The sequence below is a fragment of the Natrialba sp. PRR66 genome (assembly GCF_034808065.1).
Taxonomy (GTDB): domain Archaea; phylum Halobacteriota; class Halobacteria; order Halobacteriales; family Natrialbaceae; genus Natrialba; species Natrialba aegyptia.
In genome coordinates this window covers 575,739-624,507 of record NZ_JAXHGN010000004.1, presented here as the reverse complement: position 1 = coordinate 624,507, position 48,769 = coordinate 575,739, and the positions used below count along the sequence as shown (strand labels likewise).

Here is a 48,769-nt window from a genome sequence, read left to right as displayed (position 1 = left end):
CCTCACCGGCGCATCCGTCGATATCACCATCGATTGCCTTGTTATGGGGGCTTTCCGCAGTTCTACATAAGAGCGAGTTTTTCAGCGCCCGCGGAGGGGCGGAGGCGCGTTCTGACCTCCGTCGAATGATGACTGAACCCTTATCTCACGACGGTCCTCGAGGAAGCCGAGCACGTTGCCGAGCAGCACGACCAGGTCGCTCGAACGACAGACAACCAGGCCCACGAGTATCTCCGATACGCCGTTCTTCGGGTGCTCGAAGGCGAGGCGAACCACCTCCCAGCAGACTGGACGCCGGTCGATGGCGTGACCGTCGGCTACGGGAGCGACGAGGCGATGTTCGACAGCTGGGGCTCCAGCGAAGACTGGTGGGAGACCGTCCCGCCGCAAGAAGCGTGTACCCGCTTCCGGGTGTTCTTCCCGGACGACCACCAGACGGTTCCCCGCGACATCGTCGACGTGATGGCCGCGCTCGGTGCCTGGCGCGTCTGGACTGGGTGCGCAGCCGCGTGCGGCTCCTACGACCATCGCGAGCGCCGCGAGGTCCACTACCTGTGGCCGGAAGGCCATCCGGTGGAAGAAGTGCTCCACGAGCGGCTCAGTGGCCCTGCGGAAGCCGTCGCTCCGGACGGTGGTCGAACGGGCGACGTTCGCGACCGACTGGTCGTCGACGGGAACGCACAGTCGAAGGACGACCTCGAGCCCCGCACGAAGCGTGCCGTCGCCGAAGCGATGGACGTCTCGCTCCTCTCGAAAGGCGGCCGCTACGAGGTGCAGTCCGCGTCCGGCAACAGGTACGAAGTCGACGTCGTCGACGAATCGTGTACCTGCCCCGACTGGCAGCAATGTTCACCCGAAGGCGGCTGCAAGCACCTGCGCCGCGTCGATCACGAGATTAAACGGGGCCGTGTCCCGCGTCCGGATGGCCGACTCCCAGCTTAGCTAGCGAAAAACCACCCGGAACCAGTGGTTACAACACCGGACAGTCGTAGGCCGGCGTTCCCACGTTATAGACTGAACCGCTCGCCGTCCTCGGGAACGTGTACATCCTCTGTCTCTGCCCGCAGTTCCTCGCGCGACAGCAAGCAATGGTTGATCGCCTCCATGTGGACGACCACTATTTCGGCGTCAGTGGCCTCTCGGACAGCGTTGATGTCCTCGACCCCCATCGTGATGGGTTCGCCCTGATCGAACTGCGCTTCGCCGCCGTTGAGAACCACCAGATCGGGTTCGTACTGGTCAAGTGTCTCCTCGACCGGCTCGTACCAAATCGTGTCCCCGGCGACATACACTGTCTCGTCGGCCTCGAAAACGAAGCCCGAGACCGGACCCATTCCCTCGGCGAGCTCGCCGTGCCCGTGCTGGCCCGGCGTCCGGTGGATAGTGACCCCCTCGAAGGTGGTTTCGTCGTCGACGGGGCGAACGTCAGTGAAGCCCTCGTCAGTGAAGGCGTCGGCCTCCTCGGGCTGACAGAAGAGCGGCACATCGGCAGCGAGTTCCTCTCTGGCCGCCTCGTCCCAGTGGTCGGGGTGGCGGTGCGTAACGACCACAGCGTCGTAGGTGAGATCAACGTCAGGCAGCGGAACAAGCGGATTCCGATCCTGATTCGCCGTGGTGAGGAACTCCGGAACTGCCGGGTTGTCTGTCACCGTTGGCATCTCGCCCTGCGGCGTGAACATCGGATCCACGAGGAACGCCGTGTCACCGACGTTCAGGAGGATAGTCGCGTTACGAATCAGCTGAACACTCGCACCAGTCGTTGCCATACCCGGCCCTAAGAGATTCTTAGGGATGGGATTTACTTTGACATATGCCAACTCCGTAGCCTTTGCGTACAGTTAACAGGCGGTACAAGACGGTTTCCCCGTGGATTGATCCAGTGGACGTTCGCAGCACTCTTCGACGCCAGCCATTAAGTAGCAACTCATCAATAACCACGGTACAACGATGTGGTATGACTACCGCTTCCGCGCCTTCCCCGACCGCACAGGTGTGACTGCGGAAGCGGAACACCACATCGACATTCACCGCCAAGCCTACAATCATACCCGCCACGAGTACAACACGCTCGCTACCGATACACATAACATCGGAAGTGCGTACCAACATCAGAAGCGTCTCCCCGAGTGGAAAGAGGAGTGGGACGTGTTCTCGGAAGTCCACTCGAAGGCGTTGCAGAAGACCGTCGAACGCTTCTATGACAACCTCTCGAACCTCTCCGAGAAGAAGCAGGATGGTCACAAAGTCGGGTGGCTCACTTGGAAGTCACCGCGAGAATACCAGAGTATGACGTACTCGCAATCCGGCTTCGAACTCAAAAACACGAGTGGTCGGACTGCTCTGCTCTGGCTTTCGAAAATCGGGGATATCCCCATCCGCTATCACCGCGAAATTCCCGACAACGCAGACATCAAAGAAGTCACGCTGAAGAAAGAGACGATTGGTGAGTGGTACGTCACGTTCGGTCTCGAAGTCGAAGACAACGCGCTCCCCAAGAAACCCGACGTAGATGATTTATATGCGGAGGACTGCGTTGGAGTTGACCTCGGCATCAACAACTACATCTACACGAGCGATGGCGATAGCGTGGATTGGCTCGATCTCTCGGACGAATACGACCGCTTGCGCCGGGAACAACGCAGTCTTTCCCGCAAGGAACACGGGAGCAACAACTGGGAGAAACAGCGGCGCGAGGTTGCCAAGGTCAAGCGCAGAATCAAGCGGAAGGTCGCGGATTTCCAGCATAAACTCACGACGTGGCTGATCACGACGTATGATGCTGTGTTCGTTGAAGACCTCAATGTTACTGGGATGCTTCAAGCCAGAGGGAATGCGCGGAACAAGCAGGACGCTGCGTGGAGACAGTTCATCGAGATGTTGGCATACAAAGGCGACCTATATGGAACGCACGTCGTCCAAGTAAATCCGCGTGGCACGACGAAAGAGTGCGCCGAGTGCGGTGTGGAGACAGACAAGCCGTTATGGATCAGGGAGCACTCCTGTCCGTCATGTGGATTTGAAGCGGATAGAGACAGGAATGCTTCGTACAACATTCTTTCTCGCGGTCTCAAGGAATTAGGTCTGGGACAGGCCGAAGTGACGCCCGTGGAGACTGTGATCGCTGTGGAAACCGACGGAGATTCTTCTTCGTCAGTTTCTGCAAGTCGCGTCATTGAAACGGGAAGTCTTGGGACTTGACCCCGAGACCGTTCACTTCGACATATTCCAACCCACGCGGCGTTCGACGTGCTGTTTACTGGATGAATTCGATGTCCTCGGGGTCGAGATCCACGTCGAGATCCACGTCGAGCGAATCGGCGGCGAACTGTTGTGCCAGCCACGCTTCCGCTCGGTTGAGACGGTACTGGAACGTCGACCGTGACACACCGACATCTTCAGCGATTTCCGCGACCGATTGCTGCCGTGGCTTTTCGTAGTACCCACGTCCGATTGCAGCCTCGAGTGTTGACTTCTGTTCGGGCGTAAGAGTTTGCTGGACGCGACCATCGTCGACCAAGCACGGGGGCGTACCAAGTCGTTCAACAGTAAGCGACAGCCCCTCTCGCAGGTTCGCTCGGACTTCTTCGTGAATCTCTGATACTGCCCCGTCGGTAAGCATCCGCCACCGATATTGGTTACCCCGACGTTCCGTACGCATTATCAATCCCTCGCCGATGTGCTTCGCCGCGACCAAGGGAATCGACCGTGGACCATCACCTTCCCGGCGAAGCCAGCGAATCTTCCGTGATTCCGCATTCGATGAGAGGATCGTGTACTCGTATTCAGTCACGGGTGCTCCACACATTCCGGTTGAGCCCGGAATATCAGCGACGCGTTCCAGCGCGTCGTCGAACTCGTCGAGAACAGCAGCGGGGCCGACGACCTTCTCAATACCCCACACTGCCTCGCTGGTCGCATTGATCTCCATTGACCGGGCATACAGATCCAGATTGTTGATGAAGAGATCCATCACCTCATCAGCCCCGTTCTCATATTCGACTGTGAAGACGAACTCCCGCATGATATCGTCCGTTCGGGCTTGCTGGGTAAAACCTGTTTGATGCATCCCGCGAATCATCTGGTGACGACAGCCGTCCTCAATTGCCGTTACAGTTGACGATGTTGGGAGTTATCTACTCCACGGGACGGACTGTGTCGCCATCCCGCTGGACCCGATCGAACTTCGAGAGATACGTGATTCGGTCGTGAATCTCGTCGGTATCTAGCTCCAGTTCCGCGGCCAGTTCGTCGAGAGTCATCGGCTCGTCAAGTGCCTAGAGGACTTCGAGCCCCTGGTAGTATCGGTTCGTCAGCTCTTGGATGCGGTCCTCGATCGGTGTGGTTACCCCGTACCGCTCCTCGAGTTCGACCAGGGCCTCGTTCGCGAAGATGGCGAACTGGTCGTCGCCGAGCCGATCGATCTGCGCTTCGAGTTCATCTCGGACGACGTCGTAGTCGAGGCCAGCCTGCACGAGCATATTCATGTCCTCGATGTCGTCGTCGCGGCCTGCAATCAGTTTGAACAGGAAGATATCCTCGTTGCTGACCAGCCGGACCGTCAATCGGTCCGTCACGAGGAACGGCTCGCTGCGATCTTGCATTCCGTCGGTGAGCACGAGCTTGTTCGCGACCTGCTGGTTGAAGATATTGAGGCGGCACCCATCGTCATTCTCGACGCAGCTCGTCGCCCCTAGCGCCCGGTAATCTGGATCCAGCGACTGTACCTCCGCATACCCAAGTTCCATCAGGACAGCCCACAGCTGGCCGTACGCATCACCGTCGACGACGACCAAATCGATATCTTTCGTCGCGCCCTTGAGATCGCGCAGCGACATCGCGCCACCACCGATCAGGTAGACTGTGAGCGGTTCAGACACCCCCTCCGCGATGCGCTGGAACTCGTTCTCGATATACTCCCGTCCGAATGTTGGTCTCATTGTGATAGGTCCACCTCGTAGTCAACCGCCAGCTCCTGGAACTCGTCCCACTCCGGGAGGCGATCGTCGTCGACCTCGCCGTGCGTCTCGAGGTAGCGGAGCAAGGCGTCGATTTCGTCTTCGAGGCCGTACTTCGCCGCTCGCTCTCGGAGATCGTCCTCGTCGACGGCGACATGGCTGAGCAGTAGGAGGCAGTACGATCGGTGGCGGGAGTCATCGTCGATCAGCAGCGTGTGACAGCAGAGTTCCGCCGGCGAGATTTCCGCTACGTCCTCGGAGTAGAGATAGTAGCGGTGGCGGGTCAGCAGAAACTGGAGGTCGTACGCCGAGAACCGGGCGAGACCAGTTTCGTGGAAGTGCTCCGCATCGACCTCCGTTTCAGTCTGGGCGAGGATTCATGGTAATCCTCCCAGAGAATCGTTCCGTTCGGCGCGACCGCTTCGAGGCGTTGTCGGTGGAGATGGTGGGCCAGTTCGCGAGCAAACTCGTGGAGGCGGTCGAAGTCACCGTTGAACTGGTAGTGACTGTCGTCTGTTCCCACGAGACCACGGTCGCGGAGCTGCTTGAGCACCCGATTGACGGTGTTGCGGTAGTTGTCACTCCGAGCAGCGAGGTCGGCGACGGCCCGTGGCTGGTCGAGGTAATAGAGAACCTCGAGGGTCTTGCCGGTCAACAGCTCCGGGAAGTCAATATGGGAGTACTGTCGGACGAGATCTTGATAAATCTCGACGGCTCGTGCGTCTGAGGGAACGACTCGCTTTCGACGGCCGTCTCGGTGCGTGTAGAGCAGGCCTTTCTCGACGAGGTCTGTCACGGCACGAGAGAGATAGCTCTCGCTGTGGTCGAGCTTCCCCGCGAGCGCGACAATTGTGTCGCCGCGTTCGACGGTTGCCAAGACCTCGAGTTCGATGCGCCGCAACACGATGTAACATAGTACGAAATCAATATATAAAGAAGATTCGAGTGATGTTACAGATATCGGTGGCTACCCACCTTAACCAACAGAGCTTTGGATTGAGGGCACATGTTGGTTAACACGAGGGTAGCTGATGTCCTACGAACCACCAACCCCACCGGCTGACCTCTCCACGGAACTCGTCAAGAGTCTCAATAAGTCCTCACTGGACCGGCTCCAGGACATTGCCCGCTACGCCGAAGCGTTGGCCGAGCACAAGGAGCGCGAAGTTCGTCTCGAGGAAGAGTCAAACGAAGTCGACGCCGAGGAACGACCGGATGATCTTCCGGATGATGTCCCGGCAAAGGCCACGATTACGATCAAAGAGATCAACGACAATCGCTACTACTACTGGCAATGGAGAGAAGGGGATAAGGTAACATCGAAGTACAAGGGCCCGGTCAACCCGGACGAATGAGTTCGACCGGGAAGGCACTTACTCTACGTTTCCGCCGTAACTGAGGATGGGGAGCAGGGGAGAAAACGAGCAACCAGAACCGACTCATCGAAGATCCTCAAGTCGTCCGCGAAACGTTCCTCGAGGACTACTCCGAGACGGAGATCCATCACGGCCGGCTCTACCCGAATCTCGGCACACTGGTCGACAAGGGCCTCGTCGAAAAGGGACAGGCTGATATAGCGCCTTATATCACTTTCCGCATATTTGGACTTGGAAGTGGAGTCAGATTTCCGGGTGGTCGTAACGATGGAACCGGTACTTGTCTGTTCGCATTACCCAGTACCGTCCGTCAAACTCGAGAAGATCGTCGTCGCTCTCCGCTTTTGAGAGGAGATCCGGGATACCTGCGTTGGTGATGCCGCGATCATGTGCCAGGTCCGTGATCTCCTCAACGGTGGCTCCCGGATTCTCCGCTACAACGTCCAGAATCCGGTCGGATTCCTCCGGCATGTGTCAGGAGATCCGGTGTTGGACGATCGCGTCTGATTCGCATGCTGGACAAGTTTCGGTATCACTATCGACAGTGGTTCCGCAGCGCCGGCACTCGTACACGACCTCTGTCTGGGATGTCCGGGCCAGCAACCGATTCATACCTTCAAATAGCATAGGATCGCGGTTATTATGGGTTCACGACGTCTCGGCACCCACGGCACTCGGCGTATACTGCCGGTCCCGTCGCTGTTTCGTACTCGAGGATCACGTTGCTCGTCGTGATCTCGGTGTTGCAGAACGGGCATGCACCGAGAGATGGTGGATTCGTCGTGGACATGAGTTACTGGAAGTGGTGTGGGAGGGGGAGCGCGTGTGACTGCGACAGGGTGTGGTGTGTCAGCCCCCTCATAATCAATATCGAACCTAGAGTGGTATATAAGCGACCCAACTACAGTGAAACTGAAACCATCGGTATCAAAGTATGCTCTCAACAGCTCTGACGAGCTAGTCGTTCAACGATTCGGAAACCCATCACGACGAGATGCACAGCACGATCGAGGGTGGGATGGGCCCCGTCAACGAACGGAATGGCGATGGAGAGAACTGGACCGGTCTCTGGGTGCAGTACGGCAATCTCGATTACTGAGTGATGGAGGTTGATCACATCGAACAGATCGCGGACGGCGGTCACCCGCTTGAGGAGTCGAACCTCCAGACGCTCTGTGCGGACTGTCACAACGAGAAGACGGTCGACGAGAACAACGATTGAGATCCAGCGCCGAACGTGACGATTACCGACTATCTGAATCACGAGTCCTGATCCAGTGCCCACACCCCATCGTGTCCAGTGTCTTCTCACAATTTGCGAACCGAACTGCGCCCCACCCCACTACGTCCAGTGTCTCGAATAGATCGAGAGTAGCAAGACACCCCATCGTGTCCAGTGTCTTCGCAGCCATTTCGGTACTCGGACGACGACCCCAGTTTGTCCAGTGTCTCAGACTCCTCGAGAGTAGCAGGACACCCCACTCTGTCCAGTGTCCAAATCGCCAGCAGTCGACAGGATACACCCCATTGTGTCCAGTGTCTGTCGGGTGTCAGAGGTCCTGATCAAGACGCTGCTGAACGGCGTCGGTTACCCCCACCATGTCCACTGTCTCGTCGAGAGCTTCGAGTAGGAGATCGGGATTTGTATCGAGAGCATACTCATAGTACCGACCACCCGATTCACCTCTGTTCCGCTCTGTACGACTCGCAATCCCTAACATCGAAAGCTCGCCAAGATGGTCACGCATCCGTCGGGGAACGAGCGGGTCAACTGCAGCTCGACCACAGATGATTTCGTATCGATCCTGCACGTCACGCGCCCGAATCGGTGTATCACCCTCTTCGTGTAACATCAGGAGGGCGTACAACACGAGATGTCCCTGCTGGGTGAGACCAGCAACGCCGTCGACGATCCGACTCCGCTCGAGGGACTCTCGAGCCTGGTCGACGTGGTCGACGGTTACCTTCGCGGCGTCTTGTTCGACAGCCACGTCTCCTGCTTCCATAAGCAGATCCAGACTCTGTCGGGCGTCTCCGGCGTCTTTAGCACCGAACGCCGCACACTTCGCGATGACTTCATGCGGCACGACATCGTCGAAAAACGCGATATCAGCACGTTGGCGAAGGATATCACGGAGCTCATTTGCATTGTAGGCAGGGAACTGGAGTTCCTTTTCGCACAGGCTCGACTGGACTTTCGAACTCAGCGACTCGCGGAACTTGAAGTCATTTGAGATACCGATAATTCCGACTTTCGATTCCTCCAGATTGCCGTTGGCCCGAGCGCGTGGGATCTGGTATAGAATTGAATCATCGTCGATGTGATCGACCTCGTCGAATACGATGATGACGGTGCCGCCGATCGCGTCGAGTTCCTCCCAAAGCCATTCGTTGACTTGTCGTCGGGGATATCCGGTCGGCTTCAAATGATCTTCTGGATCGCGGAGATCGTTGATTAGTTGAATCGCGACCTGATAGCTCGTACTCAGATCCTCGCAGTTCGTATGGATAGTCGTGAGATCGACATCGAATTCAGCCGCGTCGTCTTTGAGTTCCCGAAGAAGATAGCGCGTACAGGCGGTTTTCCCGACACCGGCTTTGCCATAGAGAAAGATATTCGCAGGCTGGTCGCCGTTGATGACGGGCTGCAAGGCCGAAATATACTGCTGTAGCTCTTCATCGCGACCGACAATCTCCTCTGGTTGATAATCCTCCCGGAGGACATCTCTCTCCCGAAAGATATCCGTGTCAGGCTGGAACAAGCCCATAGTGATCTTGCCTTAGCGTATTTGGGAATTAACATAAAACCATCGTGTCGAGTGTGTCCAGTGTCGCGTTTTCCACCCCCTCTCCCCCTCCCCACCATGTCCAGTGTCTTCCCGAAATAGCAAGGGAGACTCCGCCGATGAAGGATTCTAGATGTGGGAAAAGTTTAAAAGTCCTATCCACAAAATAGTCCAAATGATAGCTAGCGTAGCAGTGAGTGAATGAATTTCTTGGGCTGGAGTGACCACAACAGCTTTCCCATCAAACTGGCGCCCAAAGACACTGGACACAATGGGGTGGGTGTGTCTACAACTACCGATTTTCGGAATCAGAATCGTCGGCGTGGCGAGTGTTCCTTAACCTCTCTATGTCTCTTCCTCCGACGAACGAGACTGTTCCAGTTCATGTTCTTTGAATTTTCTATCGGATTTGCCGCGGTGAGTCTCAATCCCCGAGCTGAGACCGGATCGTACTCTTCCCGGTCACACAACACTTCGTAGGGGTCGCGGATCTCTCGTGTCCGCATTTCCAAAGTAGATTGGGAACCAACATCACCGCCTTAACCAACAACGCTCTTGTGAAGCACGTTCTTGGTGGAGAGCCGTCTAGTAGTTCCGACGCTACACGGAGTTCATCAAGCGCCGAGCAAGCTATTGACCTAAGCAGCTATGAGGGTAGTTTTACGGTTGGTCCTGAACGCTAATCACGGGCGTTGGCAGTTTCCTCTGTTCTTGGCTGTAACCTCTGGACCAATCTCAGACGAACTTAAGGGGATTTTCCTCCTACTATTTAGTCGATCGAAACAGCGTACATCGACTGCTATAACGGCAAGTCTCGACGCGAGGTCTATCAGGACCTACTCGAAACACTCGGAGAAGGACCAGCCGAGACGCGTCCCGCAACCGCGACCGACCAGTTGCGCCGGCAAACACTCGACGCGATCGACGGGCACCTGATCGTTGTACTTGACGAGGCCGACCAGATCGGTGAGAAGGCTGTACTGAAAGAGCTATACGAAATGACGGGTGTGGCACTGCTCCCGATCGTCACCAAAAGCCACCAACTGTTCGCTGACGTGGAGGACCGTCTAGATTCGCCACTGACTGTACTCACACCGATTCCGTTTCGCGCCTACGATGAGGATACACTGGTTGAGTCTCCGCGAGCGGCCGCACGCAATAGAGGTGCGGCATAATGGAGCGAGAGTTCAACAGCGAGGTTGACGCCGAACGCCATCTCGAACTGATTCGGGACGCGGTCGAAGCCGCTCGCGAACACGCTCCCGGGGGTCGTGGAAGGACTTGAAGCCAAACGCAACGAACTGTACCAGGAGGTTCTCGCTGAATGCCGCCTGGACCCAGTTGATGAGCGCCGGCAGCGCCGCCGCGAGGAACGTGAGCGCAATCGCCAATTCCAGAGAACAGTCCTATGAACGTCAATATCGACAGCAGCGAGTCTGTGAGCGGTACTGGCCGGAAATACTGCCGGACTTGCGGGTATGTCGATACGATCCGAGGGAACCATCCCGAAACCGGTCCGGCAGACATTTGCCCGGAGTGTGGACCGTTAGGTTCCGGTCTATTCGATAGCAAAGAGACAATGATCGAGTACGATCACGAATCTGCGCTCCTTCGAACTGGGAAGCCACTCCGGTACCTCGACACGGATACTGATCGTGACGCCGATCTCATGACTGACGGCGGTCATCCTACTGACAATACTGATCAGTCAAACCGGCGAAAATCGACACAGCCACATGAGCATTCCTTCCCTGATCCGATTGGGAGGAGTACTCCGTTTGGTAGTTCCCGCGAAGCTATTGCCTTTCCACAACTTTCACAAATAGCGATAGTAGTTGGACGATCTTGTAGTACAGTCATCGGCTCGAGTGATGGATGGGCGGATAATAGCTTAAATCGAACTAGGATACGGCTATCGTCATACACACATCTATTGAGCGCTATATTCCAGCGTCCATATCGCACACTACTACTGGACACTGACAACAACGCCGATCTCCAAATTGACGGCAGTCACTCTATAGACGGGACTGGTCAACTGTCATCGATAGCTTCGTTGAAATCTTCCTCTTCGACTTGGGAAAAGGATGCACCCCCGCATCGGCAACCGCCTCGAGTACCGAGGGGATGGATTTCCCCCTCATCAGTTATTGTCCCAGCAAAGGCTGCCCCGCATTGGTCACAAGTGACGAGTAGGTCTGTATTTTCATCTTCATCCGACATTGCTTGTTATTACCAAATGACTCCTGACTATTTGGATTTCACTGATCTTCGAACCGACGGCGGTCAGACTGAACTCCTGTCGACTACCCATATCGGCGAGTCAGGGCTGTGGATTCCGCCCCAACTGCGCGAGTTCACCGGTCAAGTTGTGGTTCCGTACGCCGCGGGGAACGATCCAGCACTTCCAGTCTGGCGGCGGTGAACTCGAGCCCTACTACGGGATGATCTCGGCTCGCGAACTGACCGACGAACTCGGGTGTTCGATAACGACGGCCTATCGGTGTCTGAACGACTTGCAGGACCTCGATCTTGTGACCGACAGCATCTGTGTCGGCCCTGATGAGCGTCCGAAGACCGGCTACGCGACTCTTTCCCACGATCACACGCTTCAGGATCTCGCCGACACCTTCCTGGATGGTCCTGGTCCCGAAATGATGCGCCGCCGGATGGAACGCTACGGCATCGAGCGCGATAACGAAACGCTCTCACAACTGCTGCAAGCAGCCAATCCCGACGATGCCGGCGACCCGCTACCAGATGCGTTTGCAGAGGGCTCACGGGGTGAGCGGGCGTGAATGAAGCTACCGATAAAGACGTGAGCAAGTCAGTTTCGGCGTTTGAGTGGGTCGACGCCGATTCTATCGAGTCGGTGAACAATGTGCCCGCTCCCGAGTGGGAAGACCGGATCAACCACGCACATGTCGAGACCGTTGACGCGCCGAACGAACTCGTGGTTTACGGCGAGGGCGGATATTCGGAAAAGGCGTTTATCGTTGCGACTGGCGAAGCGTTCACTACGCTCGAGAACGCCCGATAGCGTGGATGTCATAGAACTTTCCCAAGAGTTTGTTCCACCTACGTTGCGGTGAATCACCCTCTCAGTAAGTGTGCCAATCGATTACTCGATTTCTAACTGGCCGCTCCCGCCGTTCCCTTCACTGCCGTTCTCGTCCCATTCGAGTTCGAACTCGATACTCAATTCACCGGGTCCGTCCGTTGGCCCTTCGCGTTCGGCTTTGACCTCAAACGTCGGACGGGCTGGCGGTTCCATTGTCACGGACTCGGAACCGGATTTTAGTGTGACTGCATCCCCTTGTTCGAGCTTATTAGCGACACTGCGAAGATACGATGCGATGTCCTCTCGGGTCTGGTCGCTCTCTGATTTGAACAGGACTTCTTCGGGCATATAGAGACAATACACTGCCTGCACCGATAAGTACATCCTCTAAACCTGTGGGTCCCCATTGATTCTGCGGAAGTTGAGACTAGAACTCTCAATGTATGGAGCTGATTGCTGGAGTTGCAGAATTAGTAGATCTATTGGCACATATCGGTTGGTGTTCACTAATCCATGTAATAAGCAGGTCGAATGTTTATTTTATTTCTCTCCTGTTGTCGATTCACCGGTTGCGTGTGCTTAAGCCGATTCCTATGTAATTATTCCCTATGCAACTCGGAATTGGTCAGTTCACCTGTCAACAGCGACCGGACGATGACCGACCGATGAACAAAATATATGATGAAATGCTCGAACTTGGTTGCATCATCGACGATGCGGGCCTCGACAGCGCGTGGGTGTCAGAGTACCACTTTTCTAACGATGGGTATATGCCGGGGATAATACCTGCACTGAGCGCGCTAGCAGCGGTCACCAACGATATTGAACTCGGGCCGTGTATCGCACTGGCCCCACTGTATAACCCGATTCGACTCGCGGAGGACATCGCGACGATCGACCTGATCGCGGGCGGGCGGACGACACTTGGCTTCGGGATCGGTTCAAATATCGATTTGCTCAACGCGTTCGGGATCGCAGGGGATGAACGAGTCGATCGACTGACGGGGATGAACGAGTCGATCGACTGACGGACACCATCGATGTGATTCGGGGTGCATGGTCGGAGGGGTCACTCAATTATGAGTCGAATTTTCACGAGACACCAGCCGATATCGACGTGACGCCTAAACCGGCACACGATGTGCCGATCATGTTCGGTGGCGTTGCAAAGCCAGCCGTTCGGCGTGCCGCCCGTATCGGGGATGGCTGGTGTGCGCCCCAGAGTCTCCCGCTCGAAGCCATTCGCAAGCGTGTCGCGGACATCGAAACCGTTCGGGAAAATGAGGAGATCGACGGCGATTTTCAGGTCTATTTGGTCTTGGATGGGTTTGTCGGGGACTCCCACGAGCTAGCGTGGGAAACAATGCGTGAGGGTTATTTCTATACCACACGTCGATACGCAGAAATCGACTCGGGCGAGCCTGTCGACGAACTATCCACTGAGCAAAAGCAGGATCTAAAAGAACAGGCGATATTCGGCACACCCGAGCAAGTCGTTGACGAACTTCAGACGTACCGCGACGCCCTCGGCGATGATGTCCACATCATATTTCGATCGTACCATCCAAACATAGGCACGGAGGAGATGGCTAGCTGTATCCGTCGACTCGGCGACGAGGTTCGACCTGAGCTGGTCAGGGCATAGCAAAACAGCGTGTCCCAGTATCTCACAAACCGAGTAATCGAACCATCCGCTTGTTGATGGTAGCCGCTCTATACCTGATGTAGTCGCATCTTCCAACTCGTCCAGAAGTTGCGACTGGCGTGCTCAATGCATGAGTGGCACTGTCTAGTTTAGCACCTCCTCGGCTGGCGTTCGGCCATTGAGTGCTTGATTCGGTCGATCGTGGTTGTAGTGGTGTCTGAAGCGTCTAAGCCAGCGTCTTGCACTGGCCGGACTGCCACGCCAGAAGGAGTGAAAGCGGTCGATCCGCATTGAGACCGTCTGAAACCACTTTTCGACGTGGTTTCGGTCACTGTAATTGAGCTGACCGCTCAATTCGTGGCGTGCGAGGGCAGTCAGATAGCCGCCAGCATCGACGAGAAACTCTGTCTCGTCGATATCGTGTTTCTCGGTGAGACGGTGCAGAAACGCCGCCGCGGGGTCAGTCCCGCGGCGTTGACGAGACGCACAGCGTCTCGTTCGCACACCAGAACGCAAGGCGTTCTGGGGACGGCTGTAGATGTCGATTTCGAGCAGCAGCGTTGATTCTGTGTCGATCGCGGCGTACAGCCACTTTTTCTCGCCGTCAACCTCGATCTGTTTCTCGTCGACCGCGACCCACGACGGCTGCGCCGTCGGCGGGTCGCTCTGGGCCTCCGAAAGCTTGTGCGTCCAGTTCCAGATTGCGCCGTGAGAGCGGTCAATGCCGAGTAATTCGAGCACTGATACAATCTCTCGAACCGACAATCCCATCGAATGCAGACGCACCCCGAACACCCTGACGGGTGTCGGGTGCGCTCGTTCTCCCAAACCTCATCACAATCCACGTCTAAGGTCTCTCTGAGCAGGTTGGCGAGTTGCATTGGACACTTCTCGCCACCACCTGCTCATTCCTCAAACTCTCATCTAGACAGTGCCCGCTCACTTAAACCTCACTGCGATGACGTAAGATGGCCAACGGAAGGTGTTGTCAGCATGAAGGTCGAGAACGGAGCCGTCATTATTGTCGGCTAAACGCCATTTGTAGCCAGTTTGCGTAGCTAAGGGATTTTCCTACGTAGTAGGTCTTCGTTCAAGGGCGAGTTTGACACCAAACCCGACCAGAACGCTTCCGCTTGCCATGCGCAGCATGGTCTTCACGAGATCTCGTTCCGTGATTACCCGCCGCGCTCGGGCCGAGAACACCGCCAGCATCGCTTGATAGACGAATCCAAGACCCGCAAACAGGACGCCGAGCAGGAATATCTGGACGGAAACGTTGCCTCCGGGTTCGACGAACTGCGGGAGAAACGTGAGGAAGAAAATCGCCACCTTCGGGTTTAGGACGTTGATCATCAGAGCACTCCGATACGACGCGCTGGGCGTGTAAGTGGTTCTCTCCGGCGTTATCTCGAACTCTTCGGAATTTCTAAACGTCTGAATGCCCAGATACACGAGATATGCCGCCCCGACGAATTTGACGACTGTGAAAGCCACCGCCGATGTGCGTAGCAGGGCGGAAAGACCCAGTACAGCCGCGGTCGTGTGGACGATGCTTCCAGACGAGGATCCGAGTGCAGCAGTGATACCCGAGGTACGCCCGTCGCTGATACTTCTGGTCAACGTGTAGATACTGTCTGGACCAGGGGAGACGATGAGGGCGAGTGCGATTGGAATGAATGCGAGAATGGTACTCAGTTCAAGCATATCCTTCGAGACACTCCCGCTCGAAATAACTCATTCGTCGGTAACGAATGGAAGGAACCACTTGCGACGTGTTCGTGACTAATCGAGCTGGCTACTATCCCCTGTTCGACTCCACGCTGCCCCGAGAGCCACGCCTAATGCGATGCCGATGGCTATCCACAATACCAGAAGTCGGCTAGGTCGATTCGTTATGCATAGCCACCGCCGAAATGTAGGCTGGTTGGATCGGATTCAACACGTACCATGCACGAGTGGACTCTCTCCCTGACTTCAGTCTCTGCAGAATCTCGAACTTCTTCGAACTACCGAAGCTGATTTTTCCAGAACGATCCAGAACGATCCAGTGAGTGAGCCATCAATCGTCCTCAATGATCTCAACCGTTCACCGGGTTCCGTCAATCCGCACCCACTGTCCCGTCTTGATGCGACGTGTCGCTTCAGGTACCGACACCACGGCTGGTAGCCCGTATTCGCGCGCGACGAGCGCGCCGTGGCTCAACCGGCCGCCAACTTCTACGACGATGCCTGCTGCGTTCAGGAATAACGGCGTCCAGCCGGGATCGGACGACGAGGCGATGAGAATTTTACCCTTCTCGATCGTCTCTTCGGAGGGATCGTGAACGACGCGGGCAATCCCTTCAATAGCACCGCCTGACACGCCCGTTCCGACGAGTGCGTTTTCCGGGACATCCTTACGCTCGATGTCCCCGCTTGGCGCTTCACCTTCGCTCGTCAACACTGGTGGCGCATCCAGTGCCGCGTGGCGGTTGAACGCGGCGCGTCTGGCGTCGATATTGACCGCGATCGAGTCACCATCGAGCGCAGCGAACAATTCGCCTTTTCGGAGGAACCAGACGTCGTTGGAACTGTTCAAAATTCCCTCCGTGACGAGGAGGTCGCCGGCGTCACGGAGTGTTTCATGCCACGCCGTGAATATGTGGGCCAGACCCTGTTTTGGGTACTCACGTGTCTGGATGTAAGCGCGATACGTTCTGATGAGTCGGTGAACGAGACGTTTTCGAGTCGAGCCGAACAATCCATTATCAGCTCGCTGTTCGAGCCGCTTGGCTGCGTCCAGTGCTCCACGTTCCATCTGCTGGACATGTTCGCGGTGTTCGCCCGACTCACCGTGGTCGAGATTCGCGCGAACTGTCTCGAGCACTCTTTGGGACGGAACGGATCGATATATCTTGAAAAATAATATCTGAATGTCTGTTCCTTCCTCACCGTGGTGGAACCATTCCGTATATTTACATAATTCGGCCACGGCTATTCGAATATGTCAATACTTGCAGCCGTCGATGCGACGAGTGAGCACGATTCCGTCGTCGAGATCGGATACGATCTGGCTTCGGCCTACGAGACAGAATTGTCCGTCCTCCACGTCGTCTCACAGGAGGCGTTCGAATCTCGCAAGGCGGCTGTCGAACGCGTCTCGGATGTGCAGGGGTATAGCAAACCGCAGCGCGCCGACGCTGCAGCGAACGTCGCGAACAAAGTAGTCGTCGAAACGCTCGAGAACAGCGATCGCGAGACGATCTCGACGGTCGGACGCGTCGGCGAACCAGTTCCATCGATTCTGGACGTCGCAGCCGATATCGACGCCGAGTACATCGTTATCGGCGGCAGAAAACGGTCTCCGACCGGCAAGGCTCTGTTCGGGAGTACGACTCAGTCCGTCCTACTCGAGGCCGATCGGCCAGTAGTCACTGTTATGTCGGATACGGGAGAGTAGGAACGACCCGCTAACTCAAGGTAGCCACGCCCGAATCGTCGGCTATCGATGGATCGGGTTCGTCGATGCGGACACGCTTGATTCGCGTGTCGTCGACGCGTTCAACGGTTAATTCGACGCCGTCGTACGCGAACGTCTCGCCGGGTTCGACGAGTCGTCCCGCTCGATTAAAGACGAAGCCGGCGATCGTCTCGAACTCCTCTCCTTCCGGGAATTCGACGCCGATGACATCGTTGACGGCTTCGATATTCACCTCGCCGTCGACCCGGACCGTCCGTTCGCTGACGCTTTCGATGGGTTCGTCTTCCTGCGTATCGAGTATCTCGCCGACGACCGCCTCGACGATGTCCTCGGTCGTTATGATCCCTTCCGTCGTCCCGAACTCGTCGATAACGACGACCTGTTCGACCCGCTCGTGACGCATCTCGTGGAACAGTTCGTCGACGTGTTTGCTCTCCGGGACGTGTAGCGTCTCTTCGATGTGAGCCTCGAGCGAGGAATCCTCAACTGACTCGCCGTACTGGGAGTCTCGGACGAGATCGCCGAGTGCGACGACCCCGACGATGGCATCGAGGTCTCTCTCGTACACTGGCAGGCGGGTATGACGACTCTCGACGCACTTCGCGACAGCATCATCGACCGTCGCCGTTCGGGGGACGGCGGTTACGTCCAGTCGCGGTGTCATCACTTCCTTTGCGATGGTGTCGTTGAACCGGAACACCCGCTGGAGCATCTCGCGTTCGTCGGCCTCGATGATCCCCTCACTCTCGCCGGTCCGTATCAGTTCTCGGATCTCCTCACGACTCACGTAGGACGACTCGACGGCGGTTCCGCCGCCGCTGAGATTGTTGACGAGACGAGTCAACGTATCGAACGTGACCACCAGCGGATACAGCACGTACTTCGAGACCTGCAGCGGCCGAGCGACCGAGAGGGCCCAGGACTCCGTATTCTCGATGGCGTGCGATTTCGGCGCGCTCTCGCCGAACAGCAAGACGACGGCCGTCACGCCGAACGTCGCCGCCGCCATCGCCTGTCCCTGCCCGACGTACATCGCGAACAGTCCGGTCGCGATCGACGACATCGCAATGTTGACGAGGTTGTTCCCGACGAGGATCGTCACCAGCAGCCGGTGGGGGTCAGATTTCAGTGCCTGCACCGTCTCGGCACCGGGTCTCCCGTCCTCGACGAGCACCTCAATGCGGTGGTGTGCCAGCGAGAACATCGCTATCTCCGCCGAGGAGAAAAACGCCGACAGCACAAGCAACACCAGTAGCGTCCCGATTCCGATGGCGGCCACAAGGTTCGTCGACGGATCGACGCCGACGGCACTCGGGACGATAGCCGCGCTATCGACGTCGACCGGGGCGCTTCCTACCGCAGTCGTCTCGAGACCGGGCATGGAAGTCAGTCACCGACCGAGTCAGTGTTGGCCGATTCCGGGAACTTGGTCTCGTCTACCGCCGATGCGTCCGACGCGTTGAGTCCCTCCTCTCCCTTCGGGAAATAACACGCCGCTCGATGGGTCTCATCGCCGATTTCGTCGATGGCCGGCTCGGCCTCCCAACACGACCCCTGTGCCTTCGGACAGCGCGGGGCGAACGCACAGCCCGAGGGGAGGTCGACCGGGTCCGGCGGCTCACCCTCGAGTAGGACGCGCGTTCGATCGGCCGTCGGATCCTTTTCCGGTGCAGCCGAGAGCAGCGACGAGGTGTAGGGGTGTCGCGGCTGGGACGCGATTCGATCGACGTCGCCTTCCTCGATGACGCGGCCGAGGTACATGATGGCCAGCTGATCCGATACCTGCATCAGGCTTGCGAGGTCGTGGGAGATGTAGACGATCCCGATGTCCTCCGCGTCGGCTAACCCGCGCAGCAGGTTCAGCAAGTTGACTTTCAGCGAGACGTCAAGCATCGACGCCGGCTCGTCACAGATCAGGAAGTCCGGATCCAGAACCAGCGCCTTGGCGACCGCCACGCGCTGGCGCTGCCCGCCGGAGAGTTCGTGGGGGTATTGGTCGAGGAATTTCTCGGCAGGGGTCAGCCCGACTTTCTCGAGCGTCTCGACGATCGCCCGCTCTTTTTCGTCCGTGCGGTAGTCGTGGATCGTCAGTGGCTCGCCGACGAGTTTGCGGACAGTCTGGCGGGGGTTCAGCGAATCGAAGGGGTCCTGAAAGATGATCTGGACCTTCCGCCGGAACTCTTGGAGGTTGCCGTCCCGATAGTACTCGTAGGGTTCCCCGTCGAACATGAAGTCGCCTCCGGTCGGATCCTCGAGCAAGGCCATCGTCTCGCCGAGCGTCGACTTCCCGCAGCCGGACTCGCCGGCGACGCCGAGCACCTCCGACCGACGGACGGACAGCGAGACGCCGTCGACCGCTTTCACGTAGTCGGGGTCCTCGCCGCGGAGCTTGCTCAGCAACGGCTGGCTCTGCTCGTAGTGTTTTTCCAACGCGTCCGTCTCGAGGATGACCTCGCCGCGGTCGGAGTCGGCGTCACCGTCGTCGGGAATGTTCCACGTCTCCGGTTCGTCGGCGTCTCGACGCAGCTGCGCTGCTTCCTTGACGCGATGGCAGGCCGAGCGGTGGTTCCGGTTGGGGAGATCGACCAGATCGGGATGGGACTCCCCACACTCGTCCGTGGCGAACGGACAGCGGTCCTCGAAGACGCATGCCGTCGGCTCTCGGTTCAGATTCGGCGGCGAGCCGGGAATCGCGACGGGGTCCTCGTTCTCGTCGATCTCCGGGAAGGAGTTCTTCAGCCCCATCGTGTAGGGGTTGGTTGGGTTGACCAGCACGTTGTCGACGCTTCCCTGTTCCATTACCTTCCCGCCGTAGAGGATCGAGAGGTCGTCGCAGGTCTCCGCGATGACACCGATTTCGTGGGTGATCAACAACAGCGAGCTGTCCATCCGCTCTTGGATCTCTAAGATCTTGTCGATGATCTTGTCCTGAACGATGACGTCCAGCCCGGTCGTCGGCTCGTCGGCGATGATCAGATCCGGTTCGAGGGCCAGCGCCATCGCGATGGTGACTCGCTGACGCATCCCGCCGGAGAACTCGTGGGGATAGTTGTTGATTCGGTCCGGATCGAGGCCGACGATCTCGAACAGTTCGCGGACGCGGTCGCGCGCCTTCGCGTCCGTAACGTTGCGGTGAGTGTGGATCGCCTGTGCGATCTGGTCGCCGGTCGACATCACGGGATCGAGCGAGTCCATCGCGCTCTGGGGGATGTAGGCGATGTCCTCCCAGAGGACGTCCCTCCGTTCGGCCTCCGAGAGCGAGGTGAGATCGGTCCCATTGAACTCGATCGTCCCGCGCTCGACGGTGCCGTTCCCCGGGAGCAGCCCCAGTAGCGCCTCCGCGACGGTGGACTTCCCAGAACCGGACTCACCGGCGAGACCATAGTTGACGCCCTCGTCGATGCTGAACGAGACGTCGTTGACGGCGTGGACTGTTTCGTCGTCGGTCGCGTACGTGACTTTGAGGTTTTCGACGTTGAGTAGCGTCATTGGTCGGTCTGAATTTCGGGATTGATGACTTCCTCGTAGGCTCGTCCGATGAGGAACACCGAGGTGGTTATCGCAGCAATACCGATCGCGGGCGGAAGCACCCACCACCACGCAACGCGCATGTTGCCCGACGCGAACACCTGCCGGAGCATCCGACCCCAGCTGGTCATCGTCGGATCGCCGAAGCCGAGGAACGCCAGACTCGCCTGCGCGGCGATCGCCCAGGCGACGCCGTAGGCGGTATAGAGGAATCCGATCGGCAACACGTTCGGTGCGACGTGATACAGCATCGTCCGCAGGTTACTCGCCCCGCTGGCTCGAGCGGACCTGACGAACGTCCGCTCGCGGACCGACAGCACCTCGGAGCGGACGACCCGCGCTGGCATCTTCCAGAGGAACGTGGCGATGATCGCTGTGATCAGCCAGATGTTCGGCGTCATGAACGTCAGCAACAGCAACGCCATGGGCATGAACGGCAGCGAGAACGTCAGGTCGGTCAATCGCATCAGGAGTTCGTCGACCCAGCCGCCGTAGTAGCCGCTGACGACGCCGACGGTGAAGCCGAGCGCGCCCGTTCCCAGCCCGCCGAACAGGCCGACGATGAGCGTCGGCCGCGCGCCGGCGAGGAACTGGCTCAGCACGTCCTTGCCGTACGCCGTCGTCCCGAATAACGCGTCCGCGCTCGGGGCCGTGAGCCGGAGCACGGAGCCGCCGTCGCCGCGAACGGTATGCTCGATCGGGTCGTGGAGGGCCAGGTACGGCCCGAACAGCCCGAGGAATACGAACGCCGCGACGACGAGCATGCCGGCGAAGGCCATCGGGTCCTGTCGCAGGAACGCGAACTGGTCGCGGACGGTCGTCCACAGCGCGTCGGCGCGCTTGTACAGCTCTGCCTCGGGTTTCGTTTCGGTACTCATGCGGAGCCACCTCCGTTCGTCGATACCGTCGGATCGAAGTACGCGTAGAGGACGTCGGCGGCGAGGTTCGCGATGATGACCGCCAGCGCCATGATGAAGACCGCGGCTTGGACCAGCGGGTAGTCCTGTTGCTGGATGGCCAAGACGAGTTCGCGGCCGATACCGGGCCAGCTGAAGACCACCTCGAGCAGGATCAACCCCTGGAAGATCATGCCCAGTCGGAGCGTGAAGTAGGTCAGGATGGGCAGCATCGAATTGCGGCCCGCGCGGGCCAGTTGCTCCATCTCGGTGAGTCCCTTCGCCCGGTGGAGTTTGAGGAACTCCGAGCCGCGTTTTTCGACGACGCCGTTGCGGGCCAACAGCAGGAAGTCGCCGCTGTAGTAGAGGACGGCGACGGTAAACGGTAAGAGGTAGTGATGGAGGAAGTCGAGCGAGACGAACGTCTCGAGGTAGCCGTCCGGCGTCGCCCGGATCGACCGCATTCCGAGCGCGGGGACGATCTCCAGATTGTAGGCGAAGACGATGATGAAGAAAATCGCCGTGATGAACACCGGCGTCGAGCGCAGCAGCGTCGTCGAGACGATGCTCGCCTTCTCAAGGCGGCTGCCCCGGTTCCAGCCGGCGTACATCCCCAGCACTGAACTCAGGATCGCCGTGGTCACCAGCGCCGGCACGAGCAGGATCAGCGAGTTGATCAGCCGCGGCTCGAGGACCTCCCAGACCGGCTGGCTCCGCAGGATGGAGTAGCCGAACTGGAAGGTCAGCAGGCTCCCGAGGTAGTTGATATACTGTTTCCAGATCGACTGATCGAGCCCGTACATCGCCCGGATCTCGTCGATCTGCTCCTGATTGAGGTTCCCCGAGGTGACGAGCGCCTCGAAGGGACTCCCCGGCAGGAGCCGGAGGACGACGAAGATGACCGAGACGGCGACCAGCGTCAGGAGGACTGAAATCGCGAGCCGCTTGAGCAGGAACCGCTGGAATTTGCTCATCGGTTCTCACCCGCCACGATACCGGTCGCCGGCCGCGCCGTTGCACCGGCCGCACTGTCGCACTCGAGCGGTGCGCGCTCGGCTCGAGCGGCGGCGTGGTCAGGGTGTCGGTTCGCCTCGAGTCGGGTCCGCCCCCGCGACGGTCGCGGGAAGCAGTCGGTTGTGCGGTCCATTGGTGTCTGGCTGTTCATGAGAAATCTGGTTGGTCGAGGTCCGAGCGGCGCTCGTTGGTGTTTTCGGGCTGAAGTCGCTCAACAAACGCTCCCCACGCGTCGCCGTTGGGGAACCGCAAGTTGCCGTCGTCGTCCCACGTGTAGCCTGCCCGCTTGAGGATGGTTCGTGCGTCTTCGACGTCGTAGCTGTAGTCGGTCGTCTCGGGGTTGTGCCACTGGGTGAGCGACGAAATCAGGTTCTCTCCGTTCGGTACCGTCGCCTGTCCTTGGAGGAAGTCCTCGACGAACCCCTGTGAGTCGACCGCTTTCGCGAGCGCGACGCGGAATTCCTTGTCCCGGATCGGCGGACAGGAGAACATGAGCTTCGCGTTCAGTGGCGCGTAACTACCGACGGACATCTTCTCGATCCCGTCGGTGTTGGCCGCACGGTCGGCCTGTAGGGTCGAGAGTGTCGTCCCGATGGCGTCGATCGACCCGCTCTGGAGCGAGCCGATCAGCGCATCGACGTTGCTCACGTTGATCCAGATGACGTTCTCGACGCCGGGGCCGCGCTCGGCCTGATCGCCGAGGGCGTCGGCCCGCCAGTCGTCGTCGAACATCCAGTGGCTCTCGTTGCGCGAGGCCTCGAACCGGGTCCCCTGCTCCCAGTCTTCGAACTGGAAGGGGCCGGTGCCGACGGGGGCGTCCGGGTTATGCTGAGACGGGTTGTCGACGTCCTCCCACCGGTGTTTCGGGAGGATCACGCTCCGGACGACCCGCTGGGTCATGAACGAGGCGTCGGGGTTCGACAGGTTGAACCGCACTTCGTGATCGCCGAGCACCTCGACGGACTCGATCGGCTCGTAGAACGGCACCTGACTCGTCGAGGCGTATTCGTCGTACAGTTCGACGGTGAACGTCACGTCTTCGGCGGTGAACGCCTCGCCGTCGTGCCACTCGACGCCCTCGCGCAGCGTGAGTTCGACGGTCGTATCGTCGACGAAATCGCCACCGGTCGCCAGTGCGGGGACCACGTCCAAATCGGGTGTCGCGTCGAATAATCCGTCGTAGATGAACGTGAGTCGATTGGCCTCCGCGCCGCCGGCGGCCCACGGCAGATTCAGCGAGTTCATCGACGTGGTGACACCCTTGACGTAGGTCCGGTTGTCCGTCTCGGGCTGGAGGTTGACCTCCGTCCAGACAAACGAGTCCATCGTCGGGCCGTTGCCCGGCGTTTCGACGTAGCCGCTCCACCGCTCCGTGTTCACCGCCGTGATGATGTTCGGGTACAGCGTGATGAGCGCCCCGACATCTTCAGCGAACAGTTCCTGCGCGCGGTCGACGAGTTCCTCGCGCTTCTCGCGATCGGTCGTCTGGGCCTGTTCCGTGAGAACCTCTTGTAGCTCGGGATTGTGGTAATTGTCGTAGTTCGAGAGCGATTCCTCGGTCGCGCGCATCAACAGCGGGTTCGGATCGAGCCCCCGCTGCGGGTCGGGCCCGTGCGTGCTCATCGAGATGACCGCCTCGAGCCCCCGCGTTTCCCAGCTCTGGGCGTATAGCTGGTTCAGCGGTCGATCGTTGAGCCTGACGGCCATACCCAGGTCGTTGAGACCGCGCTTGACCATCAACGCGTGTTCGCGCATCCACGGATCGTCCTCGCTCGAGAACTCTACGGGTAACCGGTCGAGCACCGAACCGGCCGTCGCGCTGTAATCCAGCGGTGGTGATTCAGCGTCGACGGTCTCCCACTCGCGCCAGTGCTTCGTTTCGACAGTCTCCGGGACGCCATCGGGCACGTCCGGCTCGAGACTCTCGCCACGACTAGCGCTACAGCCCGCCAATGCGCTCGTTCCGAGCGCCGCGGTGGCCGTGGCGATATAGCCACGTCGCGTGAGTCGGCCACCGACCCCTGCGACCGAACCTTCATGATTTTCTTGCGTCGTCATCCACCCCCACGTTATGGGCTAACTAGGTTCGGTCTACTCCCTATCGGCACCGATAGCTATCATTCTTTAAGTGAGGGATGGTGTGAAAACCCACTCTCGAGACGAACTCGGATAGCGATCACTCTTGCGGCCCGTAAATGAGCTCGAGCAATGTTCGCTCGGCGGTCCGAAGACGTTCGCTCACTGTCGACTGAGCGATGTCGAGTTCGTCGGCGAGATCAGTTGCTGATGCCTCTCGGGGGATATCGAAGTAGCCGTAATTGTACGCCGTCTCGAGGACAGCCAACTGTTCGTCAGTGAGTTTCGAGACGAGAACCTCCGTTAACCGTCCGCTGTCGAGCGGTTCGCCGGGGTTCTCGTTTTGGGTCACCGACAGGAGTTCGAACTCGCCGAGGGTCTCTTGGACCTCGTCGGCCATCGACCGAAACTGGTCCCAGTCGCGCGTCGTCGTCACGATTTCGAAGACGTCATTCTGGAGAACGATGCGGTTCGGAATCGCCTCCTGACGGAGGACCAGACCCAGAATAAACGGGTACGACTCCGTTGCCAAAATGGTCAGTCGGCGAATCTCGAGATCGTCCGATGCGGTCGGAATCTCACTGCTATAGAACACCGATGTGCCGGAGATACCTTCAAGGACCGTTTCGGGGTCAAACCCGGTGTTTGACGCGACGGTCAGGGACTCAATCCACGTTCCATCTTCGACGTAGAACGCGTTGTCGAGCTCGATACTCCGGATGTCGTCCATCTCTCGATGGATCTTCGCCATCACGCCCGTCGGCACAGTAGTGAACTCAACACGTAGAATTGGCGACCCACCTATAGGGAAGAGTCCGGTCCGTTCATATATAGCTCACGCTTGTCGCGATCAGGTCACCAGCGGCCAGTAGACGAGCCACGAGAGGGCAGCGACACCGAAAGAGAGTCCCATCGTCACGATTCCGAACGAGGCGATATCGCGATGCGATAGCGGCCCTCGATCCATCGATACCAATACTGCCGTCGTGTTAAACGGGAGGATCGTCGTCGAACCGACGACCAGTAACACGGTAAGCGCGAGAGACAGCTGGTCGATACCGAACGCGTCCGCGAACTCGAGGACGATCGGGAGCGCAACGACGATCGCCGCCGAGCCGGTCGAGAACAGGATTCTGATCCAGACAGCGATGGCGACCAGCACTGCAACGATCTGCCAGTGGGCGAGTAGCTCGAACGGAACCCACCGCATGAGCACATCGATGACTGCCCTAATCGCACCGGTCGCGTCCATGACGTCCAGAATCGATAACATAGCGCCAATGAGGAAGATGATACCCCAGTTCACCGCTGCGATATCCTCCGCCGAGATAATGCTGACGGGCGGTATGGAGAGCACTGTGACCGCCGCGACAGCCGGTAGTACCGTTGGTAACCCGACGAACGATCCGACGATCCAGCTCACGACGGCCCCGAAGAGGACGATTCCGACGATACGCTGCTCGCGAGTCAATGGAGTCGTCCCCTCGCCATCCACCTCCAGTCGGATCCCGTTATCCCTGCCGATCGTCGTCTCTCCGTCGACCGTCGCGAACAGACCCGCACAGAGGGTCGCCAACGCGTAGAGGAGGACCGTCGGCGGAAGCATCAACACGGCCCAGTCGACCCACGTTATTGACCGGACCGTGGTCGCGACGATCTCGGAGGTGACTAACGCCATTCCGCCACCGGTCATTAGCGCCATCGACGCGATCGGGTTGACGTGGCCGAGAACGAGAAACGCCGCACTTTCGAAGCCGCTATCGGCTTCTAATTCGAACGCACCCGCGAGTCGTTTCACGATCGGAATGAATGTTACCGCGCGAGCCATCGCAGAGGGCATCACCAGTGCCAATGCGAGAATACTCCCGGCAACTGAGTGCAGCGTCCGACGCGGCGTACTGTCTGCAGTCAGCAGTTGACGCGCCACCCGTTGATCGAGACCGACACTCGCCGTCGCGTCACCCAACAACAGGAGCAACAGTAGGAAGAAGACGAGCGTCGACGTGAATCCCGTCGTCGCTGCACTGAACGAATCGACAGTCCCCAGCGCGAACAGTAACGTGACGCTGAGAACGCTCGAGACGACATACGGCATGGGTCGAGTCAGCCAGAGGACGAGCGCAGTCAGGAAGACTGCAAGCGTGCGCTGTCCGTCAACGGTCAGCGCCGGCAGTGGTGGAAGCGTTGCGCCGACGACGAGCACGCAGACAGCTACGAGAAGGCCCACTGTCTGACGGGACACTAGTACTGTCTCTCGTCCTGACAGTCCCTCAAACCGGTCTCTCATCACCGCTATGGTTGCCGTTCCCGCTGAAGAATCTGGTGACATAGCGGCTGGTGCTGTTCAGCGTCATTCGAGGGGCTCTGTTGAAATCCTCCAGAGGTTACAGGTTCGACCGGTAGTGTGACCGAATGCAGGCCCTCCCGAAGTCACGGGTACTCCAATTTGTTGAACAAGCATTCCACTTGGCCCGGCGAGCCGTGGCTCAATATTCCTCGAAGTTCTCAAAACGACGCTACACGCTCCACCAGCATATCGTCTTGCTCTGCCTCAAGGTTCGGAAAAACACGACCTATCGGACACTTCTTGATGAACTCATCGAAATGCCCCGGATTCGGAGAGCTGGCTTCGTGGCGGGACGCCGGATGAGAGTTGAATCGTCCCGTGGGGTGTCCAATCAATTGACCACGAGGACATCGATTTCTGGCAAGGTCGTCTTGAAGGCGATATCGCCGACGAAGCGGTTGCTTCCCTCATCGAAGAACTCCAGTAGCGGTTACTCGTTGAACTCTTCTTGGTAAGGGACGAGAGCGGGAACGCAACTGTCGCGCTCGCGCCGTGGCTACGGGCGCACGGCCCGAAATCAAGCCGATCGTCGAAGACCTGCTCAATTCGGCTGAGGACCTCGTCCACGTTGACAATGTACTGATGGACCGAGAGTTCAACAGTCAACACGTTCTGGAGATGGTCAGCAAACGCGGGCTCACGTATGTCGTTCCAAAGCGGATGCACACGAGTGAGAGAGCCCAGGCGAAGCGACTCTTCAAGAGCGATACGGATCGGTACGTGAACGACCGAAAGCTCCACTTAGGTAAGAACAAGTGGCACAAGACGACGCACGTGTATCGCCGAAACGAGAATTCTGAACACACCGACCGCGTCGCGACCGCGGTGGCCTCAGTTCGCGGCCTCGGTCAGCCGCTGGACCTCGTCGTCGCTGAGCGACAGGTGAGTGGCGGCGACGTTCGACTCGAGGTGGTCGGGATCCGAGGTTCCCGGAATCGGGAGGATGACGTCCGCGCGCTCGAGCAGCCAGGCCAGTGCGACCTGACGCCACGTCGCGTCGTGCTCGTCGGCGATCTCGTCGAGGAGGTCGCTGTGTGCGTCGAGGTCGTCGCCGTCGATCGGGGCCCACGGGATGAAGCCGATGCCGTTCTCTTCACAGATATCGAGGACCTCCTGGCTCCCGCGATCGTTCAGGTTGTACCGGTTCTGGACGGTCGCGACCTCGACCTGCTCGCGAGCCTGGTCGAGGAGTTCCGGCGAGACGTTACTGACGCCGACCTCGTCGACGAACCCCTCGTCTTTGAGTTCGGCGAACGTCGCGACGGAGTCCTCGAAGGGCGTGTCGTCGTCGGGTCGGTGGAACTGGTAGAGGTCGATGGTATCCGTCTGCAGGCGATCGAGCGAGGTGAGCACCTGATTGCGGATGTAGTCCGGATCGCCGTGGGCGATCCAGTCGCCGTCGTCGTTGCGCAGCAGGCCGGCCTTAGTCGCGACCAGCACGTCGTCGGGGTCGCCGATCGCCTCGCCGATGAGCCGTTCGCTGACGGCCGGGCCGTAGGAGTCGGCCGTGTCGATGAGGTCGACGCCGCAGTCGACGGCGTGCCGGACGACCTCGCGTGCGGTGCCCTCGTCGTCCGGCGAGCCGATGATGTCTTCGCCGGTGATCCGCATCGAGCCGAACCCGAGCCGGTGGACGGTCGCGTCGCCGATCTCGAACGTGTCGCTCTCGTTGGTGATCGCCTCGTCGCTCATACTCGTGCCGACAGCGGCCCGCCTCTTGAAGAGTGGCTTGCCCGAACGGCATGCCGGTTCCGCGAACACGCGGCTTCCGGCCTTCGAGCGAGGATCCACAAGCCTCGATCCTACGGGCCTCTGACCCGCGAATTCGCGGCCGTCACCGTCGCTCGCGCCCTCGCCGACTCCCCTCAACGTCGGTTCGCTCGGGCAGCGGACACCGAGCCACGCTCTCCGCGTTCGTCTCCGGGAGCATGTACTGCTTCCACTCCCGGGTCCGCGGGTCGACGAAGTCGCCCGCGTCGGGGTGCATCGCGACGTCGTCGTACGCCGCTGGGCGGTCGAAAGAGCACCACCAGCGACGGGTACTCGCCGATCGATTCGTAGGTCTCGTGGAACTTGGCCAGGGGATCCACGAGGGCCGCGAGTCGTTCCTCGATCCGGTCCTTGCCGAGCAGTTCCACGGCCACGACATCGACTTCGGTCGACCGCGGCATAAATTTCGAGCCGACGTTCGCCGAGCCGTCCGGGCACGCCGACCCGACGAACGAAGTGCGGCCGCGGCGTCAGCCGTACACGCGCTCTGCGAAGAGCAAGGCGACTAGGCCAAAGATGATGATCGTGTACGAGACGGCGGCGAAGAGGGCGTCCTGCGCGGTCGCGTACTCGTCCGTCCGGAAGATGATCGCCTTCCGGACCATCGCAATCACGCCAGTGTAGATGACGAGCCTACGATCTGGCGGGTTTCGCTCTCCTGCGTGTACGCGATGACCGTGTGATACACCTCGACGATGATCAACAGTAGGAGGCCGGTGTCAATGAACCCGATGACGACGAGCGGATCAGTAATGGTCTGCGCTCGAATCGACCGCAGATCTGCAGCGTCAGGTCGACGACACCGATCGCGAAGATGATCGCGAATACCCAGGCCGCGATCAGTTCGACGAATCGAATGAACCGATCCGCGGCCGCGGCGATCCGATCGGAGCCGGTGACGGTCTCCGGACTGACGCCTGGCGGGTCCGGTGGCGGGGAATCGTCGTCGGCCATGATGCGATCGAACCGTTGGTCCGTTCTGAACATCGATTCGAACGCCGATAAATGTTCGACGTCGCGCCCGTCGGTCCGGGCGGCGGACAGCGTTCGATCTGCAGAGCATCACGCGTGTAGTTATGGTCCCGCCGGTCGTCGTGCCGGTGTGAGTGCCACTCGCGACGCGATCCTCGATCGCCTCGGAACGATCCCCGACCGCCCCGATCCGGCCGTCGAAATCGTCTCGACCATGGCCGCCGACGGGTTCGAGCGCCGACTCGTCGAGTACGACGTCGAACCGGGAGAGCGAGCCCGAGCCTATCTGCTCGTGCCGGACGACATCGATGCCGGCGACGAGCGCCCCGGCGTCCTCGCCGTCCACCCCCACGCGGGCGAGTTCGCCGTCGGCAAGTCCGACCCCGCCGGGCTGAGCGAGACGGCCGCGTACCACTACGGCGTCGAGTGCTGCCGGCGCGGCCACGTCGTCTGCTGTCCGGACCTGCTTTGTTTCGAGGACCGCCGCCCGGCCGAGCGCGAGCGCGCGGCCGGGACGGCCCCCGCGGGCGCCGACTACGAGAAGTTCGTCGCGATGGACCGTCTGCTTCGCGGCTCCTCCCTCCAGGCGAAGTACCTCTCGGACCTCGCCGCCGCGCTCGACATCCTCGAAGCCCATGACTCGGTCGCTCCCGATTCCCTGGGTGTGCTCGGGCACTCGCTCGGCGGGCAGGAGGCCGCCTGGGTGGCCTGGTTTGACGACCGCGTCGACGCCGCGGTCGTCTCAAGCGGTGCGGCGCGACTCGCGGCCGTCCAGCGCGAGCAGATCACCCACAACTTCGCGCTGTACGTCCCCGGGCTGCTGACGGTCGGCGATATGGACGACGTCCTGGCGGACGCGGCTCCGACGCCGCTGTTGGTGACCCACGGTACCGAAGACGGCATCTTCCCGCCGGACTCCGTCCGCCGGCTCGGCGACACGGTTTTGGACGCCTACGCCGACGCCGGCGTTCCAGAGCGGTTCGAGCTGACGTTCTTTGCCGGCGGCCACGAGTTCCCCGCCGACGTCCGGTCGAACGCCTACGCTTGGTTGGATCGCTGGCTCGATCGGTGACCCCGGAGCTCGCTTCCCACGACGCGATCTTGGTGATGCGCTCTGCTCGAGTACGACGTCGTCTCCAGTCCGTCCGGTCTCCACTCGGACCGCTGACGAAGGCGTCGCCGTGAGACGTCTTCGTCGGTTCAGAAGGCGGTTCGTGGCCAACGGGTCACTCGCTTTGCGATACGCGTTGTCGATCGCAGACGGACGGTGCCTCCCGGATTTGAACCACACGATCTTTCGCGAGAAGGGGATAGCTCGGTCTCAATCGGGTGCGTAAGAGACACCAAGACACACTCATTCGGCGCGATCATCACGGGCAAGTCGCGTCTGATTGGTCCCTCATCTGGCGGATATTGATTTCCATAAGAGACACAGAACTGCGACGAAACGGCCTACATAATCGCCAAGACGCCAACGATCCAGACCGGAAGGGGAAGTAGTACGAGGGCGCTGATAAGCGGTCTATCACGCAGAGACGCCGCAGCGGCGTACAATTCGGCGAAGATGGCGGTCCGTCCGAGATAGAGGAATAGTTGCCACTGCGTGAATTCGGAGCCACCAGACACCAGAACGGTCGAGATCCGGGCATCGCTTAGTACTATGGGTGCGAAAAAGAACATGAAGACATACGCAGCGGCTATCGCGCACGCCCCCCAGAGTACGACGAGACCGATTTCCAGGACACTCGCTGCTGGCCGATTCCGCATGTACACGAGAGCCCCAACAACGAGGGGACTAACCCGACGATCGGTTGCAGTGGTTCCACCAGCGCTCGCAGCAGGTCGAGCCCCAACGCTATCGTCGTCCAGTAGGCCCACTCCAAGGCCAGTCCGACCCCGACGATGCCGACCAGCGCGCCAATAAACATTCGCCTGTCCAGATCGGTAATCACCGACCGGATATCGTTATCTAAGACGGAAATCGATGGGAAATGTTCTATTCATTATGATAATGATATCTAACACATATACAGTAGTATGTGTCTTTTGTGGTGGGTACTGTCTAGTTTAGTACCTCTTCGGCTGGTGTTCGGTCATTGAGTGCTTGATTTGATCGATTGTGGTTGTAGTGGTGTCTGAACCGTCTGAGCCGAACGTTCGAGTTACCTGCTTTTCGAAATCCGATCGGGAAACATCCGAGGACTGGGTGGAACTGAGGGGGAGTTGGCGCTCGTGAACTCTCAGGTATTGGCCTCCACTTCACTTAGTTGTTTGACGAATTCTGGGTCCCGGTGGTCAGGGAACAGCGATTCAAACTCATTTAGCTCTGAGATCGTGTTCATATCATCGGTACTCAGTTCGAAATCAAAGATATCGAAGTTCTCGACGATCCGCTCCTCATGGACTGACTTAGGGATCGCAACAATTCCTCGCTGTATCAACCATCGAAGAACGACCTGTGCAGCCGATTTGCTATACTGTTTGCCGATCGAAACCAACACGTCGTTCTCGAAGAGGTTGTTCCGTCCTTCAGCGAACGGCCCCCAAGATTCATGCTGGATCTCATGCCTGCTCATGAACTCAGCGTCTTCGGTCCGCTGGTAGAAGGGGTGTGTCTCGATCTGATTGACTGCAGGGACGACCTCGTTGTGGACGATCAGGTCGATCAAGCGATCCGGGTGGAAGTTGCTAACACCGATGGCTCGAATCTTATCTTCGTGGTAAAGGTCCTCCATTGCCTGCCATGATCCATGAACGTCACCGAAGGGCTGATGGATCAGATACAGATCCAGATAGTCCAGTCCCAGTCGGTCAAGTGACCGTTCAAACGCCCGCTTCGTACTTTCGTAGCCAGCATCCTGTATCCAGAGCTTCGTGGTGACGAACACGTCCTCTCTCGCTACATCGCTCGTCTCGATCGCTCTGCCAACAGCCTCTTCGTTCTCATACCCGGCCGCAGTATCGATGAGACGATACCCGGTACGGAGAGCATCGGAGACACTTCGTTCACATACTTCGAGATCATCGATCTGATACGTACCGAATCCGAGGATCGGCATTTCCACGTCGTTGTTTAGCGTGACGGTTTCCATTTCCACATTTGAAGGTAGACCGCGCGCCATTTGGATTCGATGCTATTCTAAAACCCCATTTAAGTCCCTTCGCTAGCCCGAGCACTCCTCCATAGAGCGTCCCGGATAGCAGCATCTGATTAGAGACCCAGTGAGTGACTCAAGTATGGAACGTCTACTGTGGCTGTGTCCCAATCGTCGACGTGAGCAACTGGCGTTCCCCTCGGCGAAGAAGATTCGACATCGAGGGTTGAGAAATACCCATCTCCTCAGCCAAGTCGCCTGCCGTGACCTGTCGGGGATTATCGTAGTAGCCGCGAGAGATAGCGAGCGCCAGTGCCTCGTATTGCCGGGCAGTTAGCCCGTATGGTGAGTGTTCATCTGGGGACGGAGAATCCTGCGTGATCGAGAGAAGATCGACCCGAATGCCATGCTCATCGCAATGATTCCGCATAGTATTGAGCGACTCATAATCCCGAAAAATCTTCTTTTCGTACCATCCCTCCGGAATGATGGTCGTCGGTTCTGTTTGAGCCTTGGCGAACCGTCCGGGAACGAACGCTTCCGAAACAGTATCCTCCAGTTTGACGTCGAGCTGATAGACATCCCTGCCGCTCTCGCGTCCAAGGGGGGTTGTCCCTACTACTTCATCGAGAGCTATGATATCATCTTCGGTAACACCATCTGCTGGGTCGAGATGGACGACGAACACCTGAGAGTCCTCTCCGAGGCACAGGCCGTGTTCACACTCGAGTTGATTGGATGGTAACGATTCTGTGAAACGAACGAACGGAAGCGAGGGTGAACTGACGAGGAGTTCCGCAGACACTGTCATAGGATATAGAAGACGCTACCCAGACTTAATCCTCTAGATCGTTGCAGCCGGTACCGACTCATATTCAATCATATCCTTTTGTGCCCCACGAGAGTGTATTTAAATGCACTTCTATAGTAGCACAGTACTCAGGACCGTAGACTCACTTTAATCAGAGGATGGAAACGTCGACACAATCGGATGACTGAACTGCAAAGGATATACCCGACTAATCTGGCCACACAGCCATCGTGACTGGCGCGAACAGTGGGCTAGGATTTAAAGCGACCAAGGCCTTCACGCAGAAGGGGGCGCACGTCGTCGTGGCATGCCGGAGTCTTGAGCGGGCAAACCGTGCACGACGAGAAATCGAATCGATGGTCACCGGTGCATCACTGACGGTGCTGGAACTCGACCTTGGAAGCCAAGCATCGATTCGACAGTTCGCTACTGATTTCGATTCCGAGTTCGATCGACTCGATGTACTTCTCAACAACGCTGGTGTAATGATGACGCCGTACTCGACGACAGAAGACGGATTCGAACTCCAATTTGGGTTAACCATCTCGGACACTTCGTACTCACTGGACTCCTCATAGATCACCTCATAGAGACGGAAGGTGAGACGCGTATCGTCATGCAGAGTAGTGTGGCCCACAAGAGTGGAACTGGCGGAATCGATTTCGGCGATCTCAACGGAAGACAGTCATACGGGCGATTCGAGGAGTTCTCGGAGGGGACGAAGACGGCAGCCGCGGCCGCCGACGCCGTCGGCTGTGACGTCGCCCAGATCGCGAGCAGTCTCGTCTTCGAGGCCGATGGCGAGCCCGTCGTGGTCGTTACCAGCGGTGCGAACCGCGTCGACGAGGACCGGGTCGCCGAGGCGATGGGTGCTGACTCGGTCGGAATGGCCGACGCTGACCGGATCAGAGAGCTGCTCGGCTGGTCGATCGGCGGCGTCCCGCCGATCTGCCACGATTCCGATGTACCCGTGCTGTTCGACCCCACTCTAGGGTAGTTCGACACGCTCTGGGCGGCCGCGGGAACGTCGGAGGCGTGCCTCGCGGACGCCGAGGAGCACCTGGTCGCCACCGCCCCCTCGCAGATTATTAACACCGACGGATACGATACGACATTTTATTAATTATTGTGGTGTAGATGATAACACTTTTGTCCCCGTTCTCGTTTGTGGGAGGTATGGCACGTACACGCCGAGAACTGTTGAAGCTGAGTGGGGGAGTGATGGTCGCCGCGGCGGTCGCCGGCTGTACCGACGACGGCGAGGAGGGGGAGGACGACGAGGGCGAACCCGAGGACGAGGGTGAGGACGACATTGACCCTTCTGAGCGGGAGCAGAACGAAGTCGGAGGAGCCGAGCCGCGCGTAGCCGTCACCTATGACGGCGGTGTCGCCGTGCTTGACGGTGACAGGCTGGAGGTGCTCGATGAGTTCGACGCCGAAGGGTTCGTCCGCATCAATGAGGCCGGGGATGGCCAGCACGCCTTCCTCACGGAGGGCAACAGCTTCCGCCTCCTGGACGCCGGCACGTGGGGAGAGCCCCACGGTGACCACAACCACTACTACACCACCGACCCATACCTCTCAAATGTGACGGTTGATGGGGACACTCCGGGTCACGTGGTCTCTCATGACGGCATCGGCACCCTGTTCTTCGACGGTACGGGTGAGTACCACTCCCTGGATCTTGCCGACCTCGACGTCGAGGCTGACAGCATCGAGACCGAACGTTTCGAAACTGAGGGTCCCCACCATGGCGTCGCTGTGGTGCTCGAGGACGGTTCGCGATTGGAAACGCTCGAGGACCGTTCCGGCGCTCGCTTCCTGGACGCTGACGGCGAGGAAGTGGACCGCAACGAGGACTGCCCCGGCGTCCACGGCGAAGCTGCAGGGCCGGACGGCATCATTGCATTCGGCTGTGAGGACGGGGTCCTGGTTTGGGACGGCGACAGCTTCGAGAAGCACGATACCGGTGAGGAGTTCTCCCGCATCGGCAACCTCTTCTCCTCCGAGGGCTCTCCCATCCTCCTGGGCGACTACCGCACGGACGAAGAGGGCGAGGAGCCGATGACCGAGGTGGCCCTGGTCAACGCTAAGACCGGCGAGATCACCACAACCGACGTGGGCTCTCCCTACAACTTCCGCAACCTCCAGCGCGGACCTGATGGGGAGGCCCTCGTGCTCACCGAGGACGGTCAGCTCCACATCATCGACCCGGAGACGGGCGAGGACCTCGAGCACATCGATGTGATCGATGAGTGGACTGAGCCCGAGGAGTGGCAGGAGCCCCGCCCGGCTATCCGCGCCAATGGCGATCACCTTTACGTCACTGACCCGAACAGCCAGGAGATCCACCTGGTGGATCTGAACGAGGGCGATGTGATCACCACCGGCGAGTTCGACTTCGACCCCAACGAGATTGTCGTGATCGATGGGCGCCCGGTCGAGGGCGTGTCTTCGGACTACGACGACGAACATGGTGATGAGAATCACGATCATGACGACGAGGACCACGATCACGACCATGATCACGAGGAAGACGACGACCACGGACACGACGACGACTGATCGATCCGCCGACCCGTCGGATCACGGGCTTCGTTCCCGATGAATTTATTAAGAAATTAGTTTGGGATGGTAATCCTATTCTAACTCAGTCCTTGCAAGAGAGAGTCGACTCGCGAGTGTGATCGAAACATGCTTGGTTCGGTCCTTCATCTGTGATGTTAGTCATCCGTCGGCCCCTAATGTGTTTACGTGCCGTGTGACCGAACTCTTCGCTGTCTCTCGCTGATTTGTAAGTGTGAGGACTGAAACATCTGGTCCAGTAGTGTCGACTACGGCAAGCGTCTCACGCTCTCCATCTGATGGCGTAGCAGTAATTACTAGCAGATTGAATCTCAAAAATATAGTTGTGATTAATCGAATTAAATATATGCAACTATACGTAAGTTAGAGACGAGTAGATCGAGCCATAAATCCACTGAAAGACAAATATGAACTCAAGGACAACACGACGTTTCTTCCTTGCTGGAAGTACTAGCTGTATCGCTAGCTTAGCAGGCTGTTCAGCTTTCAATCAAGGCGAGAGTAGTCAGGCTTCGATCGATGAGGCAGAAGCATACCAAGTAGCGCCTGATCGATTGGTCGCTCGAGTAGTACTTTCCAGACCAGATGACTCTGAGGTACAGGTGAGATTACGTTGGGAACTACATACTGAGGAGTATAACCAACACATCGAAACAGTAGTCGTTCTTAAAGGAGACTACAATCCCAGACCGGTTAGCGTACTACTGGAATCAGCGACTGAAATTGAGTTAGAGGAGGTAACCAGATCCGCAATCAAAATCGTCCGTCACGGCCCACCTGATTCCGATTTTGTCTCTGCACCCTTCAACGAATGAAGCAGCACAACCAAAAGAGAAGTTGGAAGTTCTAATTTCGTTAGTTACTCGAGCTCAAGTCCCTCCCGCTTTTCGTCCATCTCCTTGTAGACCTCGTCAGCAATCCCAGGATCAGTGACAGGTGACACTTCGATGTTCTTCTTCGGGTCTGCGATAAAGACCTCTTCAGAAGCTGCGTCTTTGGTAGCCGGGGCTATTGCGGCTTCGCTTGTATCGACCTTCTTAATGCCGTATTCTTCTCGCTCTTGTGCGGTGAGTATCCAGATGCAGGGGAGCCGTGAAAGAGACATCAAACTCTGTGACCACCGGATATTCTGGGAATGCGATTCCCGTGTTTTTAACAGTGAACGACTCTGAGGCTTCGAGATTGAGCTCATCGCGAACGGGCAAGAAGGTCGAAGAGTCTGCCCATGCCGGTCCGTTCAGAGGAGTATAGACACTATCAACGAGAGTGGTAGACTTTGAGGTTGAGACGGAGATCATCGTCACTACTGATTAACAGCATTCCAGGGTGTCATAGAACAGTTCTCATATCCTCTCTCTCTTTCTCTCTCTCTGTGACTATCCGACAAACGGTAAGTACAGAAGAAGCACATATTATCATACCAGAATGACAAGGTGCGTACCAACAGATATATTATATTTTATAATAGTTGGTTGTTGTAATGGAGATCAAGCCTATGGAGATATTTTCTGAGCCAAGCGGGTGGGAACTGGCTCGAATACAGCTGGTTACCTCACTTGCTTTCTTCAGTATATATGCATATTTTGAACTCCTTCATTCTAGTGGGTTAACCGCTACGCTTGTCATAGGAATCGCTTCGGGCATATCTGGGGTCGCTGAAATGCTCCCAAAGGACCGACGATACTTAGCGAGCGTATTGCGAATCGTTGCGATAGGAATACTCGTAGCTCTGGTAGTACTATCTCTTCACAGACTGATCTCGTAATAGCAGAAAATGGGAGTCGTCAATAAGTAGAGGTACTTTGCAAATCCCACTCTTTGTTTCCCCTGATTCCTAACTGGACACGGCGGTCAGTAGAGGTGAGTCATCTAGCGTTTTGTCCGTGCTCTGTATGAGATGGTTCCAAGAATTCCTGAACGGAGAAGCAAGCATCCGGCAAAAAACATGCATGCAGTCCCACCTAATCCAGACAGTAACGTATTCTGGATGAAACTAGCGAATACGACTGTAATAAAATCGTTTCGACGCGAGACTAATTCTTCTCCTGCCCGCGCTACGGTCCCCTGTGGACCGTAAGGGCGACTCAATCACGGAATATGTCATTCTGACGTGCTCACAACCCGAATAATCGGAACGGTCGCAGTATCCGTTCAGGAAGGGTACTCACCCGGTTGGTAGCCCGTGAAGGGGCTTTTTTGAGTGCGTCACCGATGGATCGGTCTTCGAATTGTGCATAATACTGATCATTCCTCTTACTGACCGCATCTGTCTTTACAAGTATCTCAAGTGCTCCCTCAATCCGATGACGAGATAGATCAACAGTAGATATGAGTTCATCCGCAGACTGTGGTTCTCTTTCGATGGCGCGCCCGACGATCTGTGCATCTCCGAATCGTTCCATCGGGTTAGGTGAACCAGACACCGTTGCTCCGGCACCCGATTTCAGGTCGTAGAGACCATCGAGCACGAGCCATCCACCAACGAGTAGAAATCCGATTTTGATGACCACCATCCCTTCTGAGTAGGTGAGACTATATATTCCCAATCCGAACAGAGCGAGTCCAATAGGGATTTTGCCCCAACCGTTGTTGATACCGAATCGTCGTTTCACTGGCTGCCAGAGGCGTGCCCCAACGATCCCAATCGTTGCTCCGCCGATAGCACTTGTTGAAATGTCGGTGAAGTGCCAAACCATGGCTAGACCGACAACTGTCGCCCCAATCTCTACTGGGAATGAAAGTCGGTCGAACCAGCGGATGGCTTTTGGCCGTGATCCCATACTGGTGATTCTCAGGCGACAACTAAAGGTGTTGGTGGTCACTCGACATGGTTTCGGTGCAACCGCACGGGGTGGCGTCGCGGCGATCACGGCGAAGTACCTGTCAGCAGTCACCCCCTCGTTGCAAGATACGCAAGTGGAGTGAACGGATAGTTCGCTCCAGATTGGGTAAAAAGAACGCCATGCGGATCGTTCTATGACACCCTCCTTGTTTGCTGGCACAGTTTCCAATTCCAAGATAGAGTCGTTTAGGAAGTCGAAAAGTTACGAGATCAGGAGTTGTGTGTACGAGCAGACGGGTCAAACTGATGGCGACTATTTGAGCAGGTTCATCACGTTAGTCCGCTACAATACCGACCGTTGTTTCCGCAAGCGTTGCCTGGTCTGGCGTCTCGCCAACCGTTACGTCGTAGAAAGACTGCCCGACGTAGTCGGGGTTGGGTTTCAGTAACGATGTGAGGATATCGATCCAATCGTCGATCCATGGGCCAACCGCCGTGATGAGCTTGCCCTGATTCACCGGCTGTTCGAACGCCCCAATCAGCTCGGAGTTACCAAGGTTGTAACCGAGTTCATCGAGTGCATCGAACAGCACGCCATCGACGGTCGTGGTCCCGACCGTCACACGGCCAGCACTAGGTTTCGTCGCATCAGTCTCTGGAACGTACCAGGGTGTGACCGTCGCTGTCCACTTGCCGCCGTCGACCCGTGTGAGGATATCCAGCGCCTCAAGACGGTCAATGTGTTTCCGATAGGCCTCCCCCGAACAGCCGACACGCTCGAGAAGATCTGCTCGCCCGATCGGGCCGTCGGCCGTAAGCACGGCGTGCAAAATCTTGCCGGGCGTCGGGGCATACAGATCGGGGAACAGACGATCGGCCGGCAGCGTCGAGAGTGCGTATTCAATATCGGCGATTGTAACGTCACCCGGTTGCGTCGATCGAGTGAGCGCGGTCAGTGCGTCGACGACGTCGACCGGCGAGCCAGTGTAGGCTTCGAATAGTCGCGTGGTGCGGCGCATTGCATCGGATTCGTGAGCCGGACAGAGATTCTTTTTCGTGAGCACTGTTTCGACGGCATGACGCATGGCCGCGTAATCTGATGTATCGGTGACCGGTACGTTGAGTTTGACCGGGTCGTAGTCCGTGCGGTCGTCGAGGCGCTGCTCGTCGCGAGCGGCAATCGCCCCGCGAATCTGTTCGGCGTAGTCCGAGATTCCCGGGCCAGAGAGAATCCACGACGCACGAAGGTGGCCATTGGGATCTGACGGGTCCACATTGCGAGCCATCGCCGTGGTCCGTTTCTGGCTGTCCGGTTCCCAGAAGTTTCGATGCAGCGAATGCATTCCATATGAAGACTGCCGTGTCGTGACTTCGGAGACAAACCGACAGAAGTCTGCAGCAGGAAGGTTGTTCGGGTCGGGAATGCGGATTTCAATCGAGATATCGACGCCGATCGCGTCGTAGAGCGCTGTCGCCGACATGAGAAGGCCATGTGCTTTCTGAAGCGTCTCAACGCGTTCGTCTTCGTCCAGACTATCCGGCTCACCGAGTTTCCGTAACAAGGCAGACCGGACGCCTGCGTACCAGTTCTTGAGCAGGTCGTAAGCCCGTTCATCCTCGGAGAGCCACCCAACTTGCGCCGCCCGGACAAGATGGTCATAGACATCGCGACTGTTGGTGATGGTGTCGCCGAAACAGTGCTCAAGTTCGTCGCCGAGTGCCGACGGCGTGAGAACGGTGCTCCACAACTTATCGTCAAGTAACGCCGTTGCAAGCCGCACCAGTGTGGGTAGTGTTCCGCCGTACTGCGTACTCACGGCCAAGTGGTCCTCCATGCAACTCACATAGGTCACTCGGCCGTCGTCCCACCGTTCTACAGGGTAGTCGTTCAGGTTCACGCCATCGCGTACGTCAGCGGCCGTAATACGGGCATGTAGCGGCCAACTGCTGTCGCCCAGCTTTGGTAACCACTGCATATAGCCGGCCGTCTCAGCATCGCCCATATCGGCCAGCATACCTTCCGCCGAACGGCCGTCCTCACCAGCGCCCATCCCGTCGGCCGACCCATACACTGTACTTGCTGACTGACTTGGGGTCTCAGTAACGCTGCCAGAATTGGGATTTGAATCTGGATGGCTGGTCGAACGCGGCAAAAACCATCTCTTGAGCTGGGTGAACAACCCGATGATCGTCTGTGATGAGGCCGGCAGCAGCAGCTTTCCCACGCTCGGACAGGGACATCGTGTTCTCGGTACCGCGTCGATCGACGTCGACGTAGCCGTGGTCAGATTCGAGGGTGTCGGTGACGGGTCTGATCTGTTCGATGCGCTCACTCATCGCCAGCAGCCTGATCGCCATACCAACGGACTTGAAGACGACTGATCTCTATCCGAAGTAACTTTTCCGACTCTACTCGCTCACGACCGATGCCTACCCCGAGCCCCTGACGAACCAGGAGGTGTTTCAATCCCGTTCTGGGTTTCTACCGCACTGCGACGCCAACGCCACTTGGAATCAATCGGCACATCAACAGAGTTTCAATCCCGTTCTGGGTTTCTACCGCACTGCGACCGTGTTGGACCTCCGCGAGTACAGTGTCGACGCTCAGTTTCAATCCCGTTCTGGGTTTCTACCGCACTGCGACTATCCGAACACTATCCGAATCACGTCATCTTCGAGTTTCAATCCCGTTCTGGGTTTCTACCGCACTGCGACGCCCTAACTGTGACGGTGGTCGATGATGCACGAGGTTTCAATCCCGTTCTGGGTTTCTACCGCACTGCGACCGGAATTGTACTGCAACCACGTTCCACCTGAAACAGTTTCAATCCCGTTCTGGGTTTCTACCGCACTGCGACCCACACGCTGTGGTACGTCAAGTTCCAGATCCGCATGTTTCAATCCCGTTCTGGGTTTCTACCGCACTGCGACAGCATTGACTGTGTCAGCAGTGACTACGATGTCCTGTTTCAATCCCGTTCTGGGTTTCTACCGCACTGCGACCAGTCCGCAGTGGAGACGAATCAGGCACGATCGATGTTTCAATCCCGTTCTGGGTTTCTACCGCACTGCGACAGGGGGTGTATTTTGCTTGAGCAGGTCTATAAACCTTGCTCTACCCACGAGGGCGCCGCCCGCTCTCGTGGACCCCTGCTGTACACGGCTTTGAAAAAGGTCGACGAAGACCGACGTCAGATAACGTTCGATTGCTCGTCTGGTGGTTCGGTTCCGAGATCTGTCGTCGCCTCTTGGCAAGCTTCGCAGAGCCGATACAGTCGGATTCGATCTCCGTCCGCCGGCTCGATGTGTCCTTCGAGTTCGTCTTCGAGTTCGACCCGTTCGCTCTTCGACACGTCGAGTTCGAAGACGCTGTACTGGCGCCACGCCCCGTATCGTTCCAGCGTCCGGTAGACACGCCGACGGTTCGTGTCGTCGCTGACATCGTACGTTACTGCGAGTCTCATCGCGACACCTCCAGTGCGTGGTAGTCGTCGAGCTCACCCGTGATCGCTTTCCGCAGGAGGATCACTTGCTGTCGTATCGCTTTTCGACGGCTCACGCGGTACTCGAAGTGCGGGTGTGTCAACTCTTCGTCCATGTAGCCATCAAACTTGTCCAAGTACGCTTGGAAGCCGTCGTCGGTGAGTCGGTTGTCGTTTCCGAACTGATCGTGCGTGATCGTCCCGCGGTTGATCAGGCGCGTGACGAACGCGTCACAGAACAGCGGTCGGAACTCCTCTTGGAGGTCGAGCGCGAGCGACGGTCGTCCGTGCCGATCGGCGTGGAGCACGCCTAGGAAGGGGTCGAGGTTGTAGCAGCGTAGCGCGCTCAATACCTCATTCTTCATCATCACGTAGGTCAGCGACAGCAGCGAGTTGATGTGGTCTTCAGGCGGTCGTTTGCTGCGCGTTTCGAACGTCCAGTCGTCGACGAGCGTTTCGTCGAGTCGGCCGAAGTAGCGTTCTGCGGCCTCGCCCTCTATCCCGCGAAGGTCGTCCTTGTTCGACGCAGTCGAAATGCGTTCGCCGAGGTCCTTGAGGATGGTCGTCCCTCGGACGCCCTTTCGCGAGAGGAGCGTCCGCGCGTTCCGGACCTTCGCCGCGATCATCGCCTTCGCGATTGCCAGCTCGTCGCGGTCGTCAAGCGCATACTGCGCGCGGCGGACTTCGGCGATTGTGTTGCGCTCCGGGACGAAGCTTCCCCGATACTTCCCGTTCTGGGTGAAGTAGTTGAGCACAATCCCGTGCTCGTTCGCCGTCGCGACGAATGGCGTCGAGAAGTTGACGCCACCGAAGACGTTGATCGTGTCGAGTTTCTCGACGGGGAACGATCCGAGTTCGCCGTCATCGCCATCCACATCGTAGATGACGACTTGGCCGCCGTCGATACGCACCTGCGAGCCCTGCGTCGTGACGTAGACGACCGAGTCCTCGAACATTCCTTGGCTCGCCTTCATACGTACTCCTCCCATTCTTGGCTCGGCATTCGACTGGGTTCGAGTTTCAGCGTCTCTTCGGGAAGGCAGTACGACCGGACTGAACACGCGGTACACTTCTTCGGGTTGTCCGTTATCGGCGGAACATCGCCTGCAGACATCGAACGCATCGTCTCAATCTGCTCACGAACTGCGTCCCGATGATCGTCGGTGATCCGGACGTGCATGCGCTGGTCAGTCTCGTAGAGGTAGATCGCTCCCTCCCGTACTGATTCATCCAGGTACGACTCTAGCAGGAGACAGTAGCCGGCGAGCTGGAGTTCGTCACTCCAGTAGTAGTCACCGCCTTCCGCACGTTTCCGCTCGATCGGTATCAGGTCGTCGTGGAGTTCGAGGACATCGATCTTCCCCTTGAGGCCGAGATCTTCGTCTTCGAGGTAGAGCTCGTCGACCCATCCTCCGCGATCTGCCTTCGAGTCGTGGAGCGATGTCCCCTCGACGCGCTCGTAATTGGTCCCTTGTGTGTCGAAGAAATGGAGGTACCAGTAGCGGCGAGGACAGTAGCCGTACTGATTCAAATCGGAGACGTTGATCAGCTCCTCGTTCATACTTGGCGGCGCTCGATATTGACGGAAGCGATCCTATCTTGGTCGACGTACGCAACGTACTGGCCGTACCGGATTTCGATCGGCATCACTGTCCTTGGGAGCGAGAGGTCGGCGAAGAACTGTCGAAGTACGCCTTTGTCGACCCCCGTTTCAGTGAGGTCCGCTTCTTCGATCTCCGGATAGATCCACCGGGAGAACATCTGCTCGATTTCGTTGATGGAACCGCTGTAGTCACGCGGTCGGTTCTCATAGCCAGGGAATCGAGCAGTTATCGCGACCGGTTGTGCCGAGTCTCGCCGCTCGGCGACGAGTGTTCCGTTGGACTCGATGTCCTCGATATCGTAGTACCGAAGCGTCGTAAGGAGGTCGTACGACGTGAGCGCATGCCGATCGCCTCGGGGATACCTGATGTCGATCGGTAGCGAACGGCCACGGAGACTTTCGAGGGCACCGAAACAGTGTCGTGCGAAGTCGAGGATCTTCCGAGTCGTACTATTCTGCATGACCGGAGATCCGAACTCGCCGGCATTCTCCAGTGTGGATTCAACATTGCGGAAGAACACACGCCACTTTTCGTACTCGGAGACCGACTCGAAGTCCGCAAACAGTTCCGGTCCAAACCATTCGTTGTCGTCCATTCGCGAGTGGATTGCGTACGCCGCACGCATCCCGACGAGACTCCGGAGCGCCGCAATCTCCTCGTCGAGGCTCCGATGCACTCCGAGTGCGTCGTAGACCGACTCGACGAACTCCGGATACGACAGAACGTCAGGCCACGCCATGTCATCGAGACCGAACAGGTGAACGACCGCCTCGTGCTCTCGACCGGCGCGTCCGAACCGCTGGAGGAACGCACTCGGCGTTGCCGGCGTCTCCATGAACAGTGTCTGGATATCGTAGTCCAATCCGACCTCACCCTTGCTCGTGGTGTTGAGAACGAAGAAATTCCCGGACTCGAGATCCGCGTTCGGATCGTTCGTGTCGAACCCGTTGTCCTTCACGGTGTGTTTGAACACCTCGGGAAACTCCTTGGCCAGGTCCTCGTGGAAGTCGTTGCTCGCGGCGACGCTGTTGAATACGAGTGCAACCTGCGGTTCGTTGAGGTCGTTGGCGTCGTTGACGAGTTCTTGGAGACGCTCCCCGACGGCCTCCCGCTCCTCGTTGATCGTACGGGCCTCATGTCTGTCCACGGTCACCGGCTGGCGAAACTGATCGCCGTCAGAGACGTACTCGGCGGTGATGTCTCGGACTGGGAGCGAAAGTTCGTCCTTGACGAATTCGACGAACGACTCGTTCGGCGTTGCGGACGCGAGGAGGACCTCCGTTCCGCGCCGGTCGTGCATGACGTGCATCTGCAGGAGGAGCCCGCTCGCAGCGAGATCGTCGTAGAAGTGAAACTCGTCGTAGATGACTGCGTCGAAACGGTTGAAGAACTGCATCGGTTTCGTCGATCCCCAATACAGGTCTTGAATGATCGCCTGTAAGATGTCGGGGTTCGTGACGACAACATCGTGTCCCTCGTAGAAGTCGGTCAGCTGCAGGAGGTTCTCGACGCGCTCGTCTCCATGACCGTCGAGTGTGTCGCTGTTGAGTGGCTCGGCGCTGACGCCCTCCCACTCACGGAACCGATCGAGCTGTTGCTTGAGGAGTGCGTTCGTCGGATAGACAACGAGAGTCAGGTCGTTCTCGTCGATCACCTCGTAGAACGTCGCGGTCTTCCCCGCTCCCGTCGGTGCGCGGAGGACGGCGACCGGTTCTGCGGTATCGTCGTGTGCCCACTCGGCAACGCGGTTCTGAAACGCGCGGGCATGTTCGAATCCGCGCTGCTCAAACCCTTTTCCGGGTGGTTCTATCGCGAGTTCCGCACTTTGAACACGCATTTAGCCCACCTCCGGGACGATGACGTCGCGCGCGTACGCCGGATCGACGCCGACGAAGTGCTGGAGTCGTGGATCGTTGCCGCGCTCGAACTTATCGCTCCGCTCCAGGAGTTCGCTTAGTGTCTCCGTCGAGAGGTCGTATACTTCCTCAAGGAGGAACTTGTTCAACACGAGCTGGTCGAGGTCTGACTCGGTCGCTCGGAACTCTCCAGTCTGTCCGATCCCCATCCGAAACGACGGTCGGTCGGGGAGCAACTCCTCGCTCCAGACGGTGAACTCAAAGGTCGATCCGGGCGAAAGACCCTGGTACCGACGGATGGTCTGCCAGCCGGCACCGGATCGTTCGAGGACCTCCGGAACAGACTTCCCGCCAGTCACCTGGTTTGCGACGTCCGGGTCCGCCGTCGTGAAATGCCGCTCGGATCGATAGTCGGTGCTCCGGAATGTCCGTTCGTTGGCTTTGACGGAGACCGGTCGCATGTCGCTCACGAACAGCGGCAGATCACGGAGGTGGTCGTACGACGCGCTCGTCGCGTCCTGCCCGACGAGCGCGTACCGCTTTTCGAGTCCGCAGTAACGGTAGCCGATAGCGTGCATGAGCGCGGTCGCGGATAGCGTCGGCTGCGTCCGGACGGAGCGCCCCTCTGCGCTCGAGTAGAACAGCGGAGCGTACAACCGCGCCTTGTACGTCCGCTCAATCATCATCGGTGAACACGTCCGCTGCCGCCTCGGTGAGGCGGTCGAACTCTTCCCGGAGGGTCTCGTCGGCGTCGTCGGCCTCTCGCGATGCGACGGCCTCCAATTCCTCGTACCATTCGGGGAAGTCGTCGGCACCGTCGAAGTCGCCGTAGACCTCCCAGTCGGCCCGGCGGACATCCTGCACGTAATCGGCGATACTGTCCTCGATCACGTCGTCTTCCTCGTGGTACTCCATCAGGAGTTCGCCCGTCGAGAGCGACGTGTCGTGGTCGCCGAGGATCACGCCGCGGATCGAGTTCCGGACGTTGCGCCCCGTCCGCGTCTCACGAGCCCCGTATCGCCCGGTGTTGAGGACGTTGTGGAGCGCGTAGAGGAGCATCGGACCCGTTGCGGCTTCGAGTGTGACGAAGTGGACGAGGGAGTTGCCCGGCTGGACTTTAACGTAGTCGAACAACGCCTCGGACTGTTCGTTCTCGTCGGTCCGCATCGTCCCGGACTCGTACACCGCGTTTCGAGTCTCCTTGTTCATCAGGTCGTACTCGTCGGTCGTGTACGTGTAGCCCTCGATGACGCGGGACTTAATCGCGAAGTCCTGATCGCCGGTGCCGGCGAGGCCGTACGTGAGTGTCCCGACATTGATCGACTCTTCGAGCGTTGCCGGCTCGTTGTACGTGTACTCGTCGTCAACGAACTCATCGCCGAGCGACCGGAGCAAGTCGAGACCGCTGAGCCGCTCCTTGCTCGTGAACTTCTCGCCGTTCACCTGTGCGTGCAACTGGTCACCGAACTGCTGGGTCTCCGCACGGTCGTTGTTGGAGTTGCGGAACAGCGTCGGTTCGGTGATCTCGCGTTCGACAACGAGCGTGACGCTCGGCTTCTGCGTGCGGTAGATTTCGAACGAGTCGACAAGGCCAGTTTCGGGGTACGTGAGAGTCATTGTGGATCAGTGAATGGGATTAGTTATCGGACGATTCAGTGTCGTCATCCTCGTACAGAACCTGTTCGTAGGCATATAGGTACGAGTTGACGAGCGCGTTCTCCCAGTCGGAGAGTTTCTTGAGGGAAGCGAGGTCGTTATCGACGAGATACGCCTGTAGGGCGTCTACGAACGCCTCCGCCTCTTCTACGGTAACGTAGCCAGCGTAGTCTTCGCGGTCCGCCGCGTCGTACACTTGTGCCGCGACGTGTTCGCGGAGGTCGTCATCGGACATCCGCTGGTTCTTCCCGCTGAGGAACGCGTCGATCGCCTCGCGGAAGATCTTCGTCTTCTTGTACTTGCTGTCGTACTGTTCGCCGAAGAGGTCGACTCCTCGTTCGGCGACGGTTTTCATGTCCATGAGTTGGTCCGTATGATACGTTTCGAGGTACGACTCAAGGTCGGAGAGACGAGTCGCGTTCTCGTGGTTCTGTACGGCGAAGTCCGTGAGATGGTGAAACGTGTCTCGGTCGAGTTGGAGATAGGAATTCCGCATCCCCGCCTCCTGTCCGATGGTAGCGATGATCTTGCAGAGCGCGAGCGCACGTCGGAGGTGCGACTGCTCGTGTCCCTCCTCACGGTCAGCGAACGAGGGGAGCGGCCCGAACCGATCGACTTCGTCCAGACCGAGCAGTTCCTGCTGGCGGATCGCGTCCTCGTCGACGAACGCTGCATCAGCGCTCTCGAAGCGCGTGAACGGCCGACCGAGGTCGACCTTCATACCGGCGTTCTGTGCCGCCTGCATCAGCTGTCGGACGATCACCATCCGGTGATTTTTTTCACCCATTGCGGGATGTCCACCGAAATTGAACGGTTGGACGTAGTACTGGGGTCGGAGAAGACTCGTTTCTACCTCCGTGTCGCTGAGGTCGATCGTCTCGCCCTGCTGGAGGCCGACGCGTTCACCACGGAGGCGGATGTCTCCAAGAAATTCGTCGAAGTAGTAGTACGCGACGCCGACGTTCGAGTTCAGGTTAACGTCGGCGCGTTCGCACGTGTCAGCGAGGAGCG

At 58.3% G+C, this 48,769-nt stretch carries 41 protein-coding genes, 11 pseudogenes and 1 CRISPR repeat array (1 of these 53 running past the window's edge); of the genes and pseudogenes, 18 read left to right on the top strand and 34 right to left on the bottom strand.

Annotated features, from left to right (window positions below; genetic code table 11):
• Positions 1–132 precede the first annotated feature (132 nt).
• Positions 133–942 carry a hypothetical protein gene (locus SM755_RS16955; RefSeq protein WP_369335260.1) on the top strand — a complete coding sequence of 270 codons (810 nt, stop codon included), beginning with the start codon at positions 133–135 and terminating at the stop codon, positions 940–942.
• Between the two features lie 65 nt (positions 943–1,007).
• Here SM755_RS16955 and SM755_RS16950 read toward each other — a convergent pair whose 3' ends face one another.
• The gene (locus SM755_RS16950; RefSeq protein WP_323173685.1) at positions 1,008–1,766 is read right to left on the bottom strand and encodes an MBL fold metallo-hydrolase; all 759 of its coding nucleotides are present in this window, start codon (positions 1,764–1,766) and stop codon (positions 1,008–1,010) included.
• Between the two features lie 181 nt (positions 1,767–1,947).
• Here SM755_RS16950 and SM755_RS16945 point away from each other — a divergent pair, with 181 nt between their 5' ends.
• Entirely contained in the window at positions 1,948–3,198 is a 1,251-nt protein-coding gene (locus SM755_RS16945; protein WP_323173684.1) for a transposase, read from the top strand.
• A gap of 55 nt (positions 3,199–3,253) precedes the next feature.
• Here the strand turns inward: SM755_RS16945 and SM755_RS16940 are convergent, their stop codons facing one another.
• From SM755_RS16940 to SM755_RS16930, 3 genes and pseudogenes are all read right to left on the bottom strand, one after another.
• On the bottom strand, positions 3,254–4,021 hold the full coding sequence (locus SM755_RS16940) for a helix-turn-helix domain-containing protein (protein ID WP_369335259.1): 768 nt from the start codon (positions 4,019–4,021) through the stop codon (positions 3,254–3,256).
• Between the two features lie 112 nt (positions 4,022–4,133).
• Positions 4,134–4,937, bottom strand: a pseudogene (locus tag SM755_RS16935) (DUF6036 family nucleotidyltransferase).
• A pseudogene (locus SM755_RS16930) lies at positions 4,934–5,859 on the bottom strand (transcriptional regulator TrmB). The pseudogenes SM755_RS16935 and SM755_RS16930 overlap by 4 nt, the downstream one beginning before the upstream one ends.
• A gap of 127 nt (positions 5,860–5,986) precedes the next feature.
• Between SM755_RS16930 and SM755_RS16925 the strand changes: the two are divergent.
• Together SM755_RS16925 and SM755_RS16920 are read left to right on the top strand one after the other, a co-directional pair.
• On the top strand, positions 5,987–6,310 hold the full coding sequence (locus tag SM755_RS16925; protein ID WP_323173682.1) for a hypothetical protein: 324 nt from the start codon (positions 5,987–5,989) through the stop codon (positions 6,308–6,310).
• A 104-nt stretch (positions 6,311–6,414) separates the two neighbouring features.
• A pseudogene (locus tag SM755_RS16920) lies at positions 6,415–6,528 on the top strand (helix-turn-helix transcriptional regulator); the annotation flags it as partial.
• Positions 6,529–6,574: 46 nt separating this feature from the next.
• Here the strand turns inward: SM755_RS16920 and SM755_RS16915 are convergent.
• Entirely contained in the window at positions 6,575–6,802 is a 228-nt protein-coding gene (locus SM755_RS16915) for a hypothetical protein (RefSeq protein ID WP_323173681.1), read from the bottom strand.
• 631 nt (positions 6,803–7,433) lie between these two features.
• On the opposite strand from SM755_RS16915, the gene SM755_RS16910 reads away from it, so the two are divergent.
• Positions 7,434–7,553 carry an HNH endonuclease signature motif containing protein gene (locus tag SM755_RS16910; protein WP_323173680.1) on the top strand — a complete coding sequence of 40 codons (120 nt, stop codon included), beginning with the start codon at positions 7,434–7,436 and terminating at the stop codon, positions 7,551–7,553.
• Positions 7,554–7,881: 328 nt separating this feature from the next.
• On the opposite strand, the gene SM755_RS16905 is transcribed toward SM755_RS16910, so the two are convergent.
• On the bottom strand, positions 7,882–9,099 hold the full coding sequence (locus tag SM755_RS16905) for an orc1/cdc6 family replication initiation protein (RefSeq protein WP_323173679.1): 1,218 nt from the start codon (positions 9,097–9,099) through the stop codon (positions 7,882–7,884).
• Positions 9,100–9,893: 794 nt separating this feature from the next.
• Here SM755_RS16905 and SM755_RS24515 point away from each other — a divergent pair.
• The 3 genes from SM755_RS24515 (at position 9,894) to SM755_RS16895 (ending at position 12,157) form a co-directional block, all read left to right on the top strand.
• Complete coding sequence (locus tag SM755_RS24515; RefSeq protein WP_369335258.1) at positions 9,894–10,292, top strand: AAA family ATPase; 399 nt, start codon at positions 9,894–9,896, stop codon at positions 10,290–10,292.
• Positions 10,293–11,486: 1,194 nt separating this feature from the next.
• Positions 11,487–11,915: a hypothetical protein gene (locus tag SM755_RS16900; protein ID WP_323173678.1), complete on the top strand. Its 429-nt coding sequence runs from the start codon at positions 11,487–11,489 to the stop codon at positions 11,913–11,915.
• A complete protein-coding gene (locus SM755_RS16895) occupies positions 11,912–12,157 on the top strand; it encodes a hypothetical protein (protein ID WP_323173677.1) in 246 nt (81 codons plus the stop codon). Before SM755_RS16900 ends, SM755_RS16895 begins: the two co-directional genes overlap by 4 nt.
• Positions 12,158–12,238: 81 nt before the next feature.
• On the opposite strand, the gene SM755_RS16890 is transcribed toward SM755_RS16895, so the two are convergent.
• The gene (locus SM755_RS16890) at positions 12,239–12,526 is read right to left on the bottom strand and encodes an amphi-Trp domain-containing protein (RefSeq protein WP_323173676.1); all 288 of its coding nucleotides are present in this window, start codon (positions 12,524–12,526) and stop codon (positions 12,239–12,241) included.
• Between the two features lie 260 nt (positions 12,527–12,786).
• Between SM755_RS16890 and SM755_RS16885 the strand changes: the two are divergent.
• Positions 12,787–13,823: pseudogene (locus SM755_RS16885) on the top strand (LLM class flavin-dependent oxidoreductase).
• 144 nt (positions 13,824–13,967) lie between these two features.
• On the opposite strand, the pseudogene SM755_RS16880 reads toward SM755_RS16885, so the two are convergent.
• The 3 genes and pseudogenes from SM755_RS16880 to SM755_RS16870 all read right to left on the bottom strand — a co-directional run bounded on the left by SM755_RS16880 (position 13,968) and on the right by SM755_RS16870 (position 16,689).
• Positions 13,968–14,704, bottom strand: a pseudogene (locus SM755_RS16880) (IS6 family transposase).
• Between the two features lie 190 nt (positions 14,705–14,894).
• The gene (locus tag SM755_RS16875) at positions 14,895–15,527 is read right to left on the bottom strand and encodes a LysE family translocator (protein WP_323173675.1); all 633 of its coding nucleotides are present in this window, start codon (positions 15,525–15,527) and stop codon (positions 14,895–14,897) included.
• A 382-nt stretch (positions 15,528–15,909) separates the two neighbouring features.
• Positions 15,910–16,689 (bottom strand): PEP-utilizing enzyme, encoded by a 780-nt coding sequence (locus SM755_RS16870; RefSeq protein ID WP_323173674.1) that lies wholly within the window; start codon positions 16,687–16,689, stop codon positions 15,910–15,912.
• A 117-nt stretch (positions 16,690–16,806) separates the two neighbouring features.
• Here SM755_RS16870 and SM755_RS16865 point away from each other — a divergent pair, with 117 nt between their 5' ends.
• The gene (locus SM755_RS16865; RefSeq protein ID WP_006667403.1) at positions 16,807–17,262 is read left to right on the top strand and encodes a universal stress protein; all 456 of its coding nucleotides are present in this window, start codon (positions 16,807–16,809) and stop codon (positions 17,260–17,262) included.
• Positions 17,263–17,272: 10 nt separating this feature from the next.
• On the opposite strand, the gene SM755_RS16860 is transcribed toward SM755_RS16865, so the two are convergent.
• The 8 genes from SM755_RS16860 to SM755_RS16825 all read right to left on the bottom strand — a co-directional run bounded on the left by SM755_RS16860 (position 17,273) and on the right by SM755_RS16825 (position 27,084).
• Positions 17,273–18,664 carry a hemolysin family protein gene (locus tag SM755_RS16860; RefSeq protein ID WP_006667404.1) on the bottom strand — a complete coding sequence of 464 codons (1,392 nt, stop codon included), beginning with the start codon at positions 18,662–18,664 and terminating at the stop codon, positions 17,273–17,275.
• Between the two features lie 5 nt (positions 18,665–18,669).
• Positions 18,670–20,772 (bottom strand): ABC transporter ATP-binding protein, encoded by a 2,103-nt coding sequence (locus SM755_RS16855; protein WP_323173673.1) that lies wholly within the window; start codon positions 20,770–20,772, stop codon positions 18,670–18,672.
• Positions 20,769–21,689, bottom strand: a complete 921-nt coding sequence (locus tag SM755_RS16850; RefSeq protein WP_006667406.1) for an ABC transporter permease — start codon at positions 21,687–21,689, stop codon at positions 20,769–20,771. Before SM755_RS16850 ends, SM755_RS16855 begins: the two co-directional genes overlap by 4 nt.
• Positions 21,686–22,681, bottom strand: a complete 996-nt coding sequence (locus SM755_RS16845) for an ABC transporter permease (protein ID WP_006667407.1) — start codon at positions 22,679–22,681, stop codon at positions 21,686–21,688. The genes SM755_RS16850 and SM755_RS16845 overlap by 4 nt, the downstream gene beginning before the upstream one ends.
• On the bottom strand, positions 22,678–22,854 hold the full coding sequence (locus SM755_RS16840; RefSeq protein WP_161607035.1) for a hypothetical protein: 177 nt from the start codon (positions 22,852–22,854) through the stop codon (positions 22,678–22,680). The genes SM755_RS16845 and SM755_RS16840 overlap by 4 nt, the downstream gene beginning before the upstream one ends.
• A 14-nt stretch (positions 22,855–22,868) precedes the next feature.
• Positions 22,869–24,779 carry an ABC transporter substrate-binding protein gene (locus SM755_RS16835; protein ID WP_006667408.1) on the bottom strand — a complete coding sequence of 637 codons (1,911 nt, stop codon included), beginning with the start codon at positions 24,777–24,779 and terminating at the stop codon, positions 22,869–22,871.
• Positions 24,780–24,897: 118 nt separating this feature from the next.
• A complete protein-coding gene (locus tag SM755_RS16830) occupies positions 24,898–25,548 on the bottom strand; it encodes a helix-turn-helix domain-containing protein (protein WP_006667409.1) in 651 nt (216 codons plus the stop codon).
• Between the two features lie 99 nt (positions 25,549–25,647).
• Positions 25,648–27,084 carry an SLC13 family permease gene (locus SM755_RS16825; protein WP_049904061.1) on the bottom strand — a complete coding sequence of 479 codons (1,437 nt, stop codon included), beginning with the start codon at positions 27,082–27,084 and terminating at the stop codon, positions 25,648–25,650.
• Positions 27,085–27,209: 125 nt separating this feature from the next.
• Here SM755_RS16825 and SM755_RS16820 point away from each other — a divergent pair.
• From SM755_RS16820 to SM755_RS16815, 3 pseudogenes are all read left to right on the top strand, one after another.
• Positions 27,210–27,416: pseudogene (locus tag SM755_RS16820) on the top strand (IS5/IS1182 family transposase); the annotation flags it as partial.
• Positions 27,416–27,571, top strand: a pseudogene (locus SM755_RS24510) (ArsR family transcriptional regulator); the annotation flags it as partial. The pseudogenes SM755_RS16820 and SM755_RS24510, both read left to right, overlap by 1 nt.
• Before the next feature lie 98 nt (positions 27,572–27,669).
• A pseudogene (locus SM755_RS16815) lies at positions 27,670–27,954 on the top strand (transposase); the annotation flags it as partial.
• A 21-nt stretch (positions 27,955–27,975) separates the two neighbouring features.
• Here SM755_RS16815 and SM755_RS16810 read toward each other — a convergent pair.
• The 3 genes and pseudogenes from SM755_RS16810 to SM755_RS24505 form a co-directional block, all read right to left on the bottom strand.
• Positions 27,976–28,836, bottom strand: coding sequence for an aldo/keto reductase (locus tag SM755_RS16810; protein WP_049904063.1), 861 nt, complete (start codon positions 28,834–28,836; stop codon positions 27,976–27,978).
• Positions 28,837–28,978: 142 nt separating this feature from the next.
• The gene (locus tag SM755_RS16805; RefSeq protein WP_083873438.1) at positions 28,979–29,293 is read right to left on the bottom strand and encodes a YqcI/YcgG family protein; all 315 of its coding nucleotides are present in this window, start codon (positions 29,291–29,293) and stop codon (positions 28,979–28,981) included.
• Between the two features lie 91 nt (positions 29,294–29,384).
• Positions 29,385–29,868, bottom strand: a pseudogene (locus tag SM755_RS24505) (phosphate-starvation-inducible PsiE family protein).
• Positions 29,869–30,016: 148 nt separating this feature from the next.
• On the opposite strand from SM755_RS24505, the gene SM755_RS16790 reads away from it, so the two are divergent.
• Positions 30,017–30,958 carry a dienelactone hydrolase family protein gene (locus SM755_RS16790; protein ID WP_323173671.1) on the top strand — a complete coding sequence of 314 codons (942 nt, stop codon included), beginning with the start codon at positions 30,017–30,019 and terminating at the stop codon, positions 30,956–30,958.
• Between the two features lie 990 nt (positions 30,959–31,948).
• On the opposite strand, the pseudogene SM755_RS16785 reads toward SM755_RS16790, so the two are convergent.
• The 3 genes and pseudogenes from SM755_RS16785 to SM755_RS16775 all read right to left on the bottom strand — a co-directional run.
• Positions 31,949–32,038 (bottom strand): annotated as a pseudogene (locus SM755_RS16785) (IS6 family transposase); the annotation flags it as partial.
• Positions 32,039–32,126: 88 nt separating this feature from the next.
• Positions 32,127–32,978, bottom strand: coding sequence for an aldo/keto reductase (locus SM755_RS16780; protein WP_323173670.1), 852 nt, complete (start codon positions 32,976–32,978; stop codon positions 32,127–32,129).
• A 154-nt stretch (positions 32,979–33,132) separates the two neighbouring features.
• The gene (locus tag SM755_RS16775; RefSeq protein ID WP_323173669.1) at positions 33,133–33,792 is read right to left on the bottom strand and encodes a helix-turn-helix domain-containing protein; all 660 of its coding nucleotides are present in this window, start codon (positions 33,790–33,792) and stop codon (positions 33,133–33,135) included.
• Between the two features lie 230 nt (positions 33,793–34,022).
• Between SM755_RS16775 and SM755_RS16770 the strand changes: the two genes are divergently transcribed.
• From SM755_RS16770 to SM755_RS16760, 3 genes and pseudogenes are all read left to right on the top strand, one after another.
• Positions 34,023–34,370 carry an SDR family NAD(P)-dependent oxidoreductase gene (locus SM755_RS16770; RefSeq protein WP_323173668.1) on the top strand — a complete coding sequence of 116 codons (348 nt, stop codon included), beginning with the start codon at positions 34,023–34,025 and terminating at the stop codon, positions 34,368–34,370.
• Positions 34,371–34,492: 122 nt separating this feature from the next.
• Positions 34,493–34,786: pseudogene (locus SM755_RS16765) on the top strand (YbaK/EbsC family protein); the annotation flags it as partial.
• A gap of 182 nt (positions 34,787–34,968) precedes the next feature.
• Positions 34,969–36,357: a hypothetical protein gene (locus tag SM755_RS16760; protein WP_323173667.1), complete on the top strand. Its 1,389-nt coding sequence runs from the start codon at positions 34,969–34,971 to the stop codon at positions 36,355–36,357.
• An 880-nt stretch (positions 36,358–37,237) separates the two neighbouring features.
• Here the strand turns inward: SM755_RS16760 and SM755_RS16755 are convergent.
• From SM755_RS16755 to SM755_RS16745, 3 genes are all read right to left on the bottom strand, one after another.
• Positions 37,238–37,483 carry a hypothetical protein gene (locus SM755_RS16755; protein ID WP_323173666.1) on the bottom strand — a complete coding sequence of 82 codons (246 nt, stop codon included), beginning with the start codon at positions 37,481–37,483 and terminating at the stop codon, positions 37,238–37,240.
• A 1,009-nt stretch (positions 37,484–38,492) separates the two neighbouring features.
• The gene (locus SM755_RS16750) at positions 38,493–39,158 is read right to left on the bottom strand and encodes a hypothetical protein (protein ID WP_323173665.1); all 666 of its coding nucleotides are present in this window, start codon (positions 39,156–39,158) and stop codon (positions 38,493–38,495) included.
• Between the two features lie 337 nt (positions 39,159–39,495).
• Complete coding sequence (locus SM755_RS16745) at positions 39,496–41,340, bottom strand: hypothetical protein (protein WP_323173664.1); 1,845 nt, start codon at positions 41,338–41,340, stop codon at positions 39,496–39,498.
• A gap of 4 nt (positions 41,341–41,344) precedes the next feature.
• Here SM755_RS16745 and SM755_RS16740 point away from each other — a divergent pair, with 4 nt between their 5' ends.
• Positions 41,345–41,542, top strand: a complete 198-nt coding sequence (locus tag SM755_RS16740; RefSeq protein ID WP_323173663.1) for a hypothetical protein — start codon at positions 41,345–41,347, stop codon at positions 41,540–41,542.
• Between the two features lie 78 nt (positions 41,543–41,620).
• Positions 41,621–42,235: direct repeats of the CRISPR family, unit length 37 nt; unit sequence GTTTCAATCCCGTTCTGGGTTTCTACCGCACTGCGAC.
• 116 nt (positions 42,236–42,351) lie between these two features.
• Here the strand turns inward: SM755_RS16740 and cas2 are convergent.
• The 7 genes in view from cas2 to SM755_RS16705 are tightly spaced (at most 19 nt apart) and all read right to left on the bottom strand, a layout consistent with a single transcriptional unit that may run on beyond the window.
• Entirely contained in the window at positions 42,352–42,624 is a 273-nt protein-coding gene (cas2, locus tag SM755_RS16735) for a CRISPR-associated endonuclease Cas2 (RefSeq protein ID WP_006111338.1), read from the bottom strand.
• The gene (gene cas1, locus SM755_RS16730; RefSeq protein WP_323173662.1) at positions 42,621–43,616 is read right to left on the bottom strand and encodes a CRISPR-associated endonuclease Cas1; all 996 of its coding nucleotides are present in this window, start codon (positions 43,614–43,616) and stop codon (positions 42,621–42,623) included. The genes cas2 and cas1 overlap by 4 nt, the downstream gene beginning before the upstream one ends.
• Positions 43,613–44,203: a CRISPR-associated protein Cas4 gene (cas4, locus tag SM755_RS16725; protein WP_323173661.1), complete on the bottom strand. Its 591-nt coding sequence runs from the start codon at positions 44,201–44,203 to the stop codon at positions 43,613–43,615. The genes cas1 and cas4 overlap by 4 nt, the downstream gene beginning before the upstream one ends.
• Positions 44,200–46,083, bottom strand: coding sequence for a type I-D CRISPR-associated helicase Cas3' (cas3, locus tag SM755_RS16720; RefSeq protein WP_323173660.1), 1,884 nt, complete (start codon positions 46,081–46,083; stop codon positions 44,200–44,202). The genes cas4 and cas3 overlap by 4 nt, the downstream gene beginning before the upstream one ends.
• Complete coding sequence (locus tag SM755_RS16715) at positions 46,084–46,788, bottom strand: hypothetical protein (RefSeq protein WP_323173659.1); 705 nt, start codon at positions 46,786–46,788, stop codon at positions 46,084–46,086.
• Positions 46,778–47,719, bottom strand: coding sequence for a type I-D CRISPR-associated protein Cas7/Csc2 (cas7d, locus tag SM755_RS16710; RefSeq protein ID WP_323173658.1), 942 nt, complete (start codon positions 47,717–47,719; stop codon positions 46,778–46,780). The genes SM755_RS16715 and cas7d overlap by 11 nt, the downstream gene beginning before the upstream one ends.
• 19 nt (positions 47,720–47,738) lie before the next feature.
• On the bottom strand, positions 47,739–48,769 hold the 3' end of the coding sequence (locus tag SM755_RS16705; protein WP_323173657.1) for a hypothetical protein. It continues 1,432 nt past the right edge of the window; only the last 1,031 of its 2,463 coding nucleotides appear in the window; its start codon lies off the right edge, out of view — the gene reads right to left on this strand; it ends in the stop codon at positions 47,739–47,741.

Excerpts from the sequence above, each read along its gene's own strand:
- SM755_RS16775 (WP_323173669.1), bottom strand. The coding sequence starts at position 33,792 with ATGACAGTGTCTGCGGAACTCCTCGTCAGTTCACCCTCGCTTCCGTTC.
- SM755_RS16805 (WP_083873438.1), bottom strand. The coding sequence starts at position 29,293 with ATGTCGTGGCCGTGGAACTGCTCGGCAAGGACCGGATCGAGGAACGAC.
- SM755_RS16915 (WP_323173681.1), bottom strand. The coding sequence starts at position 6,802 with ATGCCGGAGGAATCCGACCGGATTCTGGACGTTGTAGCGGAGAATCCG.
- cas7d (WP_323173658.1), bottom strand. The coding sequence starts at position 47,719 with ATGACTCTCACGTACCCCGAAACTGGCCTTGTCGACTCGTTCGAAATC.
- SM755_RS16875 (WP_323173675.1), bottom strand. The coding sequence starts at position 15,527 with ATGCTTGAACTGAGTACCATTCTCGCATTCATTCCAATCGCACTCGCC.
- SM755_RS16845 (WP_006667407.1), bottom strand. The coding sequence starts at position 22,681 with ATGAGCAAATTCCAGCGGTTCCTGCTCAAGCGGCTCGCGATTTCAGTC.
- SM755_RS16755 (WP_323173666.1), bottom strand. The coding sequence starts at position 37,483 with ATGTCTCTTTCACGGCTCCCCTGCATCTGGATACTCACCGCACAAGAG.
- cas1 (WP_323173662.1), bottom strand. The coding sequence starts at position 43,616 with ATGAAGGCGAGCCAAGGAATGTTCGAGGACTCGGTCGTCTACGTCACG.
- SM755_RS16825 (WP_049904061.1), bottom strand. The coding sequence starts at position 27,084 with ATGAGAGACCGGTTTGAGGGACTGTCAGGACGAGAGACAGTACTAGTG.
- SM755_RS16810 (WP_049904063.1), bottom strand. The coding sequence starts at position 28,836 with ATGAGCGACGAGGCGATCACCAACGAGAGCGACACGTTCGAGATCGGC.
- SM755_RS16940 (WP_369335259.1), bottom strand. The coding sequence starts at position 4,021 with ATGCGGGAGTTCGTCTTCACAGTCGAATATGAGAACGGGGCTGATGAG.
- SM755_RS16715 (WP_323173659.1), bottom strand. The coding sequence starts at position 46,788 with ATGATGATTGAGCGGACGTACAAGGCGCGGTTGTACGCTCCGCTGTTC.
- SM755_RS16890 (WP_323173676.1), bottom strand. The coding sequence starts at position 12,526 with ATGCCCGAAGAAGTCCTGTTCAAATCAGAGAGCGACCAGACCCGAGAG.
- SM755_RS16925 (WP_323173682.1), top strand. The coding sequence starts at position 5,987 with ATGTCCTACGAACCACCAACCCCACCGGCTGACCTCTCCACGGAACTC.
- SM755_RS16950 (WP_323173685.1), bottom strand. The coding sequence starts at position 1,766 with ATGGCAACGACTGGTGCGAGTGTTCAGCTGATTCGTAACGCGACTATC.
- SM755_RS16840 (WP_161607035.1), bottom strand. The coding sequence starts at position 22,854 with ATGGACCGCACAACCGACTGCTTCCCGCGACCGTCGCGGGGGCGGACC.
- cas2 (WP_006111338.1), bottom strand. The coding sequence starts at position 42,624 with ATGAGACTCGCAGTAACGTACGATGTCAGCGACGACACGAACCGTCGG.
- SM755_RS16835 (WP_006667408.1), bottom strand. The coding sequence starts at position 24,779 with ATGACGACGCAAGAAAATCATGAAGGTTCGGTCGCAGGGGTCGGTGGC.
- SM755_RS16740 (WP_323173663.1), top strand. The coding sequence starts at position 41,345 with ATGATCGTCTGTGATGAGGCCGGCAGCAGCAGCTTTCCCACGCTCGGA.
- SM755_RS16945 (WP_323173684.1), top strand. The coding sequence starts at position 1,948 with ATGTGGTATGACTACCGCTTCCGCGCCTTCCCCGACCGCACAGGTGTG.
- SM755_RS16855 (WP_323173673.1), bottom strand. The coding sequence starts at position 20,772 with ATGACGCTACTCAACGTCGAAAACCTCAAAGTCACGTACGCGACCGAC.
- cas3 (WP_323173660.1), bottom strand. The coding sequence starts at position 46,083 with ATGCGTGTTCAAAGTGCGGAACTCGCGATAGAACCACCCGGAAAAGGG.
- SM755_RS16910 (WP_323173680.1), top strand. The coding sequence starts at position 7,434 with ATGGAGGTTGATCACATCGAACAGATCGCGGACGGCGGTCACCCGCTT.
- SM755_RS16860 (WP_006667404.1), bottom strand. The coding sequence starts at position 18,664 with ATGCCCGGTCTCGAGACGACTGCGGTAGGAAGCGCCCCGGTCGACGTC.
- SM755_RS16865 (WP_006667403.1), top strand. The coding sequence starts at position 16,807 with ATGTCAATACTTGCAGCCGTCGATGCGACGAGTGAGCACGATTCCGTC.
- SM755_RS16830 (WP_006667409.1), bottom strand. The coding sequence starts at position 25,548 with ATGGCGAAGATCCATCGAGAGATGGACGACATCCGGAGTATCGAGCTC.
- cas4 (WP_323173661.1), bottom strand. The coding sequence starts at position 44,203 with ATGAACGAGGAGCTGATCAACGTCTCCGATTTGAATCAGTACGGCTAC.
- SM755_RS16850 (WP_006667406.1), bottom strand. The coding sequence starts at position 21,689 with ATGAGTACCGAAACGAAACCCGAGGCAGAGCTGTACAAGCGCGCCGAC.
- SM755_RS16750 (WP_323173665.1), bottom strand. The coding sequence starts at position 39,158 with ATGGGATCACGGCCAAAAGCCATCCGCTGGTTCGACCGACTTTCATTC.
- SM755_RS16780 (WP_323173670.1), bottom strand. The coding sequence starts at position 32,978 with ATGGAAACCGTCACGCTAAACAACGACGTGGAAATGCCGATCCTCGGA.
- SM755_RS16760 (WP_323173667.1), top strand. The coding sequence starts at position 34,969 with ATGGCACGTACACGCCGAGAACTGTTGAAGCTGAGTGGGGGAGTGATG.
- SM755_RS16905 (WP_323173679.1), bottom strand. The coding sequence starts at position 9,099 with ATGGGCTTGTTCCAGCCTGACACGGATATCTTTCGGGAGAGAGATGTC.